The 57,671-nt window shown below is 34.9% G+C and carries 51 protein-coding genes (2 of these 51 cut by a window edge); 38 read left to right on the plus strand and 13 right to left on the minus strand.

Annotated elements, in window-relative coordinates; translation table 11 throughout:
• The 17 genes from G7034_RS08475 to G7034_RS08555 form a co-directional block, all read left to right on the plus strand.
• Nucleotides 1-241, plus strand: partial view of a glycosyltransferase family 4 protein gene (locus G7034_RS08475; RefSeq protein WP_166400535.1) — the 3' end only. The gene continues 884 nt to the left of window position 1, outside the view; only the last 241 of its 1,125 coding nucleotides appear in the window; its start codon lies beyond the left edge, outside the window; its stop codon occupies nt 239-241.
• Complete coding sequence (locus G7034_RS08480; RefSeq protein ID WP_166400536.1) at nt 225-1,028, plus strand: sulfotransferase domain-containing protein; 804 nt, start codon at nt 225-227, stop codon at nt 1,026-1,028. The genes G7034_RS08475 and G7034_RS08480 overlap by 17 nt, the downstream gene beginning before the upstream one ends.
• 4 nt (nt 1,029-1,032) lie before the next feature.
• Entirely contained in the window at nt 1,033-2,223 is a 1,191-nt protein-coding gene (locus G7034_RS08485) for a glycosyltransferase family 4 protein (protein ID WP_166400537.1), read from the plus strand.
• Nucleotides 2,224-2,308: 85 nt separating this feature from the next.
• Nucleotides 2,309-2,911 (plus strand): sugar transferase, encoded by a 603-nt coding sequence (locus tag G7034_RS08490; RefSeq protein WP_166400538.1) that lies wholly within the window; start codon nt 2,309-2,311, stop codon nt 2,909-2,911.
• Nucleotide 2,912: 1 nt separating this feature from the next.
• On the plus strand, nt 2,913-3,524 hold the full coding sequence (locus G7034_RS08495) for an acetyltransferase (RefSeq protein WP_317163764.1): 612 nt from the start codon (nt 2,913-2,915) through the stop codon (nt 3,522-3,524).
• A gap of 734 nt (nt 3,525-4,258) precedes the next feature.
• Nucleotides 4,259-5,041: a type IV toxin-antitoxin system AbiEi family antitoxin gene (locus G7034_RS08500; protein WP_166400539.1), complete on the plus strand. Its 783-nt coding sequence runs from the start codon at nt 4,259-4,261 to the stop codon at nt 5,039-5,041.
• The gene (locus tag G7034_RS08505) at nt 5,022-5,948 is read left to right on the plus strand and encodes a nucleotidyl transferase AbiEii/AbiGii toxin family protein (RefSeq protein ID WP_166400540.1); all 927 of its coding nucleotides are present in this window, start codon (nt 5,022-5,024) and stop codon (nt 5,946-5,948) included. The genes G7034_RS08500 and G7034_RS08505 overlap by 20 nt, the downstream gene beginning before the upstream one ends.
• Nucleotides 5,949-6,483: 535 nt before the next feature.
• Nucleotides 6,484-7,794 (plus strand): ATP-binding protein, encoded by a 1,311-nt coding sequence (locus G7034_RS08510; protein ID WP_166400541.1) that lies wholly within the window; start codon nt 6,484-6,486, stop codon nt 7,792-7,794.
• A gap of 351 nt (nt 7,795-8,145) precedes the next feature.
• Nucleotides 8,146-10,998 carry an SLBB domain-containing protein gene (locus G7034_RS08515; protein ID WP_166400542.1) on the plus strand — a complete coding sequence of 951 codons (2,853 nt, stop codon included), beginning with the start codon at nt 8,146-8,148 and terminating at the stop codon, nt 10,996-10,998.
• Between the two features lie 8 nt (nt 10,999-11,006).
• A complete protein-coding gene (locus tag G7034_RS08520; protein ID WP_166400543.1) occupies nt 11,007-12,164 on the plus strand; it encodes a GNVR domain-containing protein in 1,158 nt (385 codons plus the stop codon).
• Between the two features lie 762 nt (nt 12,165-12,926).
• On the plus strand, nt 12,927-14,231 hold the full coding sequence (gene der, locus G7034_RS08525) for a ribosome biogenesis GTPase Der (protein WP_166400544.1): 1,305 nt from the start codon (nt 12,927-12,929) through the stop codon (nt 14,229-14,231).
• Nucleotides 14,232-14,343: 112 nt separating this feature from the next.
• On the plus strand, nt 14,344-15,108 hold the full coding sequence (locus G7034_RS08530) for a ParA family protein (protein ID WP_166400545.1): 765 nt from the start codon (nt 14,344-14,346) through the stop codon (nt 15,106-15,108).
• Nucleotides 15,108-16,016 (plus strand): ParB/RepB/Spo0J family partition protein, encoded by a 909-nt coding sequence (locus G7034_RS08535; protein ID WP_166400546.1) that lies wholly within the window; start codon nt 15,108-15,110, stop codon nt 16,014-16,016. The genes G7034_RS08530 and G7034_RS08535 overlap by 1 nt, the downstream gene beginning before the upstream one ends.
• Complete coding sequence (locus G7034_RS08540) at nt 16,009-16,599, plus strand: DUF5683 domain-containing protein (RefSeq protein WP_166400547.1); 591 nt, start codon at nt 16,009-16,011, stop codon at nt 16,597-16,599. Before G7034_RS08535 ends, G7034_RS08540 begins: the two co-directional genes overlap by 8 nt.
• Before the next feature lie 66 nt (nt 16,600-16,665).
• On the plus strand, nt 16,666-17,385 hold the full coding sequence (gene dapB / locus G7034_RS08545) for a 4-hydroxy-tetrahydrodipicolinate reductase (protein WP_166400548.1): 720 nt from the start codon (nt 16,666-16,668) through the stop codon (nt 17,383-17,385).
• Nucleotides 17,386-17,391: 6 nt separating this feature from the next.
• Nucleotides 17,392-18,963 carry a signal peptidase I gene (gene lepB, locus G7034_RS08550; RefSeq protein ID WP_166400549.1) on the plus strand — a complete coding sequence of 524 codons (1,572 nt, stop codon included), beginning with the start codon at nt 17,392-17,394 and terminating at the stop codon, nt 18,961-18,963.
• Between the two features lie 4 nt (nt 18,964-18,967).
• Nucleotides 18,968-19,594: a WbqC family protein gene (locus tag G7034_RS08555; RefSeq protein ID WP_166400550.1), complete on the plus strand. Its 627-nt coding sequence runs from the start codon at nt 18,968-18,970 to the stop codon at nt 19,592-19,594.
• A gap of 68 nt (nt 19,595-19,662) precedes the next feature.
• Here the strand turns inward: G7034_RS08555 and era are convergent, their stop codons facing one another.
• Entirely contained in the window at nt 19,663-20,544 is an 882-nt protein-coding gene (gene era, locus G7034_RS08560) for a GTPase Era (protein ID WP_166400551.1), read from the minus strand.
• Between the two features lie 229 nt (nt 20,545-20,773).
• Here era and G7034_RS08565 point away from each other — a divergent pair, with 229 nt between their 5' ends.
• The 10 genes from G7034_RS08565 to porD all read left to right on the plus strand — a co-directional run bounded on the left by G7034_RS08565 (nt 20,774) and on the right by porD (nt 32,417).
• Complete coding sequence (locus G7034_RS08565; protein ID WP_166400552.1) at nt 20,774-21,328, plus strand: DUF3575 domain-containing protein; 555 nt, start codon at nt 20,774-20,776, stop codon at nt 21,326-21,328.
• Between the two features lie 130 nt (nt 21,329-21,458).
• Nucleotides 21,459-23,462 carry a cation:proton antiporter domain-containing protein gene (locus tag G7034_RS08570; RefSeq protein WP_166400553.1) on the plus strand — a complete coding sequence of 668 codons (2,004 nt, stop codon included), beginning with the start codon at nt 21,459-21,461 and terminating at the stop codon, nt 23,460-23,462.
• A 53-nt stretch (nt 23,463-23,515) separates the two neighbouring features.
• Nucleotides 23,516-26,755 carry an AsmA-like C-terminal region-containing protein gene (locus G7034_RS08575; RefSeq protein ID WP_166400554.1) on the plus strand — a complete coding sequence of 1,080 codons (3,240 nt, stop codon included), beginning with the start codon at nt 23,516-23,518 and terminating at the stop codon, nt 26,753-26,755.
• Nucleotides 26,756-26,807: 52 nt separating this feature from the next.
• Nucleotides 26,808-27,518 carry a hypothetical protein gene (locus G7034_RS08580; protein WP_166400555.1) on the plus strand — a complete coding sequence of 237 codons (711 nt, stop codon included), beginning with the start codon at nt 26,808-26,810 and terminating at the stop codon, nt 27,516-27,518.
• Nucleotides 27,519-27,660: 142 nt separating this feature from the next.
• Nucleotides 27,661-28,161: a DUF6913 domain-containing protein gene (locus G7034_RS08585; RefSeq protein WP_166400556.1), complete on the plus strand. Its 501-nt coding sequence runs from the start codon at nt 27,661-27,663 to the stop codon at nt 28,159-28,161.
• Nucleotide 28,162: 1 nt separating this feature from the next.
• Nucleotides 28,163-29,041, plus strand: a complete 879-nt coding sequence (gene dapA / locus G7034_RS08590) for a 4-hydroxy-tetrahydrodipicolinate synthase (protein WP_166400557.1) — start codon at nt 28,163-28,165, stop codon at nt 29,039-29,041.
• Nucleotides 29,042-29,154: 113 nt separating this feature from the next.
• Nucleotides 29,155-29,979 (plus strand): outer membrane protein assembly factor BamD, encoded by an 825-nt coding sequence (locus tag G7034_RS08595; protein WP_166400558.1) that lies wholly within the window; start codon nt 29,155-29,157, stop codon nt 29,977-29,979.
• A gap of 4 nt (nt 29,980-29,983) precedes the next feature.
• Entirely contained in the window at nt 29,984-30,319 is a 336-nt protein-coding gene (locus G7034_RS08600; RefSeq protein WP_166400559.1) for a DNA-directed RNA polymerase subunit omega, read from the plus strand.
• Nucleotides 30,319-31,521, plus strand: coding sequence for a bifunctional phosphopantothenoylcysteine decarboxylase/phosphopantothenate--cysteine ligase CoaBC (gene coaBC, locus G7034_RS08605; protein WP_166400560.1), 1,203 nt, complete (start codon nt 30,319-30,321; stop codon nt 31,519-31,521). The genes G7034_RS08600 and coaBC overlap by 1 nt, the downstream gene beginning before the upstream one ends.
• Nucleotides 31,521-32,417, plus strand: a complete 897-nt coding sequence (gene porD, locus G7034_RS08610; protein ID WP_166400561.1) for a type IX secretion system protein PorD — start codon at nt 31,521-31,523, stop codon at nt 32,415-32,417. Before coaBC ends, porD begins: the two co-directional genes overlap by 1 nt.
• A 53-nt stretch (nt 32,418-32,470) precedes the next feature.
• Here the strand turns inward: porD and G7034_RS08615 are convergent, their stop codons facing one another.
• Complete coding sequence (locus G7034_RS08615; protein ID WP_166400562.1) at nt 32,471-32,956, minus strand: dihydrofolate reductase; 486 nt, start codon at nt 32,954-32,956, stop codon at nt 32,471-32,473.
• Nucleotides 32,957-33,177: 221 nt separating this feature from the next.
• Here G7034_RS08615 and G7034_RS08620 point away from each other — a divergent pair, with 221 nt between their 5' ends.
• Nucleotides 33,178-33,606 (plus strand): OsmC family protein, encoded by a 429-nt coding sequence (locus tag G7034_RS08620; RefSeq protein ID WP_166400563.1) that lies wholly within the window; start codon nt 33,178-33,180, stop codon nt 33,604-33,606.
• Here the strand turns inward: G7034_RS08620 and G7034_RS08625 are convergent.
• A complete protein-coding gene (locus tag G7034_RS08625; RefSeq protein ID WP_166400564.1) occupies nt 33,603-34,799 on the minus strand; it encodes an exo-beta-N-acetylmuramidase NamZ family protein in 1,197 nt (398 codons plus the stop codon). The genes G7034_RS08620 and G7034_RS08625 overlap by 4 nt on opposite strands.
• A 5-nt stretch (nt 34,800-34,804) precedes the next feature.
• Here G7034_RS08625 and G7034_RS08630 point away from each other — a divergent pair, with 5 nt between their 5' ends.
• The 4 genes from G7034_RS08630 to G7034_RS08645 all read left to right on the plus strand — a co-directional run bounded on the left by G7034_RS08630 (nt 34,805) and on the right by G7034_RS08645 (nt 39,531).
• Complete coding sequence (locus tag G7034_RS08630; RefSeq protein WP_166400565.1) at nt 34,805-36,037, plus strand: ABC transporter permease; 1,233 nt, start codon at nt 34,805-34,807, stop codon at nt 36,035-36,037.
• 90 nt (nt 36,038-36,127) lie between these two features.
• Nucleotides 36,128-37,972: a tetratricopeptide repeat-containing sensor histidine kinase gene (locus G7034_RS08635; RefSeq protein ID WP_166400566.1), complete on the plus strand. Its 1,845-nt coding sequence runs from the start codon at nt 36,128-36,130 to the stop codon at nt 37,970-37,972.
• Nucleotides 37,973-37,974: 2 nt separating this feature from the next.
• A complete protein-coding gene (locus G7034_RS08640; protein WP_166400567.1) occupies nt 37,975-38,595 on the plus strand; it encodes a response regulator in 621 nt (206 codons plus the stop codon).
• A 9-nt stretch (nt 38,596-38,604) separates the two neighbouring features.
• On the plus strand, nt 38,605-39,531 hold the full coding sequence (locus tag G7034_RS08645) for a 2-hydroxyacid dehydrogenase (protein WP_166400568.1): 927 nt from the start codon (nt 38,605-38,607) through the stop codon (nt 39,529-39,531).
• Between the two features lie 273 nt (nt 39,532-39,804).
• Here the strand turns inward: G7034_RS08645 and G7034_RS08650 are convergent, their stop codons facing one another.
• Nucleotides 39,805-40,074 (minus strand): hypothetical protein, encoded by a 270-nt coding sequence (locus G7034_RS08650; protein ID WP_166400569.1) that lies wholly within the window; start codon nt 40,072-40,074, stop codon nt 39,805-39,807.
• A 168-nt stretch (nt 40,075-40,242) separates the two neighbouring features.
• Between G7034_RS08650 and G7034_RS11915 the strand changes: the two genes are divergently transcribed.
• From G7034_RS11915 to G7034_RS08665, 3 genes are all read left to right on the plus strand, one after another.
• Complete coding sequence (locus G7034_RS11915) at nt 40,243-40,752, plus strand: hypothetical protein (protein WP_246166807.1); 510 nt, start codon at nt 40,243-40,245, stop codon at nt 40,750-40,752.
• Between the two features lie 320 nt (nt 40,753-41,072).
• Complete coding sequence (locus G7034_RS08660; RefSeq protein ID WP_166400570.1) at nt 41,073-43,337, plus strand: aconitate hydratase; 2,265 nt, start codon at nt 41,073-41,075, stop codon at nt 43,335-43,337.
• Between the two features lie 150 nt (nt 43,338-43,487).
• Nucleotides 43,488-44,252 (plus strand): rhomboid family intramembrane serine protease, encoded by a 765-nt coding sequence (locus G7034_RS08665; protein WP_166400571.1) that lies wholly within the window; start codon nt 43,488-43,490, stop codon nt 44,250-44,252.
• A 19-nt stretch (nt 44,253-44,271) separates the two neighbouring features.
• Here the strand turns inward: G7034_RS08665 and rlmB are convergent, their stop codons facing one another.
• The 9 genes from rlmB to G7034_RS08710 form a co-directional block, all read right to left on the minus strand.
• Entirely contained in the window at nt 44,272-45,018 is a 747-nt protein-coding gene (rlmB, locus tag G7034_RS08670; RefSeq protein ID WP_166400572.1) for a 23S rRNA (guanosine(2251)-2'-O)-methyltransferase RlmB, read from the minus strand.
• Nucleotides 45,019-45,134: 116 nt separating this feature from the next.
• Nucleotides 45,135-45,995: a hypothetical protein gene (locus G7034_RS08675; protein ID WP_166400573.1), complete on the minus strand. Its 861-nt coding sequence runs from the start codon at nt 45,993-45,995 to the stop codon at nt 45,135-45,137.
• A 10-nt stretch (nt 45,996-46,005) separates the two neighbouring features.
• A complete protein-coding gene (locus tag G7034_RS08680; RefSeq protein WP_166400574.1) occupies nt 46,006-46,869 on the minus strand; it encodes a hypothetical protein in 864 nt (287 codons plus the stop codon).
• Between the two features lie 29 nt (nt 46,870-46,898).
• Nucleotides 46,899-48,296 (minus strand): RagB/SusD family nutrient uptake outer membrane protein, encoded by a 1,398-nt coding sequence (locus tag G7034_RS08685; RefSeq protein ID WP_166400575.1) that lies wholly within the window; start codon nt 48,294-48,296, stop codon nt 46,899-46,901.
• Nucleotides 48,297-48,307: 11 nt separating this feature from the next.
• Nucleotides 48,308-51,466, minus strand: a complete 3,159-nt coding sequence (locus tag G7034_RS08690; RefSeq protein ID WP_166400576.1) for a SusC/RagA family TonB-linked outer membrane protein — start codon at nt 51,464-51,466, stop codon at nt 48,308-48,310.
• 121 nt (nt 51,467-51,587) lie between these two features.
• Nucleotides 51,588-53,258 carry a BamA/TamA family outer membrane protein gene (locus tag G7034_RS08695; RefSeq protein WP_166400577.1) on the minus strand — a complete coding sequence of 557 codons (1,671 nt, stop codon included), beginning with the start codon at nt 53,256-53,258 and terminating at the stop codon, nt 51,588-51,590.
• A 250-nt stretch (nt 53,259-53,508) separates the two neighbouring features.
• Entirely contained in the window at nt 53,509-54,249 is a 741-nt protein-coding gene (locus G7034_RS08700) for a hypothetical protein (protein ID WP_166400578.1), read from the minus strand.
• Nucleotides 54,250-54,368: 119 nt separating this feature from the next.
• Nucleotides 54,369-54,791, minus strand: coding sequence for a hypothetical protein (locus tag G7034_RS08705; protein ID WP_166400579.1), 423 nt, complete (start codon nt 54,789-54,791; stop codon nt 54,369-54,371).
• A 67-nt stretch (nt 54,792-54,858) separates the two neighbouring features.
• Nucleotides 54,859-55,113, minus strand: a complete 255-nt coding sequence (locus tag G7034_RS08710; protein ID WP_166400580.1) for a hypothetical protein — start codon at nt 55,111-55,113, stop codon at nt 54,859-54,861.
• A gap of 360 nt (nt 55,114-55,473) precedes the next feature.
• On the opposite strand from G7034_RS08710, the gene rpsL reads away from it, so the two are divergent.
• The 3 genes in view from rpsL to fusA are tightly spaced (at most 24 nt apart) and all read left to right on the plus strand, a layout consistent with a single transcriptional unit that may run on beyond the window.
• Nucleotides 55,474-55,848, plus strand: a complete 375-nt coding sequence (gene rpsL, locus G7034_RS08715) for a 30S ribosomal protein S12 (RefSeq protein WP_166400581.1) — start codon at nt 55,474-55,476, stop codon at nt 55,846-55,848.
• 24 nt (nt 55,849-55,872) lie between these two features.
• Nucleotides 55,873-56,349 carry a 30S ribosomal protein S7 gene (gene rpsG, locus G7034_RS08720; RefSeq protein ID WP_166400582.1) on the plus strand — a complete coding sequence of 159 codons (477 nt, stop codon included), beginning with the start codon at nt 55,873-55,875 and terminating at the stop codon, nt 56,347-56,349.
• 5 nt (nt 56,350-56,354) lie between these two features.
• On the plus strand, nt 56,355-57,671 hold the 5' portion of the coding sequence (gene fusA, locus G7034_RS08725; protein ID WP_166400583.1) for an elongation factor G. Its footprint extends 795 nt past the window's final position; the window shows 1,317 of its 2,112 coding nt (coding positions 1-1,317); it begins with the start codon at nt 56,355-56,357; its stop codon lies off the right edge, out of view.

Below are 57,671 nucleotides of genomic sequence, written 5' to 3' on the forward strand. Positions count from 1 at the left end.
GTCTCAAGGCTTGCCAATCATTTATAAGAGCGGCGATTCAATTGACGGATTAATCACTTGTGATAGTGTAAAAGAAGTAATTATAGATACCTCAAGTTTAAAAGAATTAAAAACTTCTATATTAGAACTGTATTATAATTTCAATATAGATGTTTCTAAAAAGTGTATTGAAGCATCAAAATTAGCAAATTGGGATGAAGTAATTAAAAAATATAAAAGAATTTATGATAATAATATGTAATGGTGCTTTCAAATCTGGAAGTACTTGGCTTTATTTAATCGTTGAAGAATTACTAAAATTAAAAAAAATCCCTTTTAACGAAAAAACAAACGAAACATGGATAAGTGAAAAAAACAAAAGTTTTCTTTTTAATGATTCTAATATTGTAAATGCAATAAATCACTACCAAAAAGGGAATGAAGTTTATTTATCAAAAGTGCATCTTCTAGAGAAAAATTCTTATAAATTTTTAAAAGATAGAGTAAATGGTAGGAATGTGAAAGTTTTATTTACATCAAGGAATCTTGGTGATGCTTTGGTTTCACATTATCATCATGTAGTCACTCAAACAGAAAAGAAAATGTCGTTTAATAAATATTATAAATTAATTGGACGCTATAAAGCTTATGAAATAATAAAATTCAATAAAAATAGAGTTAATTATCTACCAGGCACACTACAAATTAAATTTGAAGATTTGAAATCAAATTTTAATGTCCAAGTTAATAATATAGCAAATGAATTAGGTTTGCAAATTTCAGATGCTGATATTAATTTAATAAAGGAAAAGACATCAATTGATAATTTAAAGGACAAAGTAAAAAAAGGTGAGATATCACAGTATTCTAAAAATTCAGAAAAAGCATCTAAGCTTTTTAGAAAAGGTGAAGTAGGAGAGTCTAGGAAATTTTTCCAGGATAAACAGAAGGATGATTTAAATAAAATTGCAAAAGGAGAAATGGGTTTCTTTTTTAAACTTTATTATTTTATTTTCTTTGTCTTACGCCGCAATTTTTATAAAATATAAACTGATGAAAATTCTCTACCTTCATCAGTACTTTAAAACACCTTCAGAACCGGGAGGAACTCGGTCGTATTGGATAGCAAAAGAGCTCATAAAAAACGGGCATGAGGTAACAATGATTACTGCCAAAGCATTGCAGAACAAGAATCGTGAAGAAAAAAATATAGATGGCATTAAAGTAATTTATCTCAATGAAGGCTACGATCAAAAGATGTCTGTTTTTATACGTTTAAAGACATTTTTAAAATTCGTTTGGAAAAGTACTTATGAAGCAAATAAGTACAAGGATATGGATCTAGTTATTGCTACATCCACTCCTTTAACAATAGGTATTCCAGCTTTATTTTTAAAATGGTTTAAAAAAACGCCTTTTTTGTTTGAAGTGAGAGATTTATGGCCGGAAGTGCCTATTCAAATGGGGGCAATAAAAAATTCATTATTAAAAAAACTAGCCAGATTATTTGAAAAAACGATTTATAAAAATGCTCTGCATGTAATTGCTCTGTCCCCAGGGATGCAGGAGGGCGTATTAAGGTACATTCCAAAAGAAAAAACATCTATGATACCCAATATGGCTAAAAAAGATGAATTTTGGCCACGAAAGAAAAACGTTCAATTAGAAAAAAATCTTGGGTTAAAAACTTCGAGTTTTAAAGTGATACATTTTGGTGCCTTGGGTTTAGCTAATGGTGCTTATACTATTTTAGAATCAGCTTTAATCTTGAAAAATGATAACTCAGTGGAATTTTTGTTCGTAGGTGGAGGTGCTACCGAAGAGGAATTAATTAACATTTGTAAAAAAAACCAGCTAGATAATGTCAGGTTTTTAGGAAGATTTCCAATGGATGAACTTTCAGAAATTGTGAATCTCTGCGATGTGTCAATTATTTCTTTCAAAGATCTTCCCATACTCTATACTAACTCTCCAAATAAATTATTTGACTCTTTATCTGCAGGGAAACCAATTATCGTAAACTCTGCAGGTTGGACAAAAGATATAGCTGAGAAATACAACTGTGGTTATTACGTCAATCCGAATAATCCAGAAGAACTGGCTGAAAAAATTAAATTTTCACAAAAAAATCCTGAAGTGATGATCCAAATGAGTTCAAACTCACGAAAACTAGCGGAAGAAAAATATGATAAATCAATTTTATCCAAAAAATTTGTAGAAGTTGTTAATAGCTTAAATATTTAAAAGCGTTGATGAATATCTCACTAGTTATAAGTATTGAGTAAACAGTAACTAATCACCAATCACTAATAACCAGTCACTTAACCAAATGTACAAGCCCATCATAAAACCTTTCCTTGACTTTCTAGCAGCTCTAATCGGTTTACTCCTACTGAGTCCAATTTTTATTAGTGTTACTCTACTCTTATTCATTGCCAATCAAGGCAAACCTTTCTTTTTTCAAAAACGCCCAGGTAATAATGAACGAATTTTTAGTATCATCAAATTTAAGACCATGAACGATAAAAAAGATACAAAGGGCAATTTGCTGTCGGATGCAGAGCGCTTAACCGCAGTAGGAAAATTTGTCCGAAAGACCTCCTTGGATGAAATTCCGCAGCTAATTAATGTGCTTAAAGGGGATATGAGCTTGGTCGGACCACGCCCTTTATTACCTGAGTATCTGCCCTTATATAATCCAGAACAGAAAAAACGTCATCAGGTCAAGCCTGGTATCACCGGCTGGGCACAGGTGTATGGGCGAAACGCCATTTCATGGGAAGACAAATTCAGACTTGATGTAGAGTATGTAAAGAATCAAAGCTTTTTATTAGATTTAAAAATCCTATTTTTAACGGTCAAAAAAGTCTTTGTTTCAGAAGGTATAAATCAGGCAGGACAGGCTACAGCAGAAAAATTTAAAGGGAATTAAGGTGAAAAAACTAAATTTATTCGGAGCCAGTGGTCACGCTAAAGTCGTTATAGATATCATTACAAGTAATGGCTTTGGATTAGCGTATGTTTTTGACGATGATAAGTCTATTCATAAGCTTTTAGACTATAAAGTAACGACCTCTTATGATTCAAGTTTACTTAAGAGTTATCCATTACTAGTAAGCATTGGAGATAATGTCATCAGAAAAGAAATCGCTCTGAGAACCAATATCAACCTTTCTGAAGCTTTGATCCATCCATCAGCAATAATTTCTTCAGAAGCAGTCCTAGGAAAAGGAACAGTCGTTATGCCCAATGTGGTGATTAATTCAGGTACTAGAATTGGAGAAAATTGTATTATCAATACATCAGCAGTTATAGAACATGACTGCATCATAAAAGACTATGTTCACATTTCGCCAAATGCCGCTTTGGCGGGAGGGGTGAAGGTAAGGGAGGGTAGCCATGTTGGAATAGGTGCAAATATCATACAATTTATAGAAATTGGAGAATGGTCAAATATTGGTGCGGGCGCTGTTGTAGTCAGAAATATTCCATCCCATTGTACAGCCGTAGGAATACCCGCCAAACCTATTAAGTTTCATTCTTAAATTGAATGCTTTTTATTCTCTCTGCCAGCCTAAGCTGGAAGAGCTTTTCTAAGACTGAGAAATCTCTTTTTTTAAAGATAGAAGAATACATCCTCAAAGCAGAAGATCACGACATCCTGTTTATCCCTGCCGGCTATGTGTCTGCCATCAAACCACTACAAGACAACTCCACCCTCCAGCTCTTTTCAGACCAATCCCTCCAGGACTCCCAAAACGACGATTATAGATTTGATAGTGAGAGGTGGTATTACGATTCGTTTATGTAAGCCTCTGGCCCCCAAAGGGGGTAAAAGTCCTCCCCCGACCCCTCTTCCAAGCCTGTACTGAGCGCAGTCGAAGTAGAGGGGAGAAGGCCACTCCCGGTACCTTCCGCCTCAGGCGGAGAGTTTGTTAGATGATCTTATGTTTTCGTCTTTGTCTTCGTCAAGGTTTTCGTTACTGTTCCTTCAAGCGTCCCGCCGATTATACGAAAAAGCGTAGCGATTTACCAACAACCCGCAAATCGTAATAATTCCGAGTTAGTCGCTGCGCTCCATTGCGAGTTAACCAAGAACCCGTAATAAACAACCCGCAATAACCAAACCCGCAACCCGTAATAATGAACCCGCAATAACCAAACCCGTAATAACCAACCAGTTTGTTTGAAAGCTTTTAAATGAACTCATAGTGCATTTAAATCAATTTAAATAAACCAAATAAAGAAATTTGTTTATTTTAGCCTGAAAAAATGAACTATGAGTACCGTTAAACCATCCAAAATAAACAGGTTGTTAAAATTACAGCCATCCGGAGTTGTGTTAATTAGTAGTTGGCTCACAGAGCAAGGCTACAGTCCAGAATTACTCAGGAAGTACCGTAATAGTAATTGGTTAACATCCATAGGAACTGGAGCAATGATAAGGGAAAATGACCAAGTTAATTATCTTGGTGCCATTTTCAGTCTTCAGCAGCAATTAGGTTTGAACATACATCCTGGAGCTAAAACAGCCTTATCGCTTCATGGAAAAGCTCATTTTTTAGATTTTGCCCAGCAACAAGTTTACATATTTGGACATTCAAAGGAAAATTTACCCCGATGGTTTCAAAAGTATGATTGGGGAGTGAAGGTAAATTATTATACCACTTCGTTTCTTCCTGCAGATGAAGGAATGACAACTATTCGTAAGGACAATTTTGAACTGAGCATATCATCACCTGCTCGTGGATTAATGGAATGTCTGTTTATAGCTCCGCAATCACAAGATTTGATGGAATGCCTTCAAATTATGCAAGGGCTTAATAACCTACATCCAAAACAGATACAGCGAATGCTGGAACGATGCACCTCCGTGAAAGTGAAACGTTTATTCCTTTATTTAGCAGAAACTTGTGGACATACCTGGTTTAAATACTTAAATTTAGAACAAATTGATTTAGGAAAAGGGAACAGAAGTCTAGTAAAAAATGGAGTTTATATACCAAAATATAGAATCACCGTTCCGCAAGAAATGCAAAAAGATGAGTCCCCAGAATTATAAAGCGCAAGTAGGTCTATTGTTAGCTGTTCTACCAGAAGTTGCAAAAGAAGATTGTTTTGCCTTACATGGTGGAACGGCCATCAACTTATTTAGTAGAAATATGCCTCGATTGTCGGTAGATATAGACCTGACCTACTTACCATTGGAAAATAGAAACGATGCATTACAAGGAATAAGCAAAGCCTTGTTGCAGATTAAGAAAAATATTGAAGAAGCTTTCACCTTGTTCAAGGTTCAACATCTGGAGAACGAAGCTAAACTTTTGGTAAGCAGTAAAGATGCAACAATCAAAATTGAAGTCAATCTAATTAAAAGAGGTTGCTATGCTCCTCCTCAGCAGTTTGCATTATGCGAAAAAGCGCAGGATGATTTTGAGGTTTACACACAGATAGCAATTGTTGAACAAGGGCATTTATTTGGGGGTAAAATATGTGCAGCCTTAGACCGTCAGCATCCTCGTGATTTGTTCGATATTAAATACATGCTAGAGAAAGAAGGGTTTTCACCTGAAATAAAGAAAGGCTTTCTGTTCTATTTAATTAGCTCAAATAGACCTATTGTTGAAGTCTTGTTTCCTGTGTTTAAAGATCAAAGTCTAGCATTTAGTAACCAATTTGAAGGAATGTCACAGGCTAAGTTTGATTATTCAGAATATGAAAAGACTAGAGAAGTCCTAGTACGTACTGTAAACTTAGCTTTAACAAAAGAAGATAAGACATTTTTAGCTAGCATAGAAGAAGGAGAACCTGATTGGAGCAGGTATGATTTTAGTCAATTCCCAGCTGTACAGTGGAAATTACAAAATATCAATCTGCTAAAGAAGAAAAACCCAGCCAAGCACAAAAGACTTTATAAAAAACTTAAAATGGAGTTTTCCAAATTTGAAAATAATAAAGACTTAAACTAAATAACGCAAAAACAATCTGTAATAATTCCGAGTTAGTCGCTGCGCTCCATTGCGAGTTTGCGCTTCGCTTTATTCCGAGTTAACCCGCAACCCATAATAATGAACCCTTAATAAGAAAACCCGCAACCCGCAATAATGAACTCGCAATAAGAAAACCCGCAACCCGTAATAAAACAACCCGTGATAAGAAACAAGCAATAAGAAAACTCGAAACCCTCACAAACTCACCGTCTCACCACTTCACTGCTTCACTGCCTCACCACCTCACCATTTCACTCCCACCATTCCATTCCCCCTTTAGGGGCTAGGGGGCTTCCACTTCTCTTTGTCATTGGTATTCCCCCTTTGGGGGCTAGGGGGCTTGACCACCTCACTGCTTCACTTCGTCAGGGGGCGTTCTATGTTCATTTTTCTAACATCTAATGTCTAACATCTAATGTCTCCCCAAGGCTAGGGGGCAAAGATTTGCATTAAACCTTAAAGTACAGTATATTTGTTATCGTAATCTGGATTACAGTAATGAATATTACGATACATGAAATTTTATAATAGAGAAAAAGAAATCTCCCTATTAAGGGAAGTAGCAGAGAACGCTACATCTTCAGCACAAATGACGTTTATGGTAGGCAGACGTCGCATTGGAAAGACCAGTTTAATGTTGGAAGTGTTCAAAGCAGAAAACTATGTGTATTTATTCATCGCCAGGAAAAACGAAGCTGTGCTTTGTAATGAATTGATTTCAGAAATTCAATTAAAATTGGATCTTCCCATATATGGAGAAATTAAATCGTTTAAACAAGTCTTTCAAATTCTCATGGATTATTCCAGGAGGCATAGCTTTACATTAATTATTGATGAGTTTCAGGAATTGCAAAACATCAATCCGAGTATCTATTCAGATATGCAACATATATGGGATTCTACCAAAGAAAAAAGTAAAATCAATCTGTTGGTTTGTGGTTCCATCTATTCGATGATGACCAGGATTTTTGAAAATTCCAAAGAGCCTTTATTTGGTCGTGCTACGCAGCGTATTCATTTAAAACCTTTCAATATTCATTGTTTAAAACAAATTCTCGGAGAGCAATATCCTACCTATACAGCAGAAGATCTATTAGCTTTTTATCTATTTACAGGAGGAGTCGCCAAATATGTAGAGCTCATCATACAGGCTAAAGCATTTACAAAAGAGGCCATCATTGATGTGGTCTTAGCTGAAAACTCAATCTTCTTAGACGAGGGGAAAAATGTGTTGATTGAAGAATTAGGAAAAGAATATGGTAATTATTTTTCTATACTTTCACTTATAGCATCAGGTAAAACAAGTCGTGTCGAAATTGAATCGATTATGGAAATGCAAACTGGAGGGTTTTTAAAACGATTGGAAAGTGAATATTATTTGGTAAAAAGGATAAGACCCATTTTAGCCAAACCCAATACACGTAAGTTGAAATACGCCATAGAAGATAATTTTTTATCCTTTTGGTTTCGTTTTATTTTTAAAAATAAGTCAGCAGTAGAAATGGGAAACCTTTCTTATATAAAAGAAGTCTTAGAACGTGATTATAAAACCTATAGTGGATTAATTTTGGAAAAATATTTTACTGAAAAGTTGAGCCAAGAAAAGAAGTATAACCAGGTGGGTCGCTACTGGGAAAAAGCCAATCAAAATGAAATTGATATAGTAGCTGTGAATGATATAGAGAAAAAAGTGGTGTTTGCTGAAGTTAAAAGACAAAAAGGAAACATTAGTCTCTCAAAATTAAAAACCAAATCCTTGAAGTTACAGCAACAATTTAATGGATATACGTTTAGTTTTAAAGCTCTATCTTTAGAAGATATGTAATTACTAACGCCTCCCCCAGCCCCTCCCAAGCCTGTACTGAGCGCAGTCGAAGTAGAGGGGAAAAGCCACTCCCGGCCCCTCTTCCCTCGAGGGAATCCCGAAGCTTCGGGAGAGATGGGTGTTTCACCAGTTTTCATCATCTTCGTTTTTGTCTTCGTCAATGTCTTCATTCCCACCATTCCATTCCCCCTTCGGGGGCTAGGGGGCTTCCGCCTCAACATCTCACCACCTCACCGCTTGACCACCTCACTAGAAATTACTTTTTTAGATGTATAAGTATTCAAACAAGTATTTATTTATATATTTGCCAAAAATAAAACCTATACATTTAAAGCAAAAAATAATACATAAATGAAAAAATTCATAGCTATAGCTTTAATGCTATTTTCGCTAGTTTTAGCTGCACAAACGCCAACACAAGAATCTATGATTCGTGAACAAATCGAAAAACGCGGACTTACTGAAGCAGAAGTGCGTTCTAGATTAAGCGCGGAAGGTATTTCTATTGACTCTCCAGAGGATGCCATGAAAAACCAAGGAAAAATCAAAGCCATTTTAGATGAAATGGAAAAGGAGAAAAAAGGCGGTGATAATGCTAAAGCCTCAGCAAATAATTCTACCGAAGTATCTTCAGATAGAGCCAGCATGATTGAAGCAATCGAAGCAGAGAAACGCACTACTGAAAACGAAGCGGAAAATGCCCAGGAAGCAGTAATGAAAACCGTGAATGACCGCAAGATATTTGGACGCAGTATATTTACCGACCAAGCCTTAGAGGTTTTTCGTACCACCGATGGAGCGCGCGCACCAGATAATTATATTCTTGGCGCAGGAGATATTATACGGGTTACAATTTTTGGATCTTCTCAAGAAGATTTGCTTTTAGAAATCAATTCACAAGGCTTTGTACAACCTTCAGATTTACCTAAAATCTTTGTGCAGGGAATGGAACTTAGTGCCGCGCGTAAGCTGATTATACAGCGCTTATCTTCCTATTACACCTTCAATACCAACCAAATTTCAGTAACTATTCAAACCGTACGCACCATTAATGTGAATATTTTTGGTGAAGTAGAAAGGGTAGGAGGCTTTAATGTATCGGCCCTTAATACCGCCCTAAATGCCCTCTCTGCAGCAGGGGGACCTACCGAAATAGGTTCGGTGCGGAACATCGAACTCATCAGTGGAAAAAAACGCCGAATCATTGATGTATATGCGGTGATGGACAATCCATCCGATATGTTTCAGTACGATTTGCAGCACAACGACATTATTTATGTACCTGTGGCGCAAAAATTGGTTACTCTAACAGGAGCGGTGAGACGGCCCATGCGCTATGAGCTCAAAGAAGGGGAGACACTAAAAGATTTAATTCGGTTTGCGGGCGGACTCCAGCCCAGGGCCTATCCAGAACTTGTGATTATTAGAAGTATAGACAACGGAGAAGAAACCATTACGGAATACAACCTTCGTGAAGCCCTAGAAAGTAACAGCAGCATTCCGCTTAAAGACGGCGATCAAATCAGTATTCGTGAAATAGAAAAAGAATTGGAACGCTATGTCGAAATAGGAGGAGATGACGCAATTTTTTATCCCGGTCGCTATTCACTAGATCAAACACCCACTCTAAGAAGCTTAGTGGATAAAGCAGAGCTGCGTTCTCAGGCTGAAACTTCTTCTATGTTTATTGAACGAACCCGTGAAGACGAGGCCAAAAACCTGCTTGTAGTCAACTACGACAGTTTGGTGAAACAAAACACCGATTTCGATTTACAAGGCTTGGATGTTGTTCGGGTGTTTACAGAAAAACGCTATGCGATTACTGATTCTATTACGGTAGCTGGGGATGTGCGTCAGCCATTTAGTAAGTCATATCGATTTGACCAACGCCTCTCGATAGCCAATGCGTTGGCTTTTGCGGGTGGAACAAAACCTACCGCTACCCAGCAAGCTTATGTGTTTAGAAAAAACATCGAAAATCCTGAAAAAATAACTCACATCCCCGTTAACCTCGTTGGCGACTGGGACTTTGAATTGCAACCCGGCGATCGCCTTATGGTGTATAACGAGGCCCTGCGTACTCGCATTCCTCAACTTTCCGTTCAAGGGGAAGTAATTGAGCCTTTTACCACAGCTTTTGAGCCCGGTATTAGCCTTACCCAAGTTTTAAAAATGGCTGGTGGAGTAACTGAAAAAGCAAGTAGAGAGCGCGTAGAAGTATTTCGTGCCCTTATCGACGAAACCCAAGGGGTGCGTTTTGAACGAATTGTTTTAAAAGTAGATGAGGACATGAAGGTGTTGCAACCAGCAGGTTTTAACCTGCAGCCTTTTGATCAAGTAGTTGTTCGAAGCATACCGCAATACCAAATAGACCGAGCCGTTCAGATCAGTGGTGAAGTATTTTACCCTGGAACCTATCCGTTAGAATCAGGACGCTACCGCTTAAGCGACCTCATTAAAAAAGCGGGGGGGCTTACAGAACAAGCAGATAAAGAATTTGCTAACATCATGCGCGCACACGAAGGTCGAGGCCCTATTGGGGTGAGTTTAAAAAAGGTAATGAACAACCAAGGCAACGATAGTTTTGATCCTGTTCTCTTTGAAGAGGATGTAATTACCATTCGCCGATTTGAAAATGTCATCTCCATCAATATCTCAGCTACTCGCTTAGGACTTGCCAAGCGTCTAGCGGTAAAGGCTAATCAAAAAGAAATAAATCCTGATGAATTTGAATACAACGAAGCAGAATTACAACTTTTAGACCAATTAAGGGAGCCTGATTTAGACCCAGGTACCTCAACCGAATTATTGCGTCAGCTGAATTTAGAGTTCATCAATAAGTTGGATTCAGAAGATTTACGTGAGCAAGAGCTTGAAACCAGAAATTATGTTTTTCGCGGAAAGCGTTCTGCCAATTGGTACATCAAAAATTATGCAGGAGGTTATGCTCGAAAAGCCGACCGAGGCAGTGTAACCGTTACCCTTCCGAACGGACAAGTAGTGGGGACGCGTGAATATTTTTGGGGCTTATGGAGAAATTATCCAGATGTGGTGCCTGGATCAGAAATTTCACTTGATTACAAACCTGAAAAGAAACCTAAACCAGCTTCCGAGAAAACCGATTGGGGAAGCATTGCAACCGGTATATCGCAGGCGCTTATTTCTGCAGTTACTTTAATTCTATTACTGCAAAATGCTAACTAATTTAGGACATGGATAAAATGACCCACACCGAAGTACAAGAAGACGAGATTTCAATTGCAGAATTAATCCAAAAAGCGGCTAAATTTCTTTCCCGTATAAAGAAAGAAAAGCGATTTATAATCTACTGTTTGCTAATAACCATTCCAATAGGTTTGTTGCTGGCTTTTGGAAGCACCCCACAATACAGTGCGTCTATGCGAATAATGCCTTATCGCGCAGCAAGCTCAGGAGGCAACTTAGGGAATCTAGGCGGCTTAGCAGGGATGGCCGGGATTAAAATTCCAAGTAGGGGAGCAGAGGAAACCGTTCAGCCAGAAATGTATCCCGACATAGCAGAGACCTTAGGTTTCAGAATTTCCATTGCAGAGACCCCTTTGTATTTTACTAGTTTAAATGACAGAATCTCGTCCGTTTCGTATTTTTCTGAATATGCAGAACCTTCATTTGCAGATCAGGTAATGCGCTATACCATAGGCCTTCCTAAATTACTGCTTTCGTTTTTACTTTCAGAAAAAGAGCTGCCGGCAGTCCAAGGAGAAGACCCAACGCCTTACTTATTAAAATACAACACCAACTATTTGGAGCTCATCTCAAAAGTAGGAGAGAGCGTTACGGTAGAAACTGAGCAAATTGAGAACTTTAGCACGGTTACTTCCTTGAAAATAGAAGCAGTAATGCCAGACCCGCAAGCCGCCGCAGGATTAGCCAAAGCGGCAGCAGACCAATTAATGGAATCGGTTATTAAGTTTGAAATACGCAAGATTGAAGATGAATTAGCTTATTTAGAGGAACACCATAACAATATGAAAGACAGGTATTTTAAAGCCCAAGAATCCCTTGCTGTTTTTCGAGATAAAACAAGAAACACAACATCCTCCTCCATTCAATCTGAAATGGAACGCTTACAAAACGAGTTTACCATGTCCTATGATTTGTATCGCTCAGCTCGAGCAGAGCTGGAGCAAGCAAAAATTAAACTGAATAGAGATACGCCTGTTTTTACCATCCTAGAAAATGTGGTTGTACCTAATCAAGCGATTTCTCCTCGTAAACTACGTGTGTTGTTTTTAGCACTTTTTCTAGGACTCTTTTTTGGAGTAGCCATTATAGGAGCTCGTGAATTTTGGGAACAAATACACCTGGAAGGAAGTCCGAGTAAAGCTTAGATGAAACACAAATGCACAAATTTTTTTCACACAAGAGCATGTTTATACGTGAGGCATTTGACCACTGAAAAGCAACTAATATAAACAGATGCAACGATGCTTGACTAGCAGGATGAGATAACTCTGCCGAATAAGTCTTAGAGGGAAGACAAACTCACTCTTTCAAACTGTTATTCCGTGAAAATTGTCTAAAGGAAATTTTATATTGAATCTCCTGTAACGAACAACAATGTCAGTTCGGTTGCTTTCAACGAATGTGACTTGATTTGAAATTGTATCGAAGTGTCAGTTCGAGTTTTTTTTGAACGCTAAGTGAAAGAAAAAAGTATCGAGAACCTTTTGCAGCAGGACTCTCGATACAATTCCAATCTGTTTTTTTCACCAAAAACAAATCGGAATCACTCGAGCAGATAGTTGTATCGAAGTGCGGTCACTGAGTGATTTCAACAAACGCGAGTGGCGTTGAAATTGTATCTAAGTGTGGTCACTGAGTGATTGAATGTTTCATCAAAAAACATTCAATTGTATCGAAGTGAGCTCTCGATACATCTCGCTAACAAGATTCCAAATTCATTATCAACATCGTAAAAAGCGAGACACTCGAGCTGACACCCCACATCTTCAATGAAATAGAAATTTTTAATTTCGTAATTGAATTAATCCCGTGAGTGAAGCGATACGGAACAACACCAAACAAAAACCCGGCAATTAATTTTTGTCAGTTAAAAAGCCTAACTTTGCACCCAAATTTGAATAAAAATTATGGGAAGCATTGTTGCAATTGTAGGTCGTCCAAACGTAGGTAAATCAACCTTTTTCAATCGACTTATTCAACGTAGAGAAGCTATTGTTGATTCGGTAAGCGGAGTTACTAGAGACCGTCATTATGGGAAAACCGATTGGAATGGAAGAGAATTTTCGGTGATTGATACCGGAGGATACGTCATTGGAAGCGATGATGTTTTTGAAAAAGACATCGATAAACAAGTAGAATTAGCTATTGATGAAGCTGATGTAATCATTTTTGTAGTCGATGTTACTTCAGGAATTACTCCTGCAGATGAAGATGTAGCTAAACTTTTAAGAAAAGCGAACAAACCTACTTTAATTGCCGTAAACAAAGTAGATTCTAATAAAAACATGCTGGATGCTACCGAGTTTTATTCGTTAGGTTTAGGCGATTATTTCACCATTTCTGCCATTAATGGAAGCGGCTCTGGCGAGCTCCTAGACGCTGTTGTAGAAGCTTTACCTGAGGTAACCGACGAAGAGGAAGAAGAATTACCCAAATTTGCAGTTGTTGGAAGACCTAACGCCGGAAAATCTTCATTCATTAACGCCTTAATTGGTGAAGAACGTTATATTGTAACCGACATTGCCGGAACTACAAGAGATTCTATAGACACTCGGTACAATCGTTTTGGTTTTGATTTTAAATTAGTAGATACCGCAGGAATTAGAAAAAAATCGAAAGTCAAAGAAAACCTTGAATTTTATTCGGTCATGCGAAGTGTTCGCGCCATTGAACATGCCGATGTGTGTATTTTGATTTTTGACGCCTCTAGAGGCTTTGATGGTCAAGTAGAGAATATTTTTTGGTTGGCAGAAAGAAACCGAAAAGGTATTGTGATTTTGGCTAATAAATGGGACAAAGTTGACAAAGAAACCAACACCATTAAAGAGTATGAGAACGCCATTATAGAACGAATTAGACCTTTTGTAGATGTGCCTATTGTTTTTGTCTCAGTTCTTAACAAACAACGAATTTTTAAGGCTATTGAAACGGCTGTTCAGGTGTATAAAAACAAAAGTACACGGATCAAAACTAAAGTTTTAAATGAAGTTTTACTGCCTGAAATTCTTAAAAATCCACCGCCAGCCATTAAAGGGAAATACGTAAAAATTAAATACATTACTCAATTACCCACACCTCAGCCACAGTTTGCCTTTTTTTGCAACTTGCCTCAATATGTAAAAGATTCATATAAACGATTTTTAGAAAATAAATTACGTGAGCACTTTGATTTAAACGGAGTTCCGGTTTCAATTTACATGCGTAAAAAATAAAAAGCCATTAAAATAGTTAATATGTTAATGCTTTGTTCATATCATTTAAAATAATTTTTTTTGTAATCCGTTATAAATTGTATTTTTACCAACTTTGAAACACGCTTAATAAATGGGGAAAATAATTGCTATTGCTAATCAAAAAGGGGGCGTTGGAAAAACAACAACAGCGGTAAATTTATCGGCTGCTCTAGGTGTTCTTGAAAAAAAGGTCTTGCTCATTGATGCAGACCCCCAAGCCAATGCAACCTCTGGTCTGGGTATTGACTTAGATAACTTAAAAATAGGCACTTATCAACTTTTAGAACATACCCAAAAAGCAGAAGACGCTATTATTTCTACCAATTCACCTAACTTAGAAATTATACCCGCGCACATTGATTTGGTGGCTATTGAAATCGAATTGGTAGATCAAGAAAATAGAGAATACATGCTAAAAGAAGCTACTTCTCACCTAAAGGAAAAATACGATTACATTATTATAGATTGTGCCCCTTCGCTTGGTTTACTAACCTTAAACGCACTTACTGCTTCAGATTCAGTAATCATTCCTATTCAATGTGAATATTTTGCTTTAGAAGGGCTAGGTAAGCTGTTAAACACCATTAAAAGCGTGCAAAAAATACACAATGCGCAACTCGATTTTGAAGGCTTGCTTCTTACCATGTATGACTCAAGATTACGTCTTTCAAATCAAGTAGTTGAAGAAGTTGAAAAGCATTTTGAAGACATGGTCTTTAAAACTGTTATCCAACGAAATGTGAGATTAAGTGAAGCACCAAGTTACGGAGAAAGCATTATTAAATATGACGCTTCTAGTAAAGGAGCAAATAATTATTTAAGCTTAGCTGAAGAAATCATTAAAAAGAATAATTAATGGCTAAAGCATCAAAAAAAAAGGCCCTTGGAAGAGGACTTTCGGCACTACTGAAAGACCCCGATAACGATATTCAGTCGGCTAAAGATAAAAATGCTGATAAAGTAGTTGGCAGTATTGTAGAATTAGAATTAGAGAGCATTGAAGTTAATCCTTTTCAACCGCGTTCTAGTTTTAACGAAGAAGCCTTAGAAGAATTAGCTTCTTCCATTAGAGAATTGGGGGTTATTCAACCTATTACCGTCAGAAAATTAGACTTTAATAAGTATCAATTGGTTTCTGGGGAACGCCGGTTTAGAGCTTCTAAGTTAGTTGGTCTAGAAACAATTCCCGCTTACATTAGAATTGCCAACGACCAAGAGTCTTTAGAAATGGCTTTGGTAGAAAATATTCAACGCCAAGATTTAGACCCTATTGAAATTGCCCTTTCTTACCAACGATTAATTGATGAAATTGATTTAACACAAGAAGAGCTTAGTGACCGTATCGGAAAAAACCGATCAACCATTGCTAATTACCTAAGACTGCTAAAGTTAGATCCTATTGTTCAAACAGGTATGCGTGACGGTATTTTAAGCATGGGGCATGGAAGAACACTCATTGCTATTGAAGATGAAAACTCGCAAATTGAAGTATATCAAGAAATTATAAAAAACAAACTTTCTGTAAGAGAAACCGAAAAGCTAGTGAAGCAAGTTTTAAGCGGAAAAACACGTCAAAATAAAACGAAAAAACCCATTGTTTCTGATGAAAAACAGAAAGCTATTAAGTCTATTTCTTCGGCTTTTGGCACTAAAGTAGAAATGAAATTAAGTAAAAAAGGCAATGGTAAATTAATTATACCCTTTTCATCGGATGAGGACTTTAACCGAATTCAACAATTAATTGAAGAGAACTTACATGATTAAATTCTTCTTTTGTGTATTATTCACCTTGAGCCTTCAATTTTCCTATGCGCAACAAGATACTTTATCGGTTGAAGAAAAAGAGTCGCTTATGCTTGAAGAATTAAAAAACACAGAAGATGAAGGTTTTGGCATTAACTTGTACGACCCACTAGCGCCATCAAAAGCCGCCTTCTATTCGGCTGTAGTACCTGGCTTAGGTCAAGTGTATAACCGCAGTTATTGGAAGGTCCCATTAGTTTATGCTGCTATAGGTACCACAGCGTATTTTTTTATTGACAACAACAAACAATACAACAGGTATAGAGACGCTTATAAGCAGCGCTTAACAGGACAAATTGATGAGTTTGATGGAGTCTTGTCTAATCAAAACTTAATAGATGCCCAAAAGCAATTTAGAAGTAATCGGGATTTATCCTTACTTTTGGTTTTTGGTGCCTACGTATTGAATATTGTTGATGCCAATGTTGATGCGCATTTACAACAATTTAATGTAACTGAAAATTTAAGTTTAAAACCTGAAGCACAACAAAATTTTTTAACAGGTGGTTTAAATTTTGGCTTATCCTTAAATTTTAAGCTCTAAATAACGTAACATTTATGCATGTTTACACACCAATAAAAAGTAACTGCTGAAAATAAATACAAATCGATGAAAATTGCATTGTTAGGTTACGGGAAAATGGGAAAAACCATTGAAAAGATTGCTTTAAATAGAGGTCATAAGATTTCATTAAAAGCCAATCAAACCCCAACAAGTGAAGAATTAAACGCTGTTGATGCGGCCATAGACTTTAGTGTACCTCATGCAGCATTTCAAAATCTAAGTGCTTGTTTTAAAAATCAAATTCCCGTAGCTTGCGGAACAACAGGTTGGTTAAACCAATACCAAGAAGCAGTAGAACTTTGTAAACAACATAAGGCTAAATTTATATATGCTTCAAATTTTAGTCTTGGTGTAAATTTATTCTTTGAACTAAATGAAACCTTAGCCAAAATGATGCGTAAATTTGAAGCTTACCAAGTAGGAATGAAGGAAATTCATCATACGCAAAAATTAGATGCACCAAGCGGCACAGCTATTTCACTTGCAGAACAAATCATTGAAAACTCAAATTACAGCAATTGGAAACATCCTGCAAAAAACCTAGCTAAAAACGAATTAGGTATTGAAGCCGAACGAATTGAAGACGTTAAAGGCACACACACCATAACCTATACCTCAGAAATCGATTCCATAGAAATAACACATAAAGCAAATTCTAGAGAGGGTTTTGCCTTAGGCGCAGTATTAGCTGCAGAATGGCTTGCTAACAAAAAAGAACCTGGTGTATATCAAATGAAAGATGTACTCAATACTTTGAAATCTTAAAAAACTATGCTTACTTTTCTTAATCTTATTATCTTAATTTTAGTGGTTCAAGTAATTCACTTTGCAGGAACTTGGAAGTTGTATAAAAAAGCCGGTCAACCAGCTTGGAGTGCGGCTGTACCTATTTACAACGCAGTTGTACTCACAAAAATAATGAAACGCCCAAATTGGTGGGTGATTTTACTTTTTATTCCTGTCATTAACTTAATTATGTTTCCTGTTTTTTGGGTAGAAACCATCAGAAGTTTCGGTAAAAACTCAAAACTTGATACCGCCCTAGTTGTGCTTACACTTGGTTTATATATCTATTACCTCAATTATTTTGATAAAAGTGAATACTTAGGAACGCGAGAACTTAAGGCGCAAAATAAAGCAGGGGAAACGCTGAGCTCTGTGCTTTTTGCTATTGTGGCTGCAACTATCGTGCATACCTACATCATGCAACCTTTTACTATCCCAACTTCTTCTTTAGAAAAAACACTTTTGGTAGGCGACTTTTTGTTTGTTAGTAAATTTCATTACGGAGCTAAAACTCCTCAAACTCCTGTTGCTTTACCTATGGTTCACGATTCTATTCCATTAACGGGGGTGAAATCTTATGTAAGTAATATTCAGCTTCCTTATTTTAGATTGCCAGGTTTTCAGGAAATCAAACGAAATGATATTGTGGTTTTTAACTGGCCTACCGACACCGTTAGAATGTTTAGAGACAAGTCGGGTAAGCATTACCATAAGCCTATCGACAAAAAATCGAATTACGTTAAAAGAGCCGTTGGTGTTGCAGGAGATAGCCTAAAAATTGAAAACGGCGTCATTTATATCAACGAAAAACCAGAACAATTACCTGAACGTGCAGATATTCAATACTCGTATAAAGTTCAAGGAAAAGGAAAAGGCTTTGACCGCTATGAGCTATACAGTATTTACAACATTACTGATGGCGTTGGTATAGCTAACAGAGAACAAAAAATTTATCAGTTTCAAGCTATTTCAGAAAATACCTTAGAAGATTTTAAATACCACCCAAATGTGGCTTCAGCGGAACCCATTATTATGAAAAAAGGGTATAAAGATGAAGCTATTTTTCCAAACAACGGGAAAGTAAATTGGAACAGAGACCAAATGGGAAGCATATACATCCCTAAAGAAGGCGATGTCATTCCTATGAATGAAAAAAACTTTTCCATCTATAGAAGACTCATTGAAGTCTATGAAGGCGAAGAAATGGGAGCTCAACAAGAGCTAAGCTTTGCTAATGGAAAAGTGCTTTTAAACGGAAAAGAAATTACCGAATACACCATCAAACAAAACTACTATTGGATGATGGGAGATAACCGTCACAATAGTGAAGACAGCAGGTTTTGGGGCTTTGTTCCAGAAACACACATTGTTGGAAAACCCGTTTTTGTATGGATGAGTTGGGACAGCAATGCGTCTGGATTTAACAAAGTACGTTGGAATAGATTATTTACGACCGTTGGCGGAGATGGAGAACCGGTTTCTTATTTTCCTTACTTTTTAATGCTTGTAGTATTAGGTCTAGGCTATCGCTTGTTCAAAAAACGCAAAGAAGCATAAGTTTATGGATGATAGTTGCTTACCACTTACTTATTTTGCTCCTATCGACTTAATTGCTCGGGCTCTAATTGCTGAGAACTGGATGTTTGAAGTCAACGAAAACTACCAAAAACAATCCTACCGAAGTCGGCAATACATTTATGGGGCTAATGGAAAATTACTATTAAATATTCCTATTAAACATCAAAAATCGGAAGTTAGAAAAAAGCAATTAATGAAAGAGGTAAAGATTGAAAACGATTTTCCTTGGCAGGATTTACATTGGAAATCCTTAGAAGTAGCTTATCGTTCTTCGCCTTATTTTGAGTTTTACGAAGATGATTTGCAACCCCTTTACGAAAAAAAATACACCTATTTAATTGATTTTAATTGGGCGTGTTGGCAAATTTTAATCGATTTTATGCAACTTGAAATTGTTCCTCAAAAAACCACTTCCTTTCATCTTAGTTATTCAGCTGAAATAAATGATTTACGAGGTTTAGCTCAAGCAAAAAGAAAACATGAAACTGAAAACTTAAGGTATGCTCAGGTGTTTGAAGAAAAATTAGGTTTTATTCCTAATCTTAGTATTTTAGACTTACTTTTTAGCGAAGGGCCAAATACAAGTGCTATTTTAAGAGAATTAGAATAACCGAACTCAGAATTTTAAAATTTAATAAACTTAAACAAATACGATTTTTATATCATCAAAAAATCACATTAATCATCATAGCCAAACTGACGTAACTTTCTAGAATCATTTCGCCAATTTTTTTCTACTTTCACATAAATATCAAGAAATATTTTCTTGCCAAAAAAACGCTCTAAATCCCTTCTAGCTTCAGAACCAATTCGAGTTAAACCTTTTCCTTTATGACCTATGAGGATACCTTTTTGGCTTTCTCTTTCAGTCATAATAATACTCCTGATGTTAATGATGTTTTCTTCTTCTTCAAAAGACTCGGTATCAACTTCAACACTGTATGGAATTTCTTTCTTGTAGTGTTTAAGTATTTTTTCTCGAATGGCTTCATTTACGAAAAAGCGTTCTGGTTTGTCGGTAAGTTGGTCTTTGGGATAGAAAGCAGGTGAATCTGGTAAAAGTTCTACTATTCGTTTAAACACTTGTGGAACACCAAATTTCTGAGTAGCTGAAATAGCAAATATTTCAGCATTAGGCACTTGTTCTTGCCAATAATTTACCTGTTCTTCTAATACCCCTTCGTTGGCCAAATCTATTTTATTAAGCAAAAGTAAAACAGGCATTTCTGCAGCTTTAATCTTATGTAAAAAGTTTTCATCTTTTAAAGCTTTTTCGCCTATTTCAACTAAATAAATCAGCACATCGGCATCATCAAATGCAGATTTCACAAAATCCATCATAGCATCTTGAAGCTGGTAAGCGGGTTTGATAATTCCCGGAGTATCAGAAAATATAGCTTGGAAATCCTCTCCATTTACTATCCCTAAAATTCGGTGTCTTGTTGTTTGTGCTTTAGCGTTTATAATAGAAAGCTCTTCGCCTACAAAAGCATTCATCAAAGTTGATTTGCCAACATTTGGATTTCCTACTATATTTATAAAACCTGCTTTATGCGCCATAATTGAATACTAATTTTTGGCAAAGATAAACTATATAAAGTTACAAGAATTAAAGTTAGCGATTTATACCAACTCAAACACTAAATTTTGCTCTACTAACTACATTTAATTTTTAAATTAGTATTGTTCGCACACTAATCAATTCTTTAAATTATCTTTAAATTAAACTAATAAAAGTGAAAAAGGTACGCGCAAAAAAAATATCTTTGCGTTAAATAAATCAATGAAAATGAAAAATAAATTAATAATTTTAGCAGGCTTTATCTTAGGGTTTAATTCTATTGCTTTATCACAAAGTAAGGATTTAGAATATTCAAATGTGCTTAATCATGAAGTAAAAATTGATGGTTTATATTTGCTGTTAGGAAATATTGAAGCGAGTTATGAAAGCCTTTTATCCAACGAATCTTCGGTAGGTCTAAGTTTGATGATTCCATTTGACAATTACGTTGATTGGAAAATTAAATTTGCTGCTACAGGCTATTATCGTTTTCATTTTGGAGATAAATATGCCAATGGATTTTTTCTAGAAGGTTTTACTATGCTAAATAAAGTTGAAGACCGAGTTAAAAGAACAGGTACTTTTGGAGATTCGTTTAAAAAAGACAAAGAGATTACCGATTTAGCCTTAGGATTAGGAGCTGGTTACAAACTCATTTCTAGTAGTGGGGTGATTTTAGAATTCCATGCTGGAGTTGGTAGAAACCTTTTTAGTAGTGATAATGACGACCGAAATTTTAATTATATTTTTAGAGGAGGTGTAAATGTGGGGTATCGGTTTTAAATGAAAGTCAATTAGAATTATATAAAACTCGTTTGAGTTTTAAAATTTTGGTTAAAGCTTCTTACTTCGCTGCATAAACCAAGATTTAATTTCTAGGATAGGTAATTATAGTAAATAAAAAATCTCAACTATGGAAATTCCTTTACTGAAAGAAATAGTAATTGTAATGAGCATAGCTTTACCAATTATACTAATTTTTCAGAAAATTAAAATCCCTTCTATTTTAGGCTTTTTACTTGCTGGAATTATTGTTGGTCCTAGCGCATTTAACTTACTAAGTTCGCATCATGAAGTAGAATTACTTTCAGAAATAGGCATTATTTTTCTTTTGTTTATTATAGGAATTGAGCTTTCTTTTAAAGGCCTAATTAGCATTTGGAAGACGGTATTTATAGGTGGCGGTTTGCAAGTTGGTGTTACTATTTTAATTACCGCACTTGTGGCTATGAGTTTTGGTTTACCCATCAATCAATCCGTGTTTTTAGGTTTTCTAATATCCTTAAGTTCAACAGCTATTGTGCTTAAAATTTTAAACGACCGGGGAGAAATTAAGTCGCCCCACGGAAGAATAGCCTTGGGAATATTAATTTTTCAGGACATTATTGTAGTACCTATGATGTTGCTAACTCCAATACTTGCCGGAAAAGCAGATGATATTACAATGACACTTTTATTTATGCTTGCAAAATTAACAGGAGTGGGTATTGTGGTGTTTATTCTTCAACGTTATGTTGTTCCTTATGTGTTAGAAGTGGTCATCAAAACTAAAAACAAAGAGTTGTTTATTTTAACCGTAATACTACTCTGTTTTGGTGTTGCTTGGTTAACTTCTGCTGTAGGTTTATCCTTAGCATTAGGGGCGTTTTTTGCGGGCTTAATTATTTCAGAATCAGAATATTCGCACCAAGCTACAGCCAATGTCCTTCCGTTTAGAGAAATCTTTATCAGTTTCTTTTTTATCTCGGTTGGTTCATTATTAGATTTAAGTTTTTTTAAAGATCACTTTTTTGAAATCCTTGGTTTTGTGCTTGCGGTCTTTTTCATTAAAAAAATTATTGTTGTCCTCGTATCGGTAGCTTTAAAATACAAGGTGAAAACAGCATTTATTGCGGGTTTCAATTTATTTCAAGTAGGTGAATTCTCTTTATTACTTTCAAGCGTAGGTATTCAAAATGAGATTTTAACTAGCGAAGTTTATCAACTTTTTTTAGCCGTATCAATCATATCTATGGGTATTACTCCTTTTATGATGCAAAGTTCAGAAAGTTTTGCAAGTTGGTTAATTCGCGTACCTATTCCTAATAAGGTAAAGAAACGCTTAGACAACAGAAATCAACATACTAATCACCCTGAAAATGATAGGTTTAACGATTTAGAAGACCACCTAGTTATCATAGGCTACGGAATTAACGGAAAAAACATTGCTAGGGTAGCCGAAAACATGGACATACCTCACGCCATTATAGAGTTTGATGCAGAGTTGATGAAAGAAGCCAAAGCTGAAAATAAACATGTAGTCTTTGGAGACGCTGCTGAACAAGAAATTTTAAATTACGTTAATGCTCATAAAGCAAGAGTGGTGGTTATTGCTATTTCAGATCCGGAAGCCACACATCAAATCATTTTTAATTTAAGGCAATTTTCACAAACCACCCACATCATTGTGCGTACACGTTATGTAAAAGAAATTGAAGAAAACTTAAAAATAGGAGCAGATGAAGTTATTCCTGAAGAGTTTGAAACTTCAATTGAAATTTTTTCTAGAGTGCTAAAACAATACTTGGTTACTGAATCAAAAATTGGTGAAATTGTTGCGGAAATAAGAGCTTCTGACTACGAGCTGTTTTCCGCAGTTAAACCATTGAATAAAAAAGGTAGCTTTCAGCAATTCAATATTCCTAATAAAGAATTAGCTACACTTCATGTACAACATAATAGAAACGATATTGTAGGCAAAAAATTAAGTGAAACAGGCTTAGCCAACAAGTATAAAGTGAATTTATTAGCCATAAAAAGAGGAAAAAAATACCTCTCTACTATTGGCCCAGAAACCATGATTGAAATTGACGACCTCATCTACTTATTTGGGTCACCTAAACAAATTGCACAATTAGATAAAGCAATTAAAATTTAACCCAAAATTTGATAAATACCTTTTTTTAAAACACTTAAAACTAAAAAAAAAGCATGAAAACTTGGAAAAAACTTCTTCTTTGGATTGTTATTTTGCCCCTACTTTTTTTTACTGCGGCTGGCTTATACTTAATCTCACAAAAGGATGAGCTTACACAAAAAGCCATTGCAGATTACAGCAAAACAATTCAAGGGAGAATTGAAGTAGCACACACAAAAATTTCACCTTTTGAAAATTTTCCTTACATCTCTATCGATTTACAAGACGTTTTGGTTTTTGAAAACAAAACTACAAACCAAGCCTTTGTCCAAATTGAAGACGCTTACATAGGATTAGACTTGCTTAAAATTATACGTGGAAAATTTGACATTAAAGCTGTTAAATTAGCCAAAGGAGATCTTCAGATTATTCAAAATACTGAAAATGAATATAACGCTGTAACTGCTTTTGAAAGCTTAAATAATCAAGAAGAAACAAGCTCTGAAAATGAAAGCTTAGATTATCATCTCAAAAAAATTAAACTTGAAAAAATTCATTTAAGCAAGCTAAGCCTAAAAGATTCTTTGCAGCTAGACGCCCAAATTGAAACTGCAACATCCCAATTAAAATCATTAGACAATCAGATAAAAATACATTTGGATTCAGATTTAACATTTAATCTCATCAACCAACAGGACACCAGTTTTATTAAGAACAAACAGATGGAGTTGCATACCGATTTTCTGTATGACCTAAAAGGTAGTAAAATTGATTTTGATAAAACGCAAGTAGAAGTAGAAAGTGGTGTTTTTGGAATGTCTGGTCACATCGACCTGGCAGATGAGGTAAATATGAACCTAAAATTTGAAGGCCAAAAAAGTAACTTCGATTTGTTTATTGCACTTGCCCCTGAAGAAGTTTCAGAAGCTTTACAAATCTATGAAAATCAAGGAGATGTATTCTTTGAAGCAAGCATTAAAGGGAAGTCCATCAATGGAAATTTGCCTTTGGTTGAAGCTAGATTTGGCTGTAAAAATGGTTTTTTTGACAATATTGAAGAAAACAAAAAGCTAAGCGATTTAAATTTTTTAGGAAGCTTTACCAATGGAAGCGAGAGAAATATAAGAACCTCTGAAGTAAAAATCCAAAACTTTAGCGCCTCACCTGAAGCCGGTATCTTTAAAGGAAATTTACGAATTACCAATTTTGAAAGTCCAGAAATAGACCTGGAATTAGATTCTGATTTCGATTTAAACTTTTTAACTGGCTTTTTTAATCTGAATGATTTGCGTAACCTAACCGGACAGGTTGATTTAAAGATGAAGTTTAAAGACATCATAGATTTAGAAAATCCAGAAAAAGCATTGGAAGAATTCAATCAAGCTTATTTTGCCTCGCTTTCTATTAAAAATCTCAATTTCACTACAGATTCTTATCATCTACCTATTCAAAATTTGAACATCCAAGCAGAAATGGATGGTCAGCTAACAACTATCGATTTCTTTAAGTTTCAATTAGGTTCTTCTGATTTATCCCTAAAAGGAAGTTTAACGCGACTCCCAGACATCATCCACCAAACCAATAAAGCGGTGGAAATGGATTTACAAATTGTTTCAGATTTTGTGAATTTTACAGAACTCACTTCTACTTCAGAAGAAGATGAAAACATATTTGATGAAGAAATTGACGACTTTAAAACCAAATTTAAATTCCAAGGAAAAGCCAATACATTTCTAACTTCAGAAATTCTTCCCATAGGCACTTTTTATATTGAAGAACTCAATGGAAAATTCAAAAATTATCCCCACCAATTACACGATTTTTTTGCACGTATTTACATTGACAAAAACGATATAAAAATAGAAGATTTTAAAGGAATGCTAGATGATTCTGATATACATTTCTCAGGAAATCTAACCAACTACCCCATCCTGATGAACAAAGAAAAAGAAGAAGGTGATGTAGTTTTTGATTTTGACTTAGACGCTAACTTAATTAGGTTAAAAGATGTATTTTCTTATGGAGAAGAAAACTATGTGCCGGAAGATTACAGAGAAGAAGTGCTTCGTGAAATAAGAGGTAAAGGAAGTATTGATTTACATTATAAAGATTCGCTTGTTTCTACCGATTTCAACTTAGATATATTAAAAGGGAGAATGCGTATTCATCCGCTTAAATTTAACGACTTCAAAGGGAATTTACACCTTGAAAATGAACAGTTAAGTTTTAGAAATTTTAGCGGTAAAATTGGAAAATCAAAATTTTCTGTTTCCGGGAATTATTACCTCGGTAAAGACAAGGATTTTCTTAAGAAAGGAGATATCATTAATTTTAAGGCTTCAGTCTTAGATCTTGATGAATTAACCAATTACAAAGAGCCTGAACCTGACGAAGACGGAAAAGTAGATCATGACGATGTCTTCAATATTTTTGAAGTACCCTTTCGAAACATGAAAATAAATGCCGCTATTGGCAAACTTAATTACCACAAATACTTAATTGATAATTTTTCTTCTGAGCTCAGAATGCAAGACGATCATTACATCTATGTAGAGGATATGCGCTTTGAGGCTGCCGGCGGAAAAGTAGCTTTAGCGGGCTATTTTAATGGTTCAAATCCCGATAGCATATACATGCATCCTGATTTAAAAATGCAAGAGGTTGATTTGGATCAGTTATTTTTTAAATTCGATAATTTTGGGCAAGATCAAATGGTTTCTAACAATCTGCATGGCGTAATGACTGGTAGAATTAAAGGAAAAGTTTTGATGCATAAAGATTTAACCCCTTACATAGAAAAAAGTAATTTAACCATAGATGTTTCTGTAAAGAACGGAATGTTAGAAAACTTTGAGCCTATGCAAGCGCTTTCTGATTTTTTTAATGATAAAAACCTTAATAAAGTCTTCTTTGGAAGTTTAGAAAATCGTTTAGAACTAAAAGACGGAAGTATTGTAATTCCAACTATGGTCATCAATTCTTCCTTGGGTTTTATGCAGTTATCAGGAAAACAAGGCTTAGACCTAGAAATGGATTATTACCTAAAAATCCCGCTTAAATTAGTCACCCAAGTAGCTTCAAGAAAATTATTTGGCAGTAAAAAAGAAGAAATTGACCCAGAACAGGAAGATGAAATCATTGAAAAAGACCTGAGTAAAAAAACGAGTTATGTGAATGTAAGGATGAAAGGAAATCCTGAGGATTATAGTATTTCGCTTAAAAAAAACAGAAAAGAAGAAAAGGGAGCCAAAGCTTTTGAAAAAGATGCTGATTTTCTATTTGATGATATTAAAATTAAAAAATTTAGTTTGTAGAATTTGAATTTGGATTATATTTGGATTATATAAATCTTAACAATTGATAACAATGAAAAAACTTTTTTTATTAGCCTTATTAGGTATGTTTATGCTAACTGCAACTACCTCATGCAGTAGTGATGATGACCAACCAATCATTGAAAACCCAGATCCAAACGACCCAGGAAATGGTGATGAAAACGGTGATAATGACAATAACGAAGAAGCTCAAAATTTCTTTAGTTTAAACGGAGAAGAATACCCGCTTAAAACTGGATCTCTGGATTTTTGGGGAGAAGAAGAAGAGGGAGTTTACGCTTGGGATATTAGTTTGTTATCGTCAAATTTTACATTTAATTTTCAAAATGAAGACTTTCCAATTGAATTTGATGATGACTTAGTAAGCAGTATTCTTATAGAATTAAATACAGATACCAGCCAAGGACTTCAAGTAGGCACTTACCAAATTGATGAAAATAATTTTACTCCCTTTGTTTGCTCATACTTTGACATTATGCTTCAATGTAATTATTCAGATTTAGAAGCTGATGAAGAGGAAGTATGCGAAGGCTTTTACTTTATTGAATCTATTGGCTCAGTAGAAATTGTGTCTATTGAAGATGAAGTTTACGAGCTAAAAATTGAAGGAGAAACAGAAGAAGGTTTTGATTTTGAAGCGCATTACAAAGGTGAGCTTTTAGACTTAGAAAGTGTTTTTGGAAGACCTAGTAAGGAAATTGAGTCCAATAAAAAATTCAACAGAAAACAACGTAGAAAGTAAAACAATTTCTATTGATATAGTATAAAATCAACCGATAGCTAATCAGTTATCGGTTTTTTTTCTTGAAAAAATATCGTTCTAGTTTACAATTGATTTCTAAAATGTAAATTTGCAATTGAGAATTTAAAACAAAAAAAAGAATTTGATTAAAAAATTCGCCATAAAACACAAACTCAAAAAACACTTTAAATCAGGATTAGTTGCTGGAAGTTATAATGCTAAAGTTCTTTTCCTTTTAGAGGAAGGGAAATTTTGCAAAGAAGAAATCGCGGTTGCTTTTACAGAAAGTTTCGGTGAGGCATATAAGCTTCACTTTATCAATTTTACTGAAGATCATAAAAAGAAAAAAGAATTTCCGCAGAACTATTTTACAAAAACTGATTTCAACTTGTTTGGTCAATTAAAAAATGAAGAAACAAAAACACTACTGAAGAAAGATTTTGAGTATTTGTTTCATTTTTATGAACAAGAAAACAATTACCTTAACTTAGTGGCAGCCCAAACCAAAGCTAATTTAAGAGTAGGAATAAACAAAGTGAAGCAAGATTTAGTTCATATTCAGTTAAACCTCAAAGAAAAAAACTTGCCCTTATATTTCAAAGAAGCATTTAAATATTTAGAAATCATAAAAAAATCGGCTTAAAATGAAGAATTTAAAAGGAACAGGGGTGGCACTAATCACGCCTTTTAAGGAAGATAAAAGCCTTGACGTGGAAGCCCTAGAAAACTTAGTGGAATACCAAATAGAAAACAATATAGATTACATTGTTGCCCTAGGAACAACAGCAGAAAGTGCAAGCTTAAGCAAGGAAGAAAAAGAACTTGTTAAAACTACTATTGTAGAAAAAACCGCAGGTAGAATTCCATTAGTTTTAGGAATGGGGTCTAACAATACAAAAGCTTTGGTTGAAGAAATTAAAACTACTAACTTTGACGGATTTGACGCTGTTTTATCGGTTTCACCTTATTACAACAAACCTACGCAAGAAGGTATTTACCAGCATTTTAAAGCCGTAGCAGAAGCCTGTGATTTGCCCATCATTTTATACAACGTGCCAGGAAGAACCTCATCTAATATGGAAGTAGCAACCGTAGCAAGCTTAGCTAAAGATTTTGATAATATTATAGGCATTAAAGAAGCCAAAGGAGACTTAGTGCAAGCAATGCAAATGATTAAAGCAACCCCTGAAGGTTTTTTGGTAATTTCAGGCGATGATATGATAACCTTACCCATGGTTTTAGCTGGCGGTGCGGGAGTAATTTCGGTTATTGCAGAAGGATTCCCTAAAGCGTTTTCAACAATGGTTAATTTAGGTTTAGAACGTAAAGTTGATGAAGCCTATAAAATTCATTATCAAATGGCACCGGGCATTGAGCTTATTTTTGAAGAAGGAAACCCCGCGGGCATTAAATCGGTTTTTGAACAAAAAGGACTTTGCAAAAACGAACTTAGGCTACCCTTAGTAAAAGCCTCAGAAAGCCTACAATTGAAACTGAAAGAATTTAGCGAAAATTTAAAGTAATTTTTTACTAAAACCTGCGTTTATATCCTACTGAAAATGAACAAGAAACTAGACTTGAAATCTAATTTTTTAATTCATTATATTATCAGTAGATTTGCAACATATTTCAGCTTATGAAAAAAATATATTTAATTGCCTTTAGTGTTTTACTTTTAGCTTCTTGTGGCAAGTACAACAAAGCTTTAAAAAGTGATGATGTAGATAAGAAATTCACCTTAGCTAAAGAATATTACGAAATTGGAATTCAAGAAGAAAAAAAGAGTAAGCTCAACAAAGCAATACGCCTTCTAGAGCAAATTCAACCTGCCTTGAAAGGTAAACCCCAAGATGAGGTGGTTTCTTACATGATTGCCAATGCTTATTACACCATTGGAGACCACTTTATTTCTGGCTATCGATTTGATCGTTACGCAAAATCCTTTCCAGATTCGCCTAAGATTGAAGAAGCCTTATATAAATCAGCCAATTCCTATTTTGAAGTTTCGCCAAAATACAGCTTAGATCAGGAAGACACTCACAAAGCCATAGACAAACTACAATTTTATGTAAATGCTTTTGAAGATGGTGAGTTTTTCAACAAAGCTAATGAACAATTAGCCGTTTTAAGAGACAAGCTAGAACGCAAAGATTATGAAGTAGCTAAGCAACTTCACCACCGAAGAATTTGGAGACCAGCCATTCACGCATTAGGTAATTTCATCGACAATCACCCTGGCTCTAAATACAATGAAAACGCCTACTTTTATAAATTTGAATCGCAGTATATCTACGCGGTGAATAGCTTTAGAGCAATTGAAAGAGAGCGATTAGAAAAAGCGGTAGAGTATTACAATGATTTTGTTTCAAAATACCCTGATAGCGAATTTATGGAACAAGCTGAATTACACAAAAAAGAAATTGACGACGAGTTATATTATTTAGAATTATTAGATCTATAAAACCATGAATACAAATTTAAAAGATTCAAATGCCGCCCTATCTACCAAAACCTACAACAGAAATGAGGTAGATAAAAAAACAGATAACATTTATGAAGCCATTTCTATTGTTTCAAAAAGATCTGAGCAAATTAACAGCGAAGTAAAAAGAGAACTCATTGAGAAATTAGAAGAATTTGCTACGCATAATGACAGCTTAAATGAAGTCTTTGAAAACAAAGAACAAATTGAAGTTTCTAAGTTTTATGAGCGTTTACCAAAAGCTCACGCACTTGCTTTACAAGAGTGGCTTGAAGACAAAATTTACTACAGAAAAACAGATAGCGATTTAGAAGCTTAATGTCTTTTTTTAAAAATAAAAAAGTAGTTTTAGGTGTAAGCGGTGGTATTGCCGCTTACAAATCTACTTTTTTAGTACGCTTACTTATAAAAGCAGGCGCTGAAGTAAAAGTGATTTTAACCCCAAGCGCTGAAGAATTTGTCACTCCCCTTAGCTTATCTACCCTCTCCAAAAACCCTGTTTTTTCAAGCTTTGCAGATGAAGAAAAAACTTGGTATAATCACGTAAATATTGGTTTATGGGCAGATTTTATGATTATTGCTCCAGCTACAGCAAACACATTATCTAAGATGATTAACGGCCATGCAGATAATTTTTTAATTACCTCCTACCTTTCTGCTAAATGCCCCGTTTATATTGCTCCAGCAATGGATTTAGATATGTATCAACACCCGAGCACTCAAGCCAATTTAAACTTACTTGAAAAACGTGGAAACAAAATCATACCTGCCGAAAGTGGCGAATTAGCCAGTGGGTTAGCTGGTCAAGGAAGAATGGCAGAACCTGAGAACATCATCAAATTTATTGCTTCAGATTTAAGCAAAAGCTTACCGCTGTATGGCAAAAAAATACTCATTACCGCAGGCCCAACCTATGAAGCCATAGACCCTGTTCGCTTTATTGGCAATCACTCTAGCGGAAAAATGGGCTATAAATTAGCTGAAACGGCACTTCAACTTGGCGCTGAAGTTGTTTTAGTTAGTGGACCAAGCCATGAACTACTAAATGACGCTAAACTTACACTAATTAAAGTTACTTCAGCTGAAGAAATGCTTCAAGCTTGCCAAATTCATTTTAAAGATACAGAGGTTTTTATTGCATCAGCAGCAGTTTCAGATTACCGGCCAAAACACATTTCAACTCAAAAAATAAAAAAATCGGATGCTGAAATTCAAATTGAATTAGTTAAAAATCCAGATATTCTTTTTGAAATGGGACAGCAGAAAAAAAATCAATTAGTTGTTGGTTTTGCGCTTGAAACTAATAACGAAATAGAAAATGCAACGAAAAAGCTTCAAAAGAAAAACTTAGATTTTATTGTATTAAATTCGCTTCAAGACCAAGGAGCTGGATTTCAAAAAGACACGAACTTAGTCAAAATAATAGATCGGGAAAATAATATTAATACCTATTCGTTAAAACCTAAAAGCGAAGTAGCCAAAGATATTTTTGAAGTACTTTTGAAAAAACTACAACTTTAATGAAGTATTGGATTTACATAATTACACTTGTTTTTGGACTTTCAAACTTGAATGCCCAAGAGTTTGAATGCCAGGTAAAGGTTGATGCAGTGCAAACAGGTAAGCTTCAATTAACAATTTTTGATAACCTTGAACAATCGCTTACAGAGTTTGTGAATCAAAATTCATGGACTAACAATCGCAACCTAAAAGACCACCAAAAAATTAAATGTAGTATGTTCGTTAATATTACATCCTATGAAGATAATTTTTTTGAAGCCAGTATTCAGTTTCAATCCTCTAGACCTGTTTTTGGGTCTGATATTTCTACACCTATCTTAAATATTAACGACCGAAGCTTTAATTTTAATTATACAGAATTTCAGCCCTTAAACTTTAATCCAAATACCTTTGAAACAAATTTGATATCGGTAGTGAGTTTTTATCTTTTAACTAGCTTAGGAATGGATGCAGATAGCTTTGAAAAATTTGGAGGAACCGAGTATTATCAACAAGCGCAACAAGTAGCAAGCGCAGGTCAATCGGCTAATGCTTCAGGATGGAGTAGCAGTGGTGGATCTGGAGATTTTAATCGCTTTAACTTGATAAGAGACTTAATTTCTCAAAACTTTTCTCAATTTAGAGAAGCGCTTTATGTTTACCACAGAGAAGGTTTAGACCAGATGCATGAAGATGTTGAATTGGGGAAAGAAAATATTATTCAAGCTTTAGATTTACTTAAAGAAAACAACAAAGTACGCCCCAATTCTTTATTGGTGAGATCCTTCTTTGATGCCAAAGCCAATGAGGTGCAACTTATCTTAAATGGCGGTCCTGAAGCTGATGTAGCCGCGATAAAAGAATCGCTCTACAAAATGGCCCCCGGACAAAATAGAGTTTGGAAAGAGATTAAATAGAGTTTATCCCTATTTATGGTAATCAATGACAAAGATTTAGGAACCCTAAAGTTTTACTCGATTTTTTCGTAACGCTCGTAAGTAAAAGCATAATTATGTTTGTCGTCTTTTGGATGGAATTCAGAATTCACTAATTTCCATACAGACCTATCTATTTCAGGAAAAAAAGTATCGGCTTCAAAACTTCCATGCACTCTTGTTAATTCAATAGCATCAGCCAAAGACATAGCTTGTTTGTAGATTTGTCCTCCTCCAATAATGTAAGGATTTTCATCAGCTTTTGCTTCATCAATAGCTTGGTTTAAAGAATAAACCACTTTTCCACCCTCAGGAGAATAATTAGTATTTCGAGAAATAATTAAATGTGTGCGATTAGGAAGTGGTTTAGGAAAAGAATCAAAAGTCTTTCTTCCCATAATAATGTAATGCCCCGTAGTTAGGCTTTTAAAACGTTTAAAATCGTCTGGTAAATGCCAAACCAAATCGTTATCTTTTCCTAATTCATTTCCTTCACCAACAGCGGCTATCATTGTGAGCATCGTAAAATTTTTGGTAAATATAATGCTTAATAACGAATTGAAATTGTAAAAATAAGATAAAACGAATATGAAAATTTAAATCAAATTTTGAATAATCCTCTCGCTTGCATTATACATTTGTAAAAAAAGAAAGATGAAACACGCATGTACAAATTTTCTACACACAGGAAGCTGATTATACGTGTTGCATCTGACCACTTATAAACAAATAAAATAAACAGATGAAAATTCAACTTCAGAAAGACCAAGGCTCAAGTCATTCGTTTACCGCTAAAAATGAACATGGTTTTGAGATCAAATTAAGTAATTCAAGTGCAGGAAAACCCACAGGACCGAGTCCTATGGAAACTGTACTAATGGCAGTAGCCGGTTGCAGCAGCATTGACATAGTACACATTTTAGAAAAACAAAATTTAACGATTGACCAACTAAATGTGAATGTGGAGGGAATGCGTAGGGATGAAATACCAAAAATATTTACAGAAATCAAACTTCAAGTTCATTTAGATGGAGAGATTTCAGCCGCTAAGGCTTTACGTGCTTGTCAACTTTCATTTGAAAAATACTGTTCGGTTTCTCAAATGTTAGAGGGCAAAGTAGAAATTCTATACGACCTGATTTTAAATGGAAAAAAGGTAGAAAAACCTTAATTGAAGTCGTACAAAAGATAAGGCTGAATCATTTGCCGGTAATCCTTTAAATCACTCTGCCACTCGGCTTTAATTTCGTCGGCTGAAAATCCAGTTTCAATTTGCTGCTGAAGCTTTTTAGTTCCTGCTAATTTGGTAAAAAATGAATTAAAAAACGAGTTAGGTTGGTTAGTTTCTTGATACGCTAAAATTAGCCATTCTAAGTTCAAAGCATCTAGTTGAGGATGTTTACTCAATTCTTTTCCGTAGCATAATTCGTTTTCAAATTTTGGATATTTAGCCCCAGGCTTGGAAACAGGAGTGTAAGAATAGTTAAATACATCTTCATTTAAATAAGGCGAACCAAAAACCTGAAATTGTAAATTTGTTCCTCTTCCAGCATTTACCTTCGTGCCTTCAAAAAAACATAAACTTGGATACAAATTAACCGATTGCGCATTGGGTAAGTTTGGAGAAGGAGGAACGGGTAAATCATATTCCATTTCTTTGTTGTAATTTTTCATTGGAATTACAAAAAGTTCGGCTTCGTCTTTTTGATTCAGCCAGCCTTCGCCATTAATCATTCGCGCGTATTCAGCTATGGTTAAGCCGTGTACTACGGGAATAGGATGCATTCCAACAAAACTTTGGTGCTCAAGTTCTAAAACAGGACCGTCTATGTAATGCCCGTTAGGGTTAGGTCGGTCTAATACAAGTATAGGAATTTGATGTGTTGCACAAGCTTGCATTACGTAATGTAAGGTAGAAATATAGGTGTAAAATCTAGCGCCCACATCTTGAATATCAAAAACTATAAAATCTAAATCCTTCATTTGCTCAGGCGTTGGTTTTTTGTTAGTTCCGTAGAGCGAAACCACAGGAATTCCTGTTTTAGCGTCTTTTCCATCTTGAATTTGTTCGCCTGCATCAGCGGTTCCTCTAAATCCATGTTCAGGAGCAAAAGCGCGTTCAACTTCAATATGATTATTCAAAAGTAAATCAACAAGATGAATGCTTTCTTGGTCATTCAGTAAAACAGAAGTTTGATTGCCTACAACGCCTACTTTTTTCCCTACAAGCAAAGGTAAATACTGTTCAATTTGTTCAATTCCTAAAACTAATTGTTGGTCTTGTGCTTTAGTTTGACAACCTCCCAACAAAAAGCTTGTTAATACTAAAATTATTAATGTATTTTTGAAACCAGAATAAAACATACTAAGTGAATTTCGAATTTTTTATTTCTCAACGGCTAATATCGGAAAAGAATACTAAAAACAGTATCTCTGGACCTATTATTAAGATTGCTATAATTGCCATTAGCTTAGGAATTAGTATGATGCTTATTGCTTTTGCTACAGGCATGGGACTTCAGGACAAAATAAGAGAAAAGATTACCGCTTTTAATGGCGACATCAACATTACAAAATTTAGCAGCAATCAATCTAAAATAAGTCTTGACCCAATTTCTACCGAACAAGATTTCTATCCTACATTTAATCACCCAGAAGTAAGCCACATACAAGCCGTAGCCACTAAGTTTGGTATTGTGAGAACAGAAAACGATTTTGAGGCTATTATTACTAAAGGGGTTGAAGAAAATTACGAATGGCGTTATTTTAAAGAATACTTAGTAGAAGGTAGAATACCGAATTATACAGGTAAAATAAGTAAAGAAATACTCATTTCGGAATACTTGGCCAATCGCCTTCACTTTAAAATGGGCGATCAAGTGGTGGTGTATTTTCTAAAAGACGAAAACTCTGAACGGCCTAGAATGATTGCCTTTGACATTGTTGGAATTTATAATTCTGGCTTTGAGGAATTTGACAAAAGCTTTTTGATTGCTGATTTAAAACAATTACGACGCATCAACAAATGGAATAAAGACGAAGTTGGTTACTTTGAAATTTTAGTCAAGGATTTTGAAAATATTGGCCCTATTTCTGAAGACGTTTATCAACAAATTACTTCAGAATTAGATGTAGAGAATATTCTTCAAAAATACCCTAACATTTTTGAATGGTTGAGTATGTTTGATATGAATATCATTATCATCATCTCCTTAATGATTATTGTTGCGGGAATTAATATGATTACTGCACTGCTAGTTTTAATCTTAGAAAGAACCCCTATGATTGGAATACTAAAAGCCTTAGGAGCTAATAATTGGAAAATCAGAAAAATATTTTTAATCAATGCTAGTTATATTATATTAAAAGGAATATTTTTTGGTAATTTAATAGGATTAGGCTTATTGTTGATTCAAAAATACGTTCAACCTATCAAATTAGACCCTAGGTCGTATTATGTAACTGAAGTGCCTGTTTATATAGACTTCTCCTACATTGCCTTTGTCAATCTTGGTACGCTCATACTTTGTTTATTATTTTTAATTATTCCTTCTATCATCGTTACTAAAATTAGCCCTGTAAAGGCAATTAAGTTTGATTAATACCTTCTTTTTTTATAGTTTTTTCTACATTTGTTAAAATGTTAATTTTTTGATTAATAAAAATCAATTTCAATAGATAACTGCAAGAAGATGACTAAAAAACTATTCCCTCTGTTACTTTTATTAATTCTCGCTCAATTTAAAGCTGCAGGACAGTTTCAAGAGTTTGAAAATTACCTTACATTTAGACAACTTGAAAAAGCCAAGGAGCTCATTCAATCTGAAGAGCTTTCAGCCTTAGACAAAAAAATTCTACAAGGAAAATTTTATATTGAAAACTACCAAATTGATTCTGCTTTTATAAGTTTGTTAGAAGTAGATACACTTCAGCTTAATCAAGAACAGAAAGCCTATTATTCATACTATTTAGCAGATGCTTACGACCAAACTTCAGAATATAGTCTTGCCGTTGATTTTATGACACAAGCGCAAAGCTTATATGAAGACTTAGGCCTGAAAAACGAAGCCAACGAAATGAACTTAAAAATTTATCTCACTTTGCTTTCTTCTCCGTTTTTTAAAGGTGGGGATATTTCTTACTTAGAAAATTTTTACGAAAAAGCTAAAGAATTAGAAAATTATAATCAACTTTCTAGAGCAGAAATTAATCTAGCCTTCGAAAATTTTAATCCAGAAAACCCTTTTGAAATAATTGATTATTTTGATCGAGCATTTGAACTAAGTAAGAAATCTGACAATAAATTAGACCAAGCTAGAGTGCTGAATTATTATGGAATGATTTACGGTGAAAGTTTTGGTATAACTGATTCTGCCGAGAAATATTACAACCAAGCCTTAAAAATTTACGAAGAATTTGACGACAACTATAAGAAAAAACCTATTTATATTCTAAAATCTAATCTAGCTAGGGCAAAAGGAGATTATAAAGAGTCTATACGTATGCTGAAAATTGCCGATAGTATTCCAACTTATACTTACAAAAATGAAATGAACGTTAGCATTTATCAAAACCTAGCTAATGATTATAAGGATTTAGAAATGGTTGATTCTGCTTATTTTTACATGCTTCGTTACAATGAAGCTAGAGATGAGATTAATTATCAAAAGCAAAACGTAAATTTAGCGCGTTTTGAAGCTGAGAAAAAAGAAAAAGAAAACCTTATTTTAAATCAACGAAATGAGCGTAACAGAAACCTATTGTTTGGCATGGGAGGCTTGTTAATTGGTTTTTCTTTAATCTCTTATTTACTCTACATTAACAACAAAAAAAAACAACTTATATTTGAACAGAAAGAAGAAGTAAACCATCAAAAAACACAAGGTTTGCTTAACCAAATTAAAATGACTACAATTGAGGGAGTTTTAAAAGGGCAAGAGCAAGAAAGGAAGAAAATCGCTAGCGATTTACACGATAATTTAGGGGCTAGATTAACTGCACTTCGCATGAATTTTAAACATTTAAAAGATCAATGTGTCAACAATTCTGAACTTCAAAATCCGCTAGAAAAAACAGAACAACTCCTAGAAGAAACTTACCATGACATTAGGCGAATGTCGCATATACAAAACTCAGGAATCCTGGCCAAAGAAGGTTTGATTCCGGCCATTGAAAAGTTTGTTGAAGCGATAAATTCTGATCAACTAAATATTGAAGTTTCTCATTTTGATAAGGATGAAAAATTAAGTAATAATCTTGAAATTAACCTATTTAGAATTATTCAGGAATTAACAACTAACATTACAAAACACGCAAAAGCCTCAGAAGCTAGTATAAACATTACAAATCATGAAGACTCAATTAATATTATGATTGAAGACAACGGAGTAGGATTTGATACTTCAAAAATCAAACCTCACGCTGGTATAGGCTTATCTAGTATAAAAGAAAAAGTAGAAGACCTAAATGGTAGTTTGGCAATTGATAGCTATCCAGGAAAAGGAACCACCATAATCATAGACCTCCCAATACAATAAATATGATAAGATTAGCTATAGCAGACGACCATCAATCTCTTGTAGATGGTATTAAATTAATTATAGAACCTATTGAAGATATTGAAGTGGTAGCAACTGCTAACAACGGTAAAGATTTGATTGAGCTCGTGAAATTAAAAAAACCTGATGTCATTTTAACCGACATTAAAATGCCGCTCATGGATGGTTATGAAGTAGCCGAACAGGTAAAATCTGCTTGGCCAAAAATTAAAGTAATTGCTTTTTCAATGTTTGACGACCAACATGCTATTAATAAAATGAAGACGGCAGGAGCAAAAGCTTATCTGTTAAAAAATTCTCCACTTGAAACCATAAAAAATGTAATTTATAAAGTGCATGAAGGAGAATCTTACTTTGAAGAACAAAGTATTAAACCTATTAAACGAGTGAGCAAGGAAATGAATTTCACCAAGCTCACAAAAACCGAACGTGAGATTTTAGAATTAATTGCTCAAGGTAAATCAACTAGGGAAATTGCTGAAATTAGAGGCTCAGCAGAATCTACAGTAGATAAACACAGAAAAAATATGATGCGTAAATTAAACCTAAACGGCAAAGGAGAATTGGTTAAATATGCCTACGGTGTAAGATACGAACTCTAAATAATATGTATGTCGATTGCCCTTTTTATTCAACATCGGTTTTCAGAGCGATGGAAAGACCACCTAAGTCAACTATTACCTACTACAAAAATTGAAATTTATCCTGAAATTGAAAAGCCAGACGAAGTAAGTTACGCTATTAGTTGGAAGCATGACTTAGGGGTGTTTAATCAATTTAAAAACCTGAAAGTTATTGCTAGTTTAGGCGCTGGCGTACATCACATTTTAAAAGATGAATCGATTCCTGAAAGTATTCAAATTACAAGAATAGTTGATGAGCAACTTCAGAAAGACATGGCTAGCTTTGTATTAACGCAATGCTTAAATGTAAATCGAAATATATTTCAATACCTGCGTCAACAAGAACAAAAAGAGTGGAAATTGAATACCTATAAAACTCCTGAAGAAACCAAAGTAGGTATTTTAGGAATGGGTGTTTTAGGTAAATCAGCTGGAGAATTACTCCACCAAAACGGATTTCAAGTGATGGGCTGGTCAAGGTCTAAAAAACAAATTGATTACATTGAAACTTACGAAGCTTCAGCACTTAATCAATTTCTTTCAAAAACAGATATTTTAGTATGTTTGCTTCCTATTACTAAAGCCACTATTGGGCTTGTGAATTGCAAAATGTTTAATCAATTGCCTAAAAATAGTAGTTTTATTAATGTAGCTCGTGGCGAATTAGTGGAGGATGCCGATTTACTTAAAGCATTAAATAATAATCGATTAAAATGGGCTGTATTAGACGTATTTAAAGAAGAGCCACTTTCTAAAAACCATCTGTATTGGTCACACCCAAAAGTGATTATAACACCACATTCGGCTAGTTTAACCAACCCAAAAACTGCTTCCAAGCAATTGGCAGCTAATTATTTGCGCTTAACGGAAGAAAAAGAGCTCCACAATTTGGTTGATCGTGAAAGAGGTTATTAAGCTTAACAAATTTTTCTGGTATTAATCCTTATCCTTGTTATTTTGTACAGAAGAAACTTATCTTTATTTCAAAAATTGAGGTCTTAAAATCAATAAAATTTAGTGTTAAATCTTACCTTTCTACCTAGAGGTAGTATCTTAGTAAAATGGGAAAAATTAATATTTTGGAGGAGGAAGACTTTCTGTATAATCAATTATTTGTAGAAAATTAGGCTACTTAAATTAACAAAAAAAAGCCTCCGCGTAGGAAGCTTTTTTTTAGAAGCAATTAATTTAGTTGCAAGTAGCACCAAGGGCTTCTATTCCAGAAATATAATCTGAAAATGAATTACCTTCTAAATCAACGGTTTCTTCTTGACCCATAGAGATTACAGTTACTGTACCGTCTCCATTATCACAATACTCGGTGCTTGTTGCTTGTCCAAGTAATTCCAAGTCACAAACTAAACAATCGTTAGCAGATGAAGAATCATCGTCTGAAGAACATGAGGTAAAAGCAAAAAAAGCTGCTAGAAGTGATACTGATAATAATAATTTTTTCATTATAATTGAATTTTTTTTAATGAAACATTCAATCACTCAGTGACCCCACTTCGATACAATTCCAACTCCACTTACGTTCGTTGGAAGCAACCGAACTGACATTGTTTTTCGTTACAGGGATATTCCGTATAATTTTTTTAAGTCAATATTTCCTGCTAAATTTACCCCATGAATTCAGTTAAATCCATAGCTGTTGATGCTCCTATCGAGCTTCGTGTGCGTTTTACCCGCTTTTCTGCTAAATCAGCTGAAGATTTAGTCAAGCTAATCAATCTGTGGAAAAGCGACAAAAACTTTCCTTATCCAATAAAACAAATAGACGAGCATATTTGGATAGAGATTCCTAAGAAGCATAAAAAAATGCATTCGCCTTACCTGCATTTAGAATTGTTCCCTAAAAAGGAAGGGACTGAAGTAGCTGGTCTTTTTGGTCCTGACCCAAGCCTATGGACTATGTTTATGTTTTTGCATTTCTTTCTAGCTTTAGTTTTTATTATTCTTGGAATTTGGGGCTATAGCAGCTGGAGTTTGGGTAAGGAATACCTGCCTCAATTTCTTATTATGGGGGTAATCGGGTTGATTTGGGTAGGCCTATATTTCTTTGCCCGCTACAACAGAAACAAAGGGAAAGCCCAAGCTAAAGAACTAGAAAGAATAATGAATCAGCTACTCAATTAAGGCATTATCCTACTTTTTTATCAAAATTTTTTAATAGGTGTTAATTAAATTTCCTTTTGGTTATTAAGTTGCTTTATTGTTCAGAATGTTATCTAAAATCATTCTAAATTAAAGCTTTAGGGATTGTTGAATGACTTTTGTGCGTGTTGGTATTGAGAATTTGATAATTTGCCTTATTATAAAATTTGTTTTTCGTAATTTCATTATCAAAAAGCCTTGACTTGCTAATTTTTTTTTAATGTTTTTTGATAAATTATGCTTATTTTTAAAACTGCAATCGTTTTAGTACTTTTGTGCAAGTTTAATAAAAATACGAAATTATGGCCTTTGATATTGATATGATTAAAAAGGTGTATGAACAAATGGACAGCCGAATTAAAAAGGCACGTGAAGTTGTTGACACACCACTTACTTTAGCAGAAAAGATTCTATATACCCATTTATGGGATGGAGACCCTGCCACAAAATACGAACGCGGAAAAGATTACGTCAATTTTTCTCCAGATCGTATAGCATGTCAAGATGCCACTGCACAAATGGCCTTGCTTCAGTTTATGCAAGCTGGAAAAGAACAAGTGGCTGTGCCTACAACCGTTCATTGTGATCACTTAATTCAAGCAAAAGACGGAGCAAAGAAAGATTTAAAAAGCGCTAATGATGCCTCTAGTGAAGTTTTTGACTTCCTAGAATCCGTTTCTAATAAATATGGTATAGGTTTCTGGAAACCTGGAGCGGGTATTATTCACCAAGTGGTTTTAGAAAATTATGCATTCCCAGGAGGAATGATGATTGGAACCGATTCACACACCGTAAACGCTGGCGGATTAGGAATGGTGGCCGTTGGAGTAGGAGGTGCTGATGCCGTTGACGTAATGGCTGGTATGCCGTGGGAACTTAAATTCCCTAAACTAATTGGAGTGAAACTAACAGGTGAACCTCAGGGTTGGACAGCTGCTAAAGATGTAATTCTTAAGGTTGCTGAAATTCTTACCGTAAAAGGAGGAACAGGAAGTATTGTAGAATATTTTGGCCCTGGAGCTCAAAATCTTTCGTGTACAGGAAAAGGAACCATCTGTAATATGGGAGCTGAAATTGGTGCAACCACTTCTACTTTTGGTTACGATCTTTCCATGGAGCGCTTCTTAAGAGCAACCGATAGAAATGATGTTGCTGATGAAGCCAACAAAATAAAAGATCACTTAACGGGTGACCCAGAAGTGTATGCTAACCCAGAAAAATACTTCGACCAAGTTATAGAAATTGACCTTTCTACTTTACGTCCCCACTTAAATGGACCTTTTACTCCAGATTTAGCTACTCCGGTAGGCGAATTAGGAGCTAAAGCCAAAGAGAATGATTGGCCAATTAAAGTAGATTGGGGATTAATTGGTTCTTGTACCAACTCTTCTTACGAAGATTTAACAAGAGCCGCTTCCATAGCCCAACAAGCAATTGATAAGAAGCTAAAACCAAAATCTGATTTTGGAATTAACCCAGGTTCTGAACAAATTAGATTCACCGCAGAAAGAGACGGTCTTTTAAAAGTGTTTGAAGACCTTGGCGCAACTATATTTACCAATGCTTGTGGACCATGTATTGGTCAGTGGGATAGAAGTGACCGAAAAGGAGATGAGAAAAACACCATTGTACACTCGTTTAACAGAAACTTTTCTAAACGTGCCGATGGTAACCCAAATACACATGCTTTTGTTGGTTCGCCAGAAATGGTAGCGGCTATCGCAATATCTGGTCGATTAGACTTTGACCCAATGAACGATACCCTAATTAATGAAGATGGCGAAGAAGTAAAATTAGATATGCCTAACGGTATTGAATTACCACCACAAGGTTTTGAGGTTGAAGATAATGGTTACTTAGCGCCTAAAGAAGATGGAAGTAGCGTTGAGGTAAAAGTTGCTGAAGATTCTAATCGTCTTCAACTGCTTGAACCATTTGATCCTTGGGATGGTAAGAATTTAATGGATGCTAAATTGCTTATTAAAGCTCACGGAAAGTGTACTACAGACCATATTTCCATGGCTGGTCCTTGGTTGAAATACCGAGGTCATTTAGATAACATTTCAGATAACTGTTTAATTGGTGCTGTAAACGCTTTTAACAAGCAAACTAACTTTGTGAAAAGTCAAATTACAGGCGAATATGATGCTGTACCTAAAACGCAACGTCAGTATAAAGCTGAAGGAATTCCTACTGTAGTGGTAGGCGACCATAACTACGGTGAAGGTTCTTCAAGAGAACACGCCGCTATGGAGCCAAGACACTTAGGTGTTCGTGTTGTATTAGTAAAATCTTTTGCAAGAATTCACGAAACTAACTTGAAAAAACAAGGTATGTTAGGAATTACATTTGCTAATGAAGATGACTACGATTTAATTCAGGAAGATGATACTTTTAACTTTGTTGACCTTGAAGGCTTTGCACCAGATAAGCCATTGACTATTGAACTCGTTCATGGCGACGGTTCAAAAGATACTATTAAGGCAAATCATACTTATAATGAAACGCAAATAGGATGGTATAAAGAAGGTTCAGCTTTGAATATGATTAAAAAAATGAATCAGTAAGCTTTTTGCTATATCAATATATTAGTGAGAAGAGGGTTAACTTTTAAGTTGCCCTCTTTTTTTGTCTTACTTTTTTATCATTTTTGAATAATGTACTACTGGTTCACTATAAATTGAATTAATTCAAGCCTATTTCTTTATCTTTGAATTATGAAAACGTCGAGCTCTTATAAAATCAGTTTTTCTTGGGAGGTCTTGCTGTATCCTATTCTTTTTCTTTTGGTGATTTGGTTGGTGTTTTGGTTGGAAACAAATTTTGCTTATAACTTCAATGAATTTGGTGTCTTTCCAAGGAAAATAAGTGGTTTGATAGGTGTTTTTGTAAGTCCCGTTATCCACTCTGGCCTAGAACATTTGTATCAAAATTCAGCTCCTCTAGTGGTTTTGTCGGCTGCTTTATTTTATTTCTATAAGCCAATTGCCTGGAAGGTGTTTATTATCGGTTATTTAGCCTCTGGACTACTTCTTTGGACAATAGGAAGACCTTCTTACCACATTGGCGCAAGTGGAATAATTTATTTCTTATTCGGTTTTCTTTTTTTTAAAGGACTGCTTTCTGGATATTTCAGATTAATTGCCTTATCCTTGGCAGTTGTATTTTTATACGGTAGCTTAGTTTGGGGTATTTTTCCTACAAAACCAAATGTTTCATGGGAAGGACATTTAGCAGGTCTTAGTGTTGGTTTAGTTATTGCTTTATTGTATAGAAAATTTACGATTTCATCAACTTACGATCGCTATAAACAACCTATCTTAAAAGATTCCCCCAATGATCCTTTTTTGCAGCAATTTGATGAAGAAGGTAATTTTATTGATGCGAAAGATTTGGTAGAAGATCAACCAAATTTACAAACTACGGAAGAGGCATCGGTTGAAATAGAATACCATTTTACTCCCAAAAAATCAGATAAATAATTTTTCCATTGGTTTTAAACTAGTCTTCTAAATTTCTTCGGAGAAGTTCATAAAGAATAACCCCACAGGCTACTGAAACATTTAATGAGCCAGTTTTACCTAGCATTGGAAGTTTTATACTTTTATCTGCGGCTTTAAGAACTTGTTTAGAGATTCCCTTGCCTTCATCCCCCATAACTAAGGCTAGTGGTCCTTTTTCTACTGAAGTTTCATAAATAGTCTTAGAGGCCTTCTCTGAAGCAGTAAACACTTTAATGCCGCTAGCTTGTAGGTAGTAAACCGCATCCAATAAATGATTGACTCTAACTATAGGTAAATTGTAAACAGCACCAGAAGAGGTTTTTACTGTTTCGTTGTTAATAGGAGCAGAGTTATTTATAGGAATGATTACACAGCCTATTCCCGTTGCTTCCGCAGTTCTTATAATGCCTCCTAAGTTTCTAACATCGGTTACACCATCTAATAGCAAAAACCTTGCGGTATTTGAATTTTCTAAGCTTTTTTCAACTTCTTCTTCAAGGTCTGCATAGCTTATTGGACTTACAAAAGCGATACATTCTTGGTGGTTTAGATGAGCGTATTTTCTAAATTTTTGCGGAGGAACAAAACTTACTTTTATGCTCTGTTCTTTGGCTAAATCAATAATTCCATGATATTCTTTAGATTTATTGTTTTTGCTTAACCAAATGCTTTCAATTTGAGAGTCTTCATTTTTTAGAGCTTCTTTTATACCATGAATTCCAAATACTACCTCCTTATTACTCATTCTATTTTTTTTGCAAATATAGTTTTCTCTTTTTGTTTTCACTCTTGTTTTACCCCATAAAAAAAACACCGCCAATAAAAGGCGGTGTTTAATAATTACTATTACTTAACTAATGATTAGTCAATAGGTGTTAAAATTACATCTAAAGGCTCACTAGTAGAAGTAAACGCATTTTGCTCTAAGGTGTATTCAATCACCTGAGTTTCGCCATCTATAAAGCCGCTCCCACCTGGAAACACTCTTACTGGCTCTTCTTCCTCACCTTCTGGTTGTGTTAATGATAAATCAGAACTCTCAGCATCAATTTGAGTTGTTAAAGCAGCATTACCGCTTACATATACCAAGTTGCCTGGGTAAGCTACTGGTAAATCTGTACCCCACAAAGAGATGAATGATATGCTTCTGTTTTCTATATCTTCCTCAGTAATATCCTTAGTAAATTGAGAGACAAGACTACCATCTAAAAAGACATCTCCTGTATAACTACCAATTAGATTCTTAACTGTTAAAGTAAACTCTTTAGATTCATTGATTACCTCATAGTCTTCACCTTCAACTCCTACAGAAATCTTATCACTATCAACACTTAATAATGTAAATTTAACACTGTAATCATCTTGGATGCTCTTGTCTATTTTGAAAGGAATTGAAGACTCTAAAGTATTTGCTGGTACTTCAACAGTTTTCTGACCTTCGTCAATAGTTACATTTCCTTCCATCAATTCTACAGAATACGTATAAGAGTAACCATTGCGGTTAGTAGATACTTCTTGTAGAACTGGAATTTGGATTAAATCATCACCATCCAAATTTTGATCTGCAAAATTTGAAAAAGCATAACCTACATCTTGAGGAAATTCAATCCAACCTGATTCAAGATCTCTTGGACTAAAATCACTATCGTTATAATCATTACATGATGTAAATAGAGCTAGCACAAAGACTATAACTGATATTTGTTTAAATATATCTTTCATTTTTTTTATTTTATTGTTTAGTTAAAACAAATTCTACATCAAGTGGATACCCATCGCATCCACCATCATTTTGTCCTTCTTGCATAATTATGGTAAACTCACTATCGTCTGATGGATCAATTACAGCGCGATCACCAATAGGTCCACCAAATGTAATTACGCCTGCATCTTGGTCACATAATAGTGAGGTTCCCATATCGTCATCTGGAACAATTGTACCACACGAAATATCAAAAACTATATTTGTAGCGGGTTGTCCTATACCTAAGTATTCTAGATAAACGGCTTCAAATTGTCTGCTTGTTGACCTTCCTTCTACAAGTTCAAGAGTAACTATACCGCCAAAAGCTGGTTCAGCAGTTTCAGGTACTTGCGTAATTAGGTAGTCACCAACAAAACTTGCACTGTCTAATTGACATACTAACCTCATTTGCATCTCAACCTGCTTAAGATCTCCGTTGATATCAGAATTATCACTTGAACCAACAATTTCAAAAACAAATAATTCGTTAGAAGTGGTTAATTCATCAACGTTAAAACCAGTCACTGTAAAAGAACCTGTATAATTCTCTTCGCCATCAACCGAAGCAGGTATAGTTACTGTGGTTGGAAATTCAACAGAAGATGCGTCGATTGTAGAACTAACAAGTTCAATATCGTAAGTTCTATCTTCACTAGAAGTTTCTGTAGAAACTACGTTTACGGTTACATCATTACTTACTAAATCTCCATTATCATCTATAATTACCTCTAAGGTAGCCGATGACCGATCAAAATTCACCATTCTTCTCTGTCCATCATAAATTGTATCTGATGTTTTGCTACAAGAAAAAACGGTAAGTATAACTGCAAAAATTGCGATTATTTTCTTCATTTCTTTATAATTTTTTAATTATCGTATTATTAGTTTTGCTCCATGTTAGGATTACCATTTAATTCCGATATTGGAATTGGGAATATCCATCTACTATCATTTACAGGAATTCCTGGGTTAAACCCACCTTCAATATCTCTAGGGTCTCTAGTTAAACCTTCGTTTAAGATATTTCTATATCTACCAAGGTCTTTGTAACGGTGTCCTTCAAAACATAGCTCCAGTCTTCTCTCCTTAGCAATATCACCTATTGCTTCAGTCAATGAAGCATAAGCGCTTGCAGATCCTGAAGAACCTCTCCTAGCATTTTTCACTGCTTGCACATCATTTACTGCCAATTGAAAATCTGGCGTTGTGCTTCTAGCATAAGCTTCAGCCCTCATTAAGTAGGCTTCAGAAATTCTCATTGCTTTAAATGAGTTGATAAACTGACCCGCTGATCCTGGATATTTCCAAATTTGATATTCTTCGTTTTCTACCCCTTCTGGACCTACGTTTACAAATCTTCTTACATCTCCATTTTGAAGTGCTTCTTGGTCAAGTAAATCAAATAACTCATAACTTACCTCGAAGAAGTTACCTAAGGTTCCTGTAAATATCCAAATGTTTGCATAGTTTGGGTTTGAGCCCAAAACTGCATTTCTTTGATAAATTACTTCTGTAGTATCTTCACCATCAAACATATTTACATACTGCTCTTGATTGGCTAAATCATACTTAGCTATTAATTCGCTAGTAAAAGTAATTAAGTCTTCCCAATCCTGTGTTGCTAGAGCAAGTCTAGCTCTTGTAAATGTTACAAAATCAAGCGTTGGAAAATTGATATCGGTTGCCCCTGAAGGGATTAAACCTTCAGCTAAATCTAAGTCAGCTTTGATAAGTTCTACTGTTTCTTCCGTTGTAGGACGTGAGGGCGTATCCGTAGTTTCTACCGAATTCTGATAAGGAACACCTAAGGCACTTGGGTCTGTAGGGTCCTGTCCATAATAATTTAAAAGTTCATAGTGAGCATAAGCTCTTAAGGCGTAAGTACGTCCTAAGATTAAATCAAATTCATCTTGTTCACCTTCTTCTAAATTTATTAATTCTGAAGCTGCTAAAACACGATTGGCACGGTTTGCCATTTGGTATCTACTACCCCAGATTCCTCCAGAGTTGTTTTGAGCGTCTAAGATATTGTTGAATAGACCTAAGCCTTGTCCACCAGAATCTTTACCTACTCTCACGTTGTCTGTAAAAAGTGAATTAAATCTGATAATATCAAATTGAGTAAATCCACCCATGACACCATTTAATCCAGCTTCTAAGTCTGCTAAAGTTTCAAAAGCTGTTTCATCTACTAATGAATCATTAGGAGTTCTATCAAGCTGATCTTCACAGCTTGAAAATACAATAGCTAATATTAATATTGATATATATTTTTTCATTGTTCCTTTAATTAAAATGTTATATCTACACCTGCTGAAACTTCCATAGCTGCAGGGAATGTGAAAAAGTCATTTAACACACTTGTTTCTGGGTCAAATCCTCTCCACTTTGAAAAGGTAAGTAAATTTGTTCCTTGAACAAAAAATCTCAACCCATTGATGAAACCAAGACGTTCTAATTGCGTTTGATCAAATGTGTAAGCTAGATTTACATTTCTTAAGCGTAAGAAAGAGGCATCTTCTAAATACCGATCACCATCTTGAAAACGCAATCCACCAAATCTTGGAGCAGGAATACCTGTTACATCACCTGGTTCAGACCAAGAGTTCAATAAGCTTCGGTTGTTGTTTGCAAAGGCTGCTGTACTCAAATCTTCCGTTAATGCATAAGTTCCATTCACTCTCCACGCATCATATTGCCAAGTCCAAAGTGTGTTTAAACTTAATTGTTTCCAAGAAGCTTTTAAACCGAAACCACCTTGCCATACGGGATCAAATTGTTTACCTGTGTAAACACCATGGGCATCTCTGTCGTAGTCAGTAGTTAATTCGCCATCTGCTGTTAAGTATAATGGGCGACCATCAGCTGGATTAACCCCTGCCCAACGCTGCATAAAGTAGGTATAAGCGCGTTCACCTTCTTGAATACGTGCTCTTGAGCCACCTTCAACAAAACCTTGTTCATTGTCTATATTGGTAACTTCATTTTCATTCCAGGCTACGTTTGCATACACATTCAAAGACCAGTCGCTTGTAGCAGATTTTCTTAGAATATCATAAGCCAACTGTACTTCAAGACCTGTATTTGTCATATCACCAACATTAGTGCTTGTACTTCCAAATCCTGTACCAGCGGTAGATAAGTTTCTGCCGAAGAAAAGGTCTTCAGTTTCTTTCTTATACACATCTAACGCACCCGTAAGTTTATTATTCCATAGGCCAAAGTCCACACCTAAGTTAAACATCTTTGTTGTTTCCCATTGAACCTGAGTATCTGCTAATCCAGAAGCTACTAACTGCTGATTATTTTGATATCCTGGTCCACCAGCATACTGTTGATAGCCAGGGAAAAAGTTAGGTAATACTAAGTTTTGTGGCGCGCCACCAGCTGATCCACCCGTAATATTTTGGTTACCAGTTTCACCATAAGAAGCTCTTAGTTTTAAAGCATCTACCCAGTCAACATCCTCCATAAACTCTTCTGTATCAATATTCCATCTACCTCCTACAGAGTAAAAGTTACCCCATCGGTAGTCATCTTGAAATCTTGAAGTACCATCTCTACGTATAGTTAAATCAGCACCAAATCTTCCATCATAATCATAGCTTACATTGGTAAAGTAAGATAAGATAGCAAAATCTGTTTCTAACGAATTCAAGTTAGGTACGAAAGGATAAGTTTCCTCTCCTTCATCTAAAATAGTTGTTCTTGGATCTACAAATCCAGTTGAAGAACCTGGGAATTTTGGATTTAAACCAAATGCATCAAAACTTGCAAACTGAACATTTTGGTAGAAAAATTCTGTAAATAAACCAGCGCTTAAGCTGTGTTTTTCTTCAGCACCAAAACGGTCGTTGTATCTAATATTACCCACTGCATTAAAAGAAAAGTCTCTAAAGTAGCCTTCTCTTTGAAATCCTCCAAATTCTTCTTCTGCCGCTTGTTGGTTTGGACTAAGGAGTCCTCTTAAAGAGTTTGGTGCATCAATTTGTAATTGTTGCGTGCTGATGTAGTCAATATTAGCATTACCTCCAATTTGGAATTTGTCACTAATTTTATAGTTTAAATTACCACCTACTAAAGCTCTAATTTCATTTTCTTGGTCGGTGTTTAAACTTTGAGTGTTTAAAGCTAAGTAAGGTGTGTTCAAGAATCCATTAGCACCGCTTACACTTAGTGAGCCATCAGGATTTAAAGCTCCAGACCTTCTTGTTCCTACAATATTTAATGAGCCATCAGCATTTCTTGGGTTTAACCATGGCATACCTAGGAAAGGAACAATAAACGGGTTGTCTAACTGTCCACCTGTGTTTCCTCCTCGAGTTGCATCAACAACAAAATCTGATCTAGAAAAAGTTAATTGAACATTAGTTCCCCAATTAAATTTATCATCACCACCTTCTATGTTATTTCTAAAAGAAAAACGTTGTAATTTTGATCTCAAGGTAGTCCCTTCTTGCTCAAAATATTGTAAAGATGTAAATGAAGAAAGGTTTTCACCACCTTGTTGTAAGTTTACCTCGTGAGATTCTGTTTTTCCAGTTTGGAATAAGATATCACCCCAATTGGTGTTAGTTTGATTTGCAATAGCGTTGATTCTTTGATCAGATAAACCTGAACCAAAACCAGAACCTACTACATCTCTACTAAAAAACATTTTTTCTTGGGCGTTCATCATTCTGAAATTGGCATCAGGATTTTGACGTTGCCCGTAGAAACCACGGTACTTAATCTGAAGCCCAGAATTTCTCTTTGCATTTTTGGTGGTTACAATAATAACCCCTGCTGCACCACGATTACCATAAATAGCCGTACCTGCTGCATCTTTTAAAACGTTAACCGACTCAATGTCGTTAGGGTTAATTGCTCTAAAGTTACGCTCGTTAATTGGCATACCATCTACCACATAAAGCGGAGATGTATTACCATTCAACGATGTTCTACCACGAATAATAGTTGTAGCAGCTTGTCCTGGTTGACCAGAGGCTGCTCTAATGTTTGCTCCAGCTACCTGACCTTGTAAAATTTGATCTACCGAAGCAAAAGGAATTTGCTCAAGGGCTTCAGATTTTACGGTAGATACCGCTGAAATCACATCTTTTCCCTTTAAAATTCCACCGTAAGCCGTTACTACTACATCTTCTAGTACTTCTGTATCTGAAACTAGATTTGCATTAATGGTAGTATTGTTACCCACGGCTACCTCTTGCGTTTGAAACCCAAGATACTTAAAAACTAATACGTCACTAGGTGACACTTCAATGGTGTATTTTCCATCGAAATCAGTTTGCGTCCCACGGTCGGTTCCTTTAACAATAACGTCAACTCCCGGTAGGGGAATTGCATTATCGTCGGCTACCAATCCGCTGACTGTTTTTTCTTGTGCAAAAGTAAGTTGCACTACGAACACTAATACCAGTGTAAGAATTCCACTAAATTTTGTTCTCATTTTGTATATTTATTTGAATTAGCCAACGCCAAAAATCAAAATTAAAAGTTAATTACGCAACTTTTTTGGTCTTTAATTTAATTTTTTAGTGTTAAATGTTTAGTTAAACTTTATTTTAACATTAAAAAAATGTGTTCAAACTGAGGTGAACTTGGGTGTTTTGAAAATTGAATTTCTGTTGGCTAGACCTACCGTTAGCAAAGATTAAGCGCAATAATCCACCCTTAGTATTAAGCCCTATTCCAAAACCAAAACTCACCAAGTTTTCTTTAAGGTTAACCAACTCATTTTGGTAGTAACCATAGTCTAAAACTGAATTTACATACAAATCTGAGCTTAAAAAGTACCTTATTTCGGTTTGAAGGCTGTAAAAAGACGAAGCAATAAGGCTGTTTTCTTCAAATCCTCGCATGCTTCTTAATCCTCCTAACCTATATAATTCATTATTTAGGTATTGATCCGAATCTATTATTTGCACAACAGAAGCCAAGTTTAGGTAGGTGTTTTTTAGTATTTTTTGTAGTGTTTCGCCGTAAAATTCTAATCTTAGTTGTTGTAAATTTTTATTTAAGCTTTTTCTTCTACCTTGAAGAATCCTTAATTTTATCAAGTCTTGATGTACAATTTGGCCAATATTCTTTTTTCGGTTTAAGAATCGAGTACTTACTCCGTAAAAGTTACTTTTATAATCACCTATAGTTGATGTACTTGTAGGTTTTTCTTCATTAGCTAATAAATTACTTGAATTTACCGCTTCTAAATCTGTGGCAATACTCCATTGGTGGTTTATATGATATCCCAGTTTTAGTTCTTGCGTGCTTCTTGAAAAAGTTGAATCTTGCCTGAATAGTTCAATACCTGCCTCGGGTGTAAATCTGCTATTAAATATAAAGGGCAGTACAAGTCTTGATTGAAAGATTTGTTGTTCTTGGCCATCGTTTTTGTACTGAATAATTAATGTTTCGCCTAAGTTCAGGTTGTTTTTTAAGACTACATCTAGATAGCCGTTTAAATCTAGGCCACTCCCTTCATCTTCATTACTAAAGCCAATAAATCCATCAAACGAATTAATTTTTCTTTTCTCTAAATAAAGAAAAACATTGACAGAATCTTTGCTGAATTGTACTTCTGGGTTTTTAATTTCATTGACAAAATCTAAATTCTGAATTGTTTTTGTTCTTTGTTTTAGCTTTTTTTCTGTGTAAATTTCACCCTTCCTTATTCTAATATGATGCTTTTTGAAGCTTTTGGGAAATTGCTTATAGCCTTTTATGTAAACGCGGTTGTATTTTTTTAATTCATTTACTTCTACCGCCAGCTTTGCGAACAGGTAATTACCATGCACTGAAACAGGTGAGTATTTCACTTTAGCAAAGTCATAGCCATTTGTCCTAAGATTATTTATAAGTACTTCTTGAAACTTTTTCCATTCCTCAAATTTTATCTTTATTTTTTTTCTAGTGTCCTTTATATAAGTTGCGTATTTTTCAGGGACGTCTATAAAGATACTATCTATTCGTTGATTTAGGCTGATGTATTGTTGGATTGAGTTTTTATTTGAAATTAAGCTATCTACTTTTAGATGGATATACCCTAATTCCCAAAGTGAATTGATTTCTTCTTTCTTAAATGTTTCTAATTCTTTTATTGAATTGAATTTCTTGCTTATATTCTTCGGAGCTTGTTTTGTGCTATCATTAATAATAAGGCGGTACTCAATTTCTTGTGCAATTGAGTTTAGTGTTCCAAAAAGGAAAATTACCCATACAATGTTTAGCCTTGTTTTAGTCATGGAATAGTTAGCATTTCGACATAACGAAATTGCATTTAAACAATTCGTTACTTTTTGCTTTTCTTTTTTAAACACCAAAGTAGGCTAAAAATTGCTAATTGTACAAAAGATTGTTTAAAGACTTTTTGTTCTGTTTGTTTTTTTAAATTGATTTTGCTTTCTTTTAATCATTTACGATTTTTTACTATACATTGTTTATCAAAAAAAAAGTCGCTTCTTATGAAGCGACTTTTTGTAAGTTTTGGTTAACTTAGATTATTTCTAAGTAGTAATTAACAAGTTGCCTGATTTGATCTTCTTTTTCTGAAGCATTCCCTCTAAACTTTAATTTATTTTTTTTGATAAATTTTTTAATATCGTTTTGCACTTCCTTTGGGAAATTATTTTTTGCTCTTCTTTTATGTGTTTCAATCTCAAAGTAATCGCCATTAATGGCTAAATAGTAAGCAGTCTTGTCTTTTAACTCAGCTGGTCTTCCTGTATCGTATGAGCTCTCACTTTTTTGTTCAGGCATAAAAATTTGATAATAACGTTTTAAAATTTGTGCCTTATTTCCATCATTTTCAAGTTCATCAACAATTACTAAATAACCATTTGGCGCGCCTCCTTTTTCAAAGAGAACACTTGGGCTGTGAAAATACTTGAAGCGTTCTCCTTCAAGCTCAAAGCCTAATTGGTTAGTTTTAATTACCGGGCCAGCTTTAGAGCGATCATTTTCCATTAGAAGTTCAAACTGGTCTTTGTAGATATTGTAGCGAATTTCGCCTTCCATCATCTCTCCACCTTTCTTTTCTTCTATAATTTTTCCAGTTTTAAAATCATTGTAAAGTAAAGGACTGCCATTTATTTTACTCAAATCAATTTGCTTGCCATTAAAATTCATTTGATTTAAGACAGTTAAATCTTTCCAGTCGCTCATTGAATTCATATTAATTTGCGCATAAGAAAAACTTATTGAAAAAGTAAGTAGGAATAACATTTTTGTTTTCATAATATATTTTTTTAATTGTGGAACAATGATAAATAAAGTTTGTTTTACTGCCAAAGATTAATTAAGCTTTCAATTTAATTGATCCAAGATTTAGCTTTTTTTGTGCTTATTTTTTAGTTTTATTGAGATAAAATTAAGAAGTTCATTAGTTGTTTTAATTCAGTTTCTTGTTCGGCTTCACTTCCTCTAAATTTAATTTTATTTTTTTTCATGTACTTTTTTACCTTGTCTTGGTGGGCTTCAGGAAAGTCTTTGTAGGCTTTTCGTTTATGTGGAGTAATTTTAAAATAATCATCATCTACTTTTGCATAATAAGCTACGCCAGACTTGAAGCTAGCGGGACTGCCAGAATCGTATGAACTTGTAGGTTTTTGTTCAGGTTCAAACTTTTTGTGGTAAGGTTTCAAAAGTGTGTTTTCTTTATTGCTAATTTCATTTTCATCTACTACTACAAGGTAGCCATTGACAGAGTTGTCGTATTCAAATAAAATACGAGGCCCAGAAAAATACTTAAACTCTTCTCCTCTTAATTCAAAACTCAATAGGTTGTTTTTATCAAGGGTTCCAATTTCGTTTTTGTTATCATCAGTTTTAATTTCAAAAACGTCCTTATATATTGTAGCGAATATTTGCAGTAAGGCTTTTGTCTTCCTTAACTTGCTTAACTTCGCCAGGAAGAAAATCTTCATACAATAAAGGAGTTCCTTTCACTGTGTTCAAATCTATTTGTTTTCCTTCAATATTCATTCTAGTGTATAAATCAGCATCAACCCAGCTGTTCATCATTCCCATGTTTAGTTGAGCGTAAGAGTGAGATACAAAAGCACAAAATAAAAAACTTACAATAATTTTTTTAAGCTTCATACTACGTTTATATATTTAGATTCTCACGAATTTACAAATTATTAATCATTCACACTTACTTCATAACGTTTTTTGATTTTTATAGTGTTGCTCCATGATAACTTATTCTAGTCAAGTTTAGGTTATCATTTTTTTGTTTACAAACAAGATTTATTTATGAAACTTGTAGTAAACGGAGATTTATTTCATTCATGATTACAAATAAAAACTAGGTTTAACTATAGCTAGCATAAGTGATTAGTTTAGGAGTTAAATTAACTTTCAGAAAATTAATTATTTATAATTTGCTTGTTTAAAATTAATTACTACTTTTGCAACTCCTAAAAATTAGGGTTATTAAATTAATATTTGTAGAATAATATGCCAACAATTTCACAATTAGTTAGAAAAGGAAGACGTACTATAACTAAGAAGAGTAAATCGGCTGCTTTGGATTCTTGTCCTCAGAGACGTGGAGTTTGTACACGTGTTTACACTACTACACCAAAAAAACCTAACTCAGCAATGCGTAAAGTTGCTCGTGTAAGGTTAACAAATGGTAAAGAGGTGAACGCATACATTCCCGGGGAAGGACACAATCTTCAAGAGCACTCGATAGTATTAGTTAGAGGCGGGAGAGTAAAAGACTTACCAGGGGTAAGGTACCACATTGTAAGGGGTGCTTTAGATACTGCTGGAGTAGAAGGTAGATTGCAACGTAGAAGTAAGTACGGTGCTAAACGTCCAAAAAAATAAGTTGAATACGTTTAAAGTAAAGACATGAGAAAAAGACAGGCAAAAGCAAGACCTATACTTCCAGACCCAAAGTTCAATGATCAATTAGTTACACGTTTTGTGAACATGTTGATGTGGGACGGTAAGAAGTCAATTGCTTTTAAAATCTTCTATGATGCAATGGATATTGTAGAGGAAAAGAAACAAGAAGAAGAAAAGACAGCATTAGAGGTGTGGAAAGAAGCGCTTTCTAATGTAATGCCTCACGTAGAAGTGAGAAGTAGAAGAGTTGGAGGGGCTACTTTCCAAATCCCTACACCTATCCGTCCGGATAGAAAGATCTCTACAGCAATGAAGTGGTTGATTAATTTTTCTAGAAAGAGAAATGAAAAATCAATGGCCGCAAAGTTAGCTGCTGAAGTTTTAGCTGCTGCAAAAGAAGAAGGTGCTGCGGTTAAAAAGCGTGTGGATACACACCGTATGGCAGAAGCAAACAAAGCATTTTCACACTTTAGATTCTAAGAGCAATGGCACAAAGAGATTTAAAATTTACAAGAAATATTGGTATTGCTGCGCATATTGATGCAGGTAAAACCACTACTACAGAGCGTATCCTGTACTATACCGGAGTAAGTCATAAAATAGGAGAGGTGCACGATGGTGCAGCAACTATGGACTGGATGGAGCAAGAGCAGGAACGTGGTATCACAATTACTTCGGCAGCTACGCATTGTAAGTGGCCTTACAGAGATCATGAATATACAGTGAACATTATTGATACCCCAGGTCACGTTGATTTTACGGTAGAGGTAGAGCGTTCACTTCGTGTATTAGATGGTGTTGTAGCTTTGTTTAGTGCGGTTGATGGTGTTGAGCCACAGTCGGAAACTGTTTGGAGACAAGCCGATAAATATAAAGTTCCGCGTTTAGGTTTTGTGAACAAAATGGACCGTCAGGGTGCTAATTTCTTTAACGTGTGTAATCAAGTTAGAGAAATGCTAGGTGGTAATCCAGTTCCATTACAAGTGCCTATTGGTGATGAAATTGACTTCAAAGGTGTAGTTGATTTGATTTCAAAGAAAGCGATTGTATGGAATGATGAGGATATGGGGATGACTTATGAAGTTATCGATATTCCTGCTGAATTGGAGGAAGATGTAACTAAATATAGAACTGAATTAGTAGAAGCAGTAGCAGAATACGACGAAGAATTAATGGAAAAATTCTTTGAAGATGAAGATTCTATTACTGAAGATGAAATTATTGCAGCCTTGCGCGCAGCTACTATCGATATGTCTATCATTCCTATGATGTGTGGTTCTGCGTTTAAAAATAAAGGAGTTCAAGCCATGCTTGACGCTGTAATGAGATACTTACCATCTCCTGTAGATGTGGAAGCTATTGAAGGAGAAAATCCATCTACGGGTGAAATGGAAACGAGAAAACCTAATGTTGATTCTCCGTTTTCTGCCCTAGCTTTTAAAATTGCTACCGACCCTTTTGTTGGTCGTTTAGCATTCTTTAGAACCTATTCAGGTACGTTAGATGCAGGTTCTTATGTGTTAAATAATCGTTCTGGAAAAAAGGAACGTATTTCTAGAATGTATCAAATGCATTCTAATAAACAGCAACCAATTGATAAAATTGAAGCTGGAGATATCGGAGCAGCAGTAGGTTTTAAAGATATTAAAACCGGAGATACGCTAACCGACATGAACAATCCTATTGTGCTTGAATCCATGTCTTTCCCTGACCCAGTTATTGGTATTGCTGTAGAGCCAAAGACCAAAGCTGATGTTGAGAAAATGGGTACAGCTTTAGCTAAATTAGCTGAAGAAGATCCT

Origin of the sequence: Psychroflexus maritimus (assembly GCF_011089875.1) — a bacterium.
In the GTDB taxonomy this organism is placed as follows: Bacteria; Bacteroidota; Bacteroidia; order Flavobacteriales; family Flavobacteriaceae; genus Psychroflexus; species Psychroflexus maritimus.

Bases quoted from the DNA above. Each gene is read 5' to 3' on its own strand.
- G7034_RS08635 (WP_166400566.1), top strand. From the start codon at position 36,128: ATGACTAAAAAACTATTCCCTCTGTTACTTTTATTAATTCTCGCTCAA.
- der (WP_166400544.1), top strand. From the start codon at position 12,927: ATGGGAAGCATTGTTGCAATTGTAGGTCGTCCAAACGTAGGTAAATCA.
- dapA (WP_166400557.1), top strand. From the start codon at position 28,163: ATGAAGAATTTAAAAGGAACAGGGGTGGCACTAATCACGCCTTTTAAG.
- G7034_RS08555 (WP_166400550.1), top strand. From the start codon at position 18,968: ATGGATGATAGTTGCTTACCACTTACTTATTTTGCTCCTATCGACTTA.
- G7034_RS08530 (WP_166400545.1), top strand. From the start codon at position 14,344: ATGGGGAAAATAATTGCTATTGCTAATCAAAAAGGGGGCGTTGGAAAA.
- G7034_RS08490 (WP_166400538.1), top strand. From the start codon at position 2,309: ATGTACAAGCCCATCATAAAACCTTTCCTTGACTTTCTAGCAGCTCTA.
- G7034_RS08595 (WP_166400558.1), top strand. From the start codon at position 29,155: ATGAAAAAAATATATTTAATTGCCTTTAGTGTTTTACTTTTAGCTTCT.
- G7034_RS08615 (WP_166400562.1), bottom strand. From the start codon at position 32,956: ATGCTCACAATGATAGCCGCTGTTGGTGAAGGAAATGAATTAGGAAAA.
- G7034_RS08485 (WP_166400537.1), top strand. From the start codon at position 1,033: ATGAAAATTCTCTACCTTCATCAGTACTTTAAAACACCTTCAGAACCG.
- G7034_RS08500 (WP_166400539.1), top strand. From the start codon at position 4,259: ATGAGTACCGTTAAACCATCCAAAATAAACAGGTTGTTAAAATTACAG.
- G7034_RS08695 (WP_166400577.1), bottom strand. From the start codon at position 53,258: ATGACTAAAACAAGGCTAAACATTGTATGGGTAATTTTCCTTTTTGGA.
- G7034_RS08675 (WP_166400573.1), bottom strand. From the start codon at position 45,995: ATGAAAGATATATTTAAACAAATATCAGTTATAGTCTTTGTGCTAGCT.
- G7034_RS08710 (WP_166400580.1), bottom strand. From the start codon at position 55,113: ATGAAGCTTAAAAAAATTATTGTAAGTTTTTTATTTTGTGCTTTTGTA.
- G7034_RS08535 (WP_166400546.1), top strand. From the start codon at position 15,108: ATGGCTAAAGCATCAAAAAAAAAGGCCCTTGGAAGAGGACTTTCGGCA.
- G7034_RS08680 (WP_166400574.1), bottom strand. From the start codon at position 46,869: ATGAAGAAAATAATCGCAATTTTTGCAGTTATACTTACCGTTTTTTCT.
- G7034_RS08565 (WP_166400552.1), top strand. From the start codon at position 20,774: ATGAAAAATAAATTAATAATTTTAGCAGGCTTTATCTTAGGGTTTAAT.
- dapB (WP_166400548.1), top strand. From the start codon at position 16,666: ATGAAAATTGCATTGTTAGGTTACGGGAAAATGGGAAAAACCATTGAA.
- G7034_RS08480 (WP_166400536.1), top strand. From the start codon at position 225: ATGATAATAATATGTAATGGTGCTTTCAAATCTGGAAGTACTTGGCTT.
- rpsG (WP_166400582.1), top strand. From the start codon at position 55,873: ATGAGAAAAAGACAGGCAAAAGCAAGACCTATACTTCCAGACCCAAAG.
- G7034_RS08540 (WP_166400547.1), top strand. From the start codon at position 16,009: ATGATTAAATTCTTCTTTTGTGTATTATTCACCTTGAGCCTTCAATTT.
- era (WP_166400551.1), bottom strand. From the start codon at position 20,544: ATGGCGCATAAAGCAGGTTTTATAAATATAGTAGGAAATCCAAATGTT.
- G7034_RS08650 (WP_166400569.1), bottom strand. From the start codon at position 40,074: ATGAAAAAATTATTATTATCAGTATCACTTCTAGCAGCTTTTTTTGCT.
- G7034_RS08505 (WP_166400540.1), top strand. From the start codon at position 5,022: ATGAGTCCCCAGAATTATAAAGCGCAAGTAGGTCTATTGTTAGCTGTT.
- G7034_RS08575 (WP_166400554.1), top strand. From the start codon at position 23,516: ATGAAAACTTGGAAAAAACTTCTTCTTTGGATTGTTATTTTGCCCCTA.
- G7034_RS08660 (WP_166400570.1), top strand. From the start codon at position 41,073: ATGGCCTTTGATATTGATATGATTAAAAAGGTGTATGAACAAATGGAC.
- G7034_RS08700 (WP_166400578.1), bottom strand. From the start codon at position 54,249: ATGAAAACAAAAATGTTATTCCTACTTACTTTTTCAATAAGTTTTTCT.
- G7034_RS11915 (WP_246166807.1), top strand. From the start codon at position 40,243: ATGAATTCAGTTAAATCCATAGCTGTTGATGCTCCTATCGAGCTTCGT.
- coaBC (WP_166400560.1), top strand. From the start codon at position 30,319: ATGTCTTTTTTTAAAAATAAAAAAGTAGTTTTAGGTGTAAGCGGTGGT.
- G7034_RS08510 (WP_166400541.1), top strand. From the start codon at position 6,484: ATGAAATTTTATAATAGAGAAAAAGAAATCTCCCTATTAAGGGAAGTA.
- G7034_RS08515 (WP_166400542.1), top strand. From the start codon at position 8,146: ATGAAAAAATTCATAGCTATAGCTTTAATGCTATTTTCGCTAGTTTTA.
- G7034_RS08520 (WP_166400543.1), top strand. From the start codon at position 11,007: ATGGATAAAATGACCCACACCGAAGTACAAGAAGACGAGATTTCAATT.
- G7034_RS08640 (WP_166400567.1), top strand. From the start codon at position 37,975: ATGATAAGATTAGCTATAGCAGACGACCATCAATCTCTTGTAGATGGT.
- G7034_RS08620 (WP_166400563.1), top strand. From the start codon at position 33,178: ATGAAAATTCAACTTCAGAAAGACCAAGGCTCAAGTCATTCGTTTACC.
- G7034_RS08690 (WP_166400576.1), bottom strand. From the start codon at position 51,466: ATGAGAACAAAATTTAGTGGAATTCTTACACTGGTATTAGTGTTCGTA.
- G7034_RS08625 (WP_166400564.1), bottom strand. From the start codon at position 34,799: ATGTTTTATTCTGGTTTCAAAAATACATTAATAATTTTAGTATTAACA.
- rlmB (WP_166400572.1), bottom strand. From the start codon at position 45,018: ATGAGTAATAAGGAGGTAGTATTTGGAATTCATGGTATAAAAGAAGCT.
- porD (WP_166400561.1), top strand. From the start codon at position 31,521: ATGAAGTATTGGATTTACATAATTACACTTGTTTTTGGACTTTCAAAC.
- G7034_RS08685 (WP_166400575.1), bottom strand. From the start codon at position 48,296: ATGAAAAAATATATATCAATATTAATATTAGCTATTGTATTTTCAAGC.
- G7034_RS08600 (WP_166400559.1), top strand. From the start codon at position 29,984: ATGAATACAAATTTAAAAGATTCAAATGCCGCCCTATCTACCAAAACC.
- rpsL (WP_166400581.1), top strand. From the start codon at position 55,474: ATGCCAACAATTTCACAATTAGTTAGAAAAGGAAGACGTACTATAACT.
- G7034_RS08580 (WP_166400555.1), top strand. From the start codon at position 26,808: ATGAAAAAACTTTTTTTATTAGCCTTATTAGGTATGTTTATGCTAACT.
- G7034_RS08665 (WP_166400571.1), top strand. From the start codon at position 43,488: ATGAAAACGTCGAGCTCTTATAAAATCAGTTTTTCTTGGGAGGTCTTG.
- G7034_RS08645 (WP_166400568.1), top strand. From the start codon at position 38,605: ATGTCGATTGCCCTTTTTATTCAACATCGGTTTTCAGAGCGATGGAAA.
- G7034_RS08570 (WP_166400553.1), top strand. From the start codon at position 21,459: ATGGAAATTCCTTTACTGAAAGAAATAGTAATTGTAATGAGCATAGCT.
- lepB (WP_166400549.1), top strand. From the start codon at position 17,392: ATGCTTACTTTTCTTAATCTTATTATCTTAATTTTAGTGGTTCAAGTA.